General features: G+C 62.3%; 60 protein-coding genes, 1 pseudogene and 1 riboswitch (1 of these 62 running past the window's edge). Of the genes and pseudogenes, 49 read left to right on the forward strand and 12 right to left on the reverse strand.

The window, feature by feature from the left end; genetic code table 11:
• Nucleotides 1-599, reverse strand: a pseudogene (locus tag RAZWK3B_RS16415) (TIGR03862 family flavoprotein); the annotation flags it as partial.
• Nucleotides 600-714: 115 nt separating this feature from the next.
• Here RAZWK3B_RS16415 and RAZWK3B_RS16420 point away from each other — a divergent pair.
• The 3 genes from RAZWK3B_RS16420 (at nt 715) to RAZWK3B_RS16430 (ending at nt 3,771) form a co-directional block, all read left to right on the forward strand.
• Nucleotides 715-1,008 carry an HNH endonuclease family protein gene (locus tag RAZWK3B_RS16420; protein WP_007817116.1) on the forward strand — a complete coding sequence of 98 codons (294 nt, stop codon included), beginning with the start codon at nt 715-717 and terminating at the stop codon, nt 1,006-1,008.
• Nucleotides 1,009-1,090: 82 nt separating this feature from the next.
• On the forward strand, nt 1,091-2,473 hold the full coding sequence (locus tag RAZWK3B_RS16425) for a multicopper oxidase family protein (RefSeq protein ID WP_007817118.1): 1,383 nt from the start codon (nt 1,091-1,093) through the stop codon (nt 2,471-2,473).
• Nucleotides 2,474-2,625: 152 nt separating this feature from the next.
• Nucleotides 2,626-3,771 carry an AI-2E family transporter gene (locus RAZWK3B_RS16430; RefSeq protein WP_007817120.1) on the forward strand — a complete coding sequence of 382 codons (1,146 nt, stop codon included), beginning with the start codon at nt 2,626-2,628 and terminating at the stop codon, nt 3,769-3,771.
• Nucleotides 3,772-3,828: 57 nt separating this feature from the next.
• Here the strand turns inward: RAZWK3B_RS16430 and RAZWK3B_RS16435 are convergent, their stop codons facing one another.
• Genes RAZWK3B_RS16435 through RAZWK3B_RS16445 form a run of 3 tightly spaced genes read right to left on the reverse strand, consistent with a single transcriptional unit; the run spans nt 3,829 to nt 5,448 of the window.
• Nucleotides 3,829-4,041 carry a hypothetical protein gene (locus tag RAZWK3B_RS16435; protein ID WP_037296128.1) on the reverse strand — a complete coding sequence of 71 codons (213 nt, stop codon included), beginning with the start codon at nt 4,039-4,041 and terminating at the stop codon, nt 3,829-3,831.
• Nucleotides 4,042-4,087: 46 nt separating this feature from the next.
• The gene (locus RAZWK3B_RS16440) at nt 4,088-4,702 is read right to left on the reverse strand and encodes an enoyl-CoA hydratase/isomerase family protein (protein ID WP_007817123.1); all 615 of its coding nucleotides are present in this window, start codon (nt 4,700-4,702) and stop codon (nt 4,088-4,090) included.
• The gene (locus tag RAZWK3B_RS16445; protein WP_007817125.1) at nt 4,699-5,448 is read right to left on the reverse strand and encodes an SDR family oxidoreductase; all 750 of its coding nucleotides are present in this window, start codon (nt 5,446-5,448) and stop codon (nt 4,699-4,701) included. Before RAZWK3B_RS16445 ends, RAZWK3B_RS16440 begins: the two co-directional genes overlap by 4 nt.
• A gap of 131 nt (nt 5,449-5,579) precedes the next feature.
• Between RAZWK3B_RS16445 and RAZWK3B_RS16450 the strand changes: the two genes are divergently transcribed.
• Nucleotides 5,580-7,103, forward strand: a complete 1,524-nt coding sequence (locus RAZWK3B_RS16450) for a DUF2125 domain-containing protein (RefSeq protein WP_037296147.1) — start codon at nt 5,580-5,582, stop codon at nt 7,101-7,103.
• 219 nt (nt 7,104-7,322) lie between these two features.
• Here the strand turns inward: RAZWK3B_RS16450 and RAZWK3B_RS16455 are convergent, their stop codons facing one another.
• Nucleotides 7,323-7,757 carry a 6,7-dimethyl-8-ribityllumazine synthase gene (locus RAZWK3B_RS16455; RefSeq protein ID WP_037296148.1) on the reverse strand — a complete coding sequence of 145 codons (435 nt, stop codon included), beginning with the start codon at nt 7,755-7,757 and terminating at the stop codon, nt 7,323-7,325.
• Nucleotides 7,758-7,831: 74 nt separating this feature from the next.
• Nucleotides 7,832-7,978: riboswitch (FMN riboswitch) on the reverse strand.
• A gap of 211 nt (nt 7,979-8,189) precedes the next feature.
• Between RAZWK3B_RS16455 and RAZWK3B_RS16460 the strand changes: the two genes are divergently transcribed.
• The 3 genes from RAZWK3B_RS16460 to RAZWK3B_RS16470 all read left to right on the forward strand — a co-directional run bounded on the left by RAZWK3B_RS16460 (nt 8,190) and on the right by RAZWK3B_RS16470 (nt 11,302).
• Entirely contained in the window at nt 8,190-9,536 is a 1,347-nt protein-coding gene (locus tag RAZWK3B_RS16460) for a TldD/PmbA family protein (RefSeq protein ID WP_007817131.1), read from the forward strand.
• Nucleotides 9,523-10,302 (forward strand): 3'(2'),5'-bisphosphate nucleotidase CysQ, encoded by a 780-nt coding sequence (locus tag RAZWK3B_RS16465; RefSeq protein WP_007817132.1) that lies wholly within the window; start codon nt 9,523-9,525, stop codon nt 10,300-10,302. The genes RAZWK3B_RS16460 and RAZWK3B_RS16465 overlap by 14 nt, the downstream gene beginning before the upstream one ends.
• A 97-nt stretch (nt 10,303-10,399) precedes the next feature.
• Nucleotides 10,400-11,302: a DMT family transporter gene (locus RAZWK3B_RS16470; RefSeq protein WP_037296150.1), complete on the forward strand. Its 903-nt coding sequence runs from the start codon at nt 10,400-10,402 to the stop codon at nt 11,300-11,302.
• On the opposite strand, the gene RAZWK3B_RS16475 is transcribed toward RAZWK3B_RS16470, so the two are convergent.
• Nucleotides 11,235-12,053, reverse strand: a complete 819-nt coding sequence (locus tag RAZWK3B_RS16475; protein ID WP_037296130.1) for a putative rhamnosyl transferase — start codon at nt 12,051-12,053, stop codon at nt 11,235-11,237. The two genes, RAZWK3B_RS16470 and RAZWK3B_RS16475, sit on opposite strands and share 68 nt — an antisense overlap.
• Before the next feature lie 370 nt (nt 12,054-12,423).
• Here RAZWK3B_RS16475 and rpsL point away from each other — a divergent pair, with 370 nt between their 5' ends.
• From rpsL to rpmD, 24 genes are all read left to right on the forward strand, one after another.
• Nucleotides 12,424-12,795: a 30S ribosomal protein S12 gene (gene rpsL / locus RAZWK3B_RS16480; protein WP_007817136.1), complete on the forward strand. Its 372-nt coding sequence runs from the start codon at nt 12,424-12,426 to the stop codon at nt 12,793-12,795.
• Between the two features lie 12 nt (nt 12,796-12,807).
• The gene (gene rpsG / locus RAZWK3B_RS16485; RefSeq protein WP_007817137.1) at nt 12,808-13,278 is read left to right on the forward strand and encodes a 30S ribosomal protein S7; all 471 of its coding nucleotides are present in this window, start codon (nt 12,808-12,810) and stop codon (nt 13,276-13,278) included.
• 19 nt (nt 13,279-13,297) lie between these two features.
• Nucleotides 13,298-15,439, forward strand: coding sequence for an elongation factor G (fusA, locus tag RAZWK3B_RS16490; RefSeq protein WP_007817138.1), 2,142 nt, complete (start codon nt 13,298-13,300; stop codon nt 15,437-15,439).
• A gap of 83 nt (nt 15,440-15,522) precedes the next feature.
• Nucleotides 15,523-16,698: an elongation factor Tu gene (tuf, locus tag RAZWK3B_RS16495; RefSeq protein ID WP_007817140.1), complete on the forward strand. Its 1,176-nt coding sequence runs from the start codon at nt 15,523-15,525 to the stop codon at nt 16,696-16,698.
• A gap of 103 nt (nt 16,699-16,801) precedes the next feature.
• Nucleotides 16,802-17,110, forward strand: coding sequence for a 30S ribosomal protein S10 (gene rpsJ / locus RAZWK3B_RS16500; protein ID WP_007817142.1), 309 nt, complete (start codon nt 16,802-16,804; stop codon nt 17,108-17,110).
• Nucleotides 17,111-17,123: 13 nt separating this feature from the next.
• On the forward strand, nt 17,124-17,954 hold the full coding sequence (rplC, locus tag RAZWK3B_RS16505) for a 50S ribosomal protein L3 (protein ID WP_007817144.1): 831 nt from the start codon (nt 17,124-17,126) through the stop codon (nt 17,952-17,954).
• Nucleotides 17,951-18,568, forward strand: a complete 618-nt coding sequence (gene rplD, locus RAZWK3B_RS16510; RefSeq protein WP_007817146.1) for a 50S ribosomal protein L4 — start codon at nt 17,951-17,953, stop codon at nt 18,566-18,568. The genes rplC and rplD overlap by 4 nt, the downstream gene beginning before the upstream one ends.
• The gene (locus tag RAZWK3B_RS16515) at nt 18,565-18,861 is read left to right on the forward strand and encodes a 50S ribosomal protein L23 (protein ID WP_007817148.1); all 297 of its coding nucleotides are present in this window, start codon (nt 18,565-18,567) and stop codon (nt 18,859-18,861) included. Before rplD ends, RAZWK3B_RS16515 begins: the two co-directional genes overlap by 4 nt.
• Nucleotides 18,862-19,021: 160 nt before the next feature.
• Nucleotides 19,022-19,864 (forward strand): 50S ribosomal protein L2, encoded by an 843-nt coding sequence (rplB, locus tag RAZWK3B_RS16520; protein WP_007817149.1) that lies wholly within the window; start codon nt 19,022-19,024, stop codon nt 19,862-19,864.
• 3 nt (nt 19,865-19,867) lie between these two features.
• Nucleotides 19,868-20,146, forward strand: coding sequence for a 30S ribosomal protein S19 (gene rpsS, locus RAZWK3B_RS16525; protein WP_007817152.1), 279 nt, complete (start codon nt 19,868-19,870; stop codon nt 20,144-20,146).
• A gap of 3 nt (nt 20,147-20,149) precedes the next feature.
• Complete coding sequence (gene rplV / locus RAZWK3B_RS16530) at nt 20,150-20,530, forward strand: 50S ribosomal protein L22 (protein WP_007817153.1); 381 nt, start codon at nt 20,150-20,152, stop codon at nt 20,528-20,530.
• Entirely contained in the window at nt 20,530-21,237 is a 708-nt protein-coding gene (gene rpsC / locus RAZWK3B_RS16535) for a 30S ribosomal protein S3 (RefSeq protein ID WP_007817155.1), read from the forward strand. Before rplV ends, rpsC begins: the two co-directional genes overlap by 1 nt.
• 13 nt (nt 21,238-21,250) lie before the next feature.
• Nucleotides 21,251-21,664, forward strand: coding sequence for a 50S ribosomal protein L16 (rplP, locus tag RAZWK3B_RS16540; RefSeq protein ID WP_007817156.1), 414 nt, complete (start codon nt 21,251-21,253; stop codon nt 21,662-21,664).
• A gap of 291 nt (nt 21,665-21,955) precedes the next feature.
• Nucleotides 21,956-22,162 (forward strand): 50S ribosomal protein L29, encoded by a 207-nt coding sequence (gene rpmC / locus RAZWK3B_RS16545; RefSeq protein WP_007817157.1) that lies wholly within the window; start codon nt 21,956-21,958, stop codon nt 22,160-22,162.
• Nucleotides 22,163-22,177: 15 nt separating this feature from the next.
• A complete protein-coding gene (gene rpsQ, locus RAZWK3B_RS16550) occupies nt 22,178-22,408 on the forward strand; it encodes a 30S ribosomal protein S17 (protein WP_007817158.1) in 231 nt (76 codons plus the stop codon).
• A 63-nt stretch (nt 22,409-22,471) separates the two neighbouring features.
• Nucleotides 22,472-22,840: a 50S ribosomal protein L14 gene (rplN, locus tag RAZWK3B_RS16555; RefSeq protein ID WP_007817159.1), complete on the forward strand. Its 369-nt coding sequence runs from the start codon at nt 22,472-22,474 to the stop codon at nt 22,838-22,840.
• Between the two features lies 1 nt (nt 22,841).
• Nucleotides 22,842-23,153: a 50S ribosomal protein L24 gene (gene rplX / locus RAZWK3B_RS16560; RefSeq protein ID WP_007817160.1), complete on the forward strand. Its 312-nt coding sequence runs from the start codon at nt 22,842-22,844 to the stop codon at nt 23,151-23,153.
• Nucleotides 23,146-23,709, forward strand: coding sequence for a 50S ribosomal protein L5 (gene rplE / locus RAZWK3B_RS16565; protein ID WP_007817161.1), 564 nt, complete (start codon nt 23,146-23,148; stop codon nt 23,707-23,709). Before rplX ends, rplE begins: the two co-directional genes overlap by 8 nt.
• Nucleotides 23,710-23,727: 18 nt before the next feature.
• A complete protein-coding gene (gene rpsN, locus RAZWK3B_RS16570; protein ID WP_037296131.1) occupies nt 23,728-24,033 on the forward strand; it encodes a 30S ribosomal protein S14 in 306 nt (101 codons plus the stop codon).
• Nucleotides 24,034-24,045: 12 nt separating this feature from the next.
• Entirely contained in the window at nt 24,046-24,438 is a 393-nt protein-coding gene (gene rpsH / locus RAZWK3B_RS16575) for a 30S ribosomal protein S8 (RefSeq protein ID WP_007817163.1), read from the forward strand.
• 11 nt (nt 24,439-24,449) lie between these two features.
• Complete coding sequence (rplF, locus tag RAZWK3B_RS16580; protein WP_007817165.1) at nt 24,450-24,983, forward strand: 50S ribosomal protein L6; 534 nt, start codon at nt 24,450-24,452, stop codon at nt 24,981-24,983.
• Nucleotides 24,984-24,994: 11 nt separating this feature from the next.
• On the forward strand, nt 24,995-25,354 hold the full coding sequence (rplR, locus tag RAZWK3B_RS16585; protein WP_007817167.1) for a 50S ribosomal protein L18: 360 nt from the start codon (nt 24,995-24,997) through the stop codon (nt 25,352-25,354).
• A 119-nt stretch (nt 25,355-25,473) separates the two neighbouring features.
• On the forward strand, nt 25,474-26,037 hold the full coding sequence (gene rpsE / locus RAZWK3B_RS16590; RefSeq protein ID WP_007817170.1) for a 30S ribosomal protein S5: 564 nt from the start codon (nt 25,474-25,476) through the stop codon (nt 26,035-26,037).
• Nucleotides 26,038-26,049: 12 nt separating this feature from the next.
• Nucleotides 26,050-26,238: a 50S ribosomal protein L30 gene (rpmD, locus tag RAZWK3B_RS16595; protein WP_007817172.1), complete on the forward strand. Its 189-nt coding sequence runs from the start codon at nt 26,050-26,052 to the stop codon at nt 26,236-26,238.
• Nucleotides 26,239-26,379: 141 nt separating this feature from the next.
• Here rpmD and RAZWK3B_RS16600 read toward each other — a convergent pair whose 3' ends face one another.
• Entirely contained in the window at nt 26,380-27,132 is a 753-nt protein-coding gene (locus RAZWK3B_RS16600) for a vWA domain-containing protein (protein ID WP_232279556.1), read from the reverse strand.
• Between the two features lie 201 nt (nt 27,133-27,333).
• Here RAZWK3B_RS16600 and rplO point away from each other — a divergent pair, with 201 nt between their 5' ends.
• From rplO to RAZWK3B_RS16665, 13 genes are all read left to right on the forward strand, one after another.
• Complete coding sequence (gene rplO / locus RAZWK3B_RS16605; protein WP_007817176.1) at nt 27,334-27,807, forward strand: 50S ribosomal protein L15; 474 nt, start codon at nt 27,334-27,336, stop codon at nt 27,805-27,807.
• 110 nt (nt 27,808-27,917) lie between these two features.
• A complete protein-coding gene (gene secY / locus RAZWK3B_RS16610; protein ID WP_037296132.1) occupies nt 27,918-29,288 on the forward strand; it encodes a preprotein translocase subunit SecY in 1,371 nt (456 codons plus the stop codon).
• Nucleotides 29,285-29,929 carry an adenylate kinase gene (locus RAZWK3B_RS16615; protein ID WP_007817180.1) on the forward strand — a complete coding sequence of 215 codons (645 nt, stop codon included), beginning with the start codon at nt 29,285-29,287 and terminating at the stop codon, nt 29,927-29,929. The genes secY and RAZWK3B_RS16615 overlap by 4 nt, the downstream gene beginning before the upstream one ends.
• A 193-nt stretch (nt 29,930-30,122) precedes the next feature.
• Nucleotides 30,123-30,491 carry a 30S ribosomal protein S13 gene (rpsM, locus tag RAZWK3B_RS16620; protein ID WP_007817182.1) on the forward strand — a complete coding sequence of 123 codons (369 nt, stop codon included), beginning with the start codon at nt 30,123-30,125 and terminating at the stop codon, nt 30,489-30,491.
• Between the two features lie 15 nt (nt 30,492-30,506).
• A complete protein-coding gene (gene rpsK / locus RAZWK3B_RS16625; protein WP_007817184.1) occupies nt 30,507-30,896 on the forward strand; it encodes a 30S ribosomal protein S11 in 390 nt (129 codons plus the stop codon).
• A gap of 111 nt (nt 30,897-31,007) precedes the next feature.
• A complete protein-coding gene (locus tag RAZWK3B_RS16630) occupies nt 31,008-32,024 on the forward strand; it encodes a DNA-directed RNA polymerase subunit alpha (protein WP_007817187.1) in 1,017 nt (338 codons plus the stop codon).
• Between the two features lie 130 nt (nt 32,025-32,154).
• Nucleotides 32,155-32,580, forward strand: coding sequence for a 50S ribosomal protein L17 (gene rplQ / locus RAZWK3B_RS16635; RefSeq protein WP_007817189.1), 426 nt, complete (start codon nt 32,155-32,157; stop codon nt 32,578-32,580).
• A gap of 155 nt (nt 32,581-32,735) precedes the next feature.
• A complete protein-coding gene (locus RAZWK3B_RS16640) occupies nt 32,736-34,118 on the forward strand; it encodes a trypsin-like peptidase domain-containing protein (RefSeq protein ID WP_007817193.1) in 1,383 nt (460 codons plus the stop codon).
• A 3-nt stretch (nt 34,119-34,121) separates the two neighbouring features.
• The gene (locus RAZWK3B_RS16645) at nt 34,122-35,435 is read left to right on the forward strand and encodes a replication-associated recombination protein A (RefSeq protein ID WP_007817194.1); all 1,314 of its coding nucleotides are present in this window, start codon (nt 34,122-34,124) and stop codon (nt 35,433-35,435) included.
• Between the two features lie 300 nt (nt 35,436-35,735).
• Nucleotides 35,736-37,346, forward strand: coding sequence for an ABC transporter substrate-binding protein (locus tag RAZWK3B_RS16650; protein ID WP_007817195.1), 1,611 nt, complete (start codon nt 35,736-35,738; stop codon nt 37,344-37,346).
• 207 nt (nt 37,347-37,553) lie between these two features.
• Nucleotides 37,554-38,510, forward strand: a complete 957-nt coding sequence (locus RAZWK3B_RS16655) for an ABC transporter permease (RefSeq protein WP_007817196.1) — start codon at nt 37,554-37,556, stop codon at nt 38,508-38,510.
• A gap of 14 nt (nt 38,511-38,524) precedes the next feature.
• Nucleotides 38,525-39,763, forward strand: a complete 1,239-nt coding sequence (locus tag RAZWK3B_RS16660) for an ABC transporter permease (RefSeq protein ID WP_007817197.1) — start codon at nt 38,525-38,527, stop codon at nt 39,761-39,763.
• A 5-nt stretch (nt 39,764-39,768) separates the two neighbouring features.
• Nucleotides 39,769-41,460, forward strand: coding sequence for an ABC transporter ATP-binding protein (locus tag RAZWK3B_RS16665; RefSeq protein ID WP_007817198.1), 1,692 nt, complete (start codon nt 39,769-39,771; stop codon nt 41,458-41,460).
• A gap of 439 nt (nt 41,461-41,899) precedes the next feature.
• Here RAZWK3B_RS16665 and carB read toward each other — a convergent pair whose 3' ends face one another.
• Complete coding sequence (gene carB / locus RAZWK3B_RS16675) at nt 41,900-45,208, reverse strand: carbamoyl-phosphate synthase large subunit (protein WP_037296152.1); 3,309 nt, start codon at nt 45,206-45,208, stop codon at nt 41,900-41,902.
• A 187-nt stretch (nt 45,209-45,395) separates the two neighbouring features.
• Between carB and RAZWK3B_RS16680 the strand changes: the two genes are divergently transcribed.
• Nucleotides 45,396-46,520, forward strand: a complete 1,125-nt coding sequence (locus RAZWK3B_RS16680; protein ID WP_037296135.1) for an aminodeoxychorismate synthase component I — start codon at nt 45,396-45,398, stop codon at nt 46,518-46,520.
• A gap of 115 nt (nt 46,521-46,635) precedes the next feature.
• Here the strand turns inward: RAZWK3B_RS16680 and RAZWK3B_RS16685 are convergent, their stop codons facing one another.
• On the reverse strand, nt 46,636-47,865 hold the full coding sequence (locus RAZWK3B_RS16685; RefSeq protein WP_037296136.1) for an SAM-dependent methyltransferase: 1,230 nt from the start codon (nt 47,863-47,865) through the stop codon (nt 46,636-46,638).
• Nucleotides 47,866-48,111: 246 nt separating this feature from the next.
• On the opposite strand from RAZWK3B_RS16685, the gene aspS reads away from it, so the two are divergent.
• On the forward strand, nt 48,112-49,890 hold the full coding sequence (gene aspS / locus RAZWK3B_RS16690) for an aspartate--tRNA ligase (protein WP_007817205.1): 1,779 nt from the start codon (nt 48,112-48,114) through the stop codon (nt 49,888-49,890).
• 121 nt (nt 49,891-50,011) lie between these two features.
• Complete coding sequence (locus tag RAZWK3B_RS16695; protein WP_037296153.1) at nt 50,012-50,728, forward strand: GNAT family N-acetyltransferase; 717 nt, start codon at nt 50,012-50,014, stop codon at nt 50,726-50,728.
• Nucleotides 50,729-50,741: 13 nt separating this feature from the next.
• Here the strand turns inward: RAZWK3B_RS16695 and RAZWK3B_RS16700 are convergent, their stop codons facing one another.
• Nucleotides 50,742-51,464 carry a response regulator gene (locus RAZWK3B_RS16700; protein ID WP_007817210.1) on the reverse strand — a complete coding sequence of 241 codons (723 nt, stop codon included), beginning with the start codon at nt 51,462-51,464 and terminating at the stop codon, nt 50,742-50,744.
• A gap of 147 nt (nt 51,465-51,611) precedes the next feature.
• Here RAZWK3B_RS16700 and mce point away from each other — a divergent pair, with 147 nt between their 5' ends.
• Nucleotides 51,612-52,016 carry a methylmalonyl-CoA epimerase gene (mce, locus tag RAZWK3B_RS16705; RefSeq protein WP_007817212.1) on the forward strand — a complete coding sequence of 135 codons (405 nt, stop codon included), beginning with the start codon at nt 51,612-51,614 and terminating at the stop codon, nt 52,014-52,016.
• A complete protein-coding gene (locus tag RAZWK3B_RS16710) occupies nt 52,016-52,342 on the forward strand; it encodes a DUF1467 family protein (protein WP_007817214.1) in 327 nt (108 codons plus the stop codon). The genes mce and RAZWK3B_RS16710 overlap by 1 nt, the downstream gene beginning before the upstream one ends.
• Before the next feature lie 144 nt (nt 52,343-52,486).
• On the opposite strand, the gene RAZWK3B_RS16715 is transcribed toward RAZWK3B_RS16710, so the two are convergent.
• Together RAZWK3B_RS16715 and RAZWK3B_RS16720 are read right to left on the reverse strand one after the other, a co-directional pair.
• Nucleotides 52,487-53,203 carry an EI24 domain-containing protein gene (locus RAZWK3B_RS16715; protein WP_037296138.1) on the reverse strand — a complete coding sequence of 239 codons (717 nt, stop codon included), beginning with the start codon at nt 53,201-53,203 and terminating at the stop codon, nt 52,487-52,489.
• Nucleotides 53,200-53,360 carry the end of a nitroreductase family protein gene (locus RAZWK3B_RS16720; protein WP_007817219.1) on the reverse strand. 418 nt of this gene lie beyond the right edge of the window, so 161 of the gene's 579 nt are visible here — the last part of the coding sequence; its start codon lies beyond the right edge, outside the window; it ends in the stop codon at nt 53,200-53,202. The genes RAZWK3B_RS16715 and RAZWK3B_RS16720 overlap by 4 nt, the downstream gene beginning before the upstream one ends.

Here is a 53,360-nt window from a genome sequence, read left to right on the forward strand (position 1 = left end):
GGCGGACCAGTCGACGCAGAGCCCCATATTGGCAGGCTCGAACGGGGCCAGAAGGGGCGCGGGCAGATGCCCGGCCCAGGCCCCGTCCGATCCGAGCCGCGCCCAGCTTGCGCCGCCGCAAGCGAGGATCGTGACTGAGGTGAGAGGCTTTGGCGTCCGTCGGGTGTGTCGAAGAGCACGGCCCCTGCCGCATCCCAGCCCTGCCAGCGCCAGCGCGTCACGATCCGCACCCCGAGGCGATCAAGCCGTGAGAGCCAGGCGCGCAAGAGCGGCGAGGCTTTCATCGCGACGGGAAAGACCCGGCCCGTGGAGCCGGTGAAGAGCGGCTGTCCGAGATCTTCGGCCCAGTGGCGGATCTGATCGGGGCCGAACGCGTCCAGCATCGGACGCAGGGCGGGGGATGCCGCGCCGAAGGCGGCGCGCACCTTGTCCATGGGGGCGTCATTGGTGAGGTTGAGGCCGGATTTTCCGGCCATCAGGAATTTGCGCGCAACCGAGGGTTTGGCTTCGGCCACGGTGACGGAATGCCCCGCGAGGGCGAGTTCTTGAGCCGCCATGAGACCTGCCGGCCCGGCACCGATGACAAGTGCGCCGGTCATGGGGCGGGCGGGGTCCGTTTCCGGGGATTGTCGGGCTGCATGTCCCACCTCTTGCAAATGTCCGTCGCCGGTCCATCCTCTTGCCTGCAACATCGGCGAGGATCAAGGAAAAGCGATGGATCATCCGGTTTGTCCGCTCTGTGAAAGGCCCATACCGCCAGAGGCGAAGCAAAGCCTGCATCACCTGATCCCCAAGCTTAAGGGGGGAAAGGGCGGGCCGACCGTGCTGTTGCACCAGATCTGCCATAACGAGATTCACGCCACGCTGAGCGAGGCGGAACTGGCGCGCGACTATGACACGATCGAGGCGCTGCGGGTCCATCCCAGGCTGCAGCGGTTCATCGCCTGGGTCGCAAGGCGCCCCCCCGCGTTTCATTCGAAAACGCCGGGCGGGCGGCGCAAGCGGTGAAGAGGCTTTATCAGCCGGGCCTTGACCAATCGGTTTGGGCAGGCACCATATGCAGTCGGGGAGTTCAGGGAGAGAGCGACAGATGCCGAACCGACGGGAGGTGATTGCCGGGGCCGTAGCGCTGCCGGCGCTTGGACTTGGCGGACAGGTCGGAGCCGCCGCGCCACCGATCTTGAGGGCGGCGCCGGAGAGGGTGCGGCTTGCGCCGGAGGACTATCCCGAGACGGAGGTCTGGGCCTATAACGGGCAGGTGCCGGGACAAACGCTGCGCTATGAGCAGGGGCAGGTTCTGGAGGTCAGGCTGGAGAATGCGCTGCCCGAACAGGACAGCACGATCCATTGGCACGGGCTGCGCCTGCCCAACGAGATGGACGGGGTGCCGGGGCTGACGCAGGCGCCGGTGAGGCCGGGAGAAGCGTTCGATTATCGTTTTGCGCTGAGGGATGCGGGGACGTTCTGGTATCATCCGCATGCCCATTCGGTCGAGCAGATCTCGCGCGGGTTGGCGGGGGTTCTGGTGGTGGATGAGCCCGAAGCGGCAAGGCCCGATGTGGATGGGGACGAGGTGCTGGTGCTGGATGACTGGCGCATGGCGAGCGATGCGGTGATCCGCGAGGATTTCGGAGCCTGGCACGACATGTCGCATGCCGGACGGTTGGGCAATTACGTGACGGTGAATGCGCGGCCCGAGTATCGCCGCAAGGTGGCGAGAGGAGAGCGGCTGAGGCTGCGGCTGGTCAATACGGCGACGGCGCGGATCTTCACGCTGAGGTTCCGGGGGATGCGGGTCTGGCTTGCGGCGCTGGACGGGATGCCGCTGGAGACGCCGGGTGAGGTCGAGGAGGTGGTGATCGCCCCGGCGCAGAGGACCGATCTTCTGGTCGATCTGCTGGCCGAGCCGGGGGAGGAGGCGCTGATCGCGTCGGTCGAGAGGGACGGGACCTATGCGCTGGCTGGGTTCACGGTGACCGGGCCGGGGGGCGTGGCGCGCGATGCGCCGGCAGCACTTGTGCCCAACGACATGCCGCTGCTGGAGCCCGAGGGGGCGCGGGCGGTGCCGCTCGTCATGGAGGGCGGCGCGATGCGAGGCTTGCCCGAGGGTGCGATATGGCGCGGCAACAAGATGGAGATGCGCGCCCTGGCGGAGGCGGGGCAGTTCTGGGCGTTCAACGGGATGGCGGGGATGGGCGAGGCGCCGTTGGTGGATGCGTTCCTCGGCGAGACGATCCGCATCCCGATGACCAACCGGACGGCGTTCAGCCATGCGATGCATCTGCACGGGATGCATTTCCGGGAGGTCATGAACGATGGCAGTCTGGGGCCATGGCGCGATACTCTGCTGGTGGCGCCGGCGGAGGTGCGGGAGATCGCCTTTGTGGCCGAGACCCCGGGCGACTGGATGTTTCATTGTCACATGCCCAGTCACCAGATGTCGGGCATGATGAACTGGATCAGGGTGAGCTGAGGCGGCTGGCAGGCACGGGCCGGTTCGCAAGCTGCTTGAGTTTTGAGCAATGCGGCGGCTGGTGGGGTTTGCCGGGCGGGTGCGGGTTGTAACCGGGCGTCCCACCGCCCATAGTTGGCGCGATATCCGGGATCGGACACGTGATCTGAAACATGGCAGACGGAAGCAACGGCAAACGCGCGTCCCGCAGCGTATTGGGGGACACAGAGAACCACGCGCGGGTCAGGACCACGGCGCTGGTCATCATCGCGTTTGCGGTGGTGCTGTTCATGCTTGTGCAGGCGCGGTTCCTGCTGATCTCGCTGGCGGTGGCGATCATTCTGTTCGCACTGACATCGGATGTGATCCGGTTTATCGCGCGCCAAAGGATCGGACGGTTCGGTGTGCCAAACTGGCTGGCATCTATCGCGGCGCTGGTGCTGATCTCGACGGCGTTGCTGGTGCTGTCCTCGATCCTGCTGGCGCAGCTGAACACGGTGCTGGTCACGACCGTCTCCTATGCCGAGCGGGCGCCCTCGGCGGTGGCGTCGCTGTTTGGGTGGATGGGCGAGGATGTCGAGACGGCAGTGTTCAATTCGCTGCGCTCGGTCGAGATTTCAGGCTATGTGCGCACCGTGGCGGGACAGGCGGGCAACCTGATGCAGGGCACGGTTCTGGTGATCCTGTTCGTGGGGTTCCTCTTTGCGGAGCGTATCTGGTTCGACACCAAGATGACCAATTTTTTCGAGGATGAGGGGCAGGCTGCGCGGGCCACCAAGATCATCACCTCGATCATTCATCGGGTGAACTATTACCTGCTGGTCAAGACCGTGGTCAGCCTCATCACGGGTGCGATGATTTACGTTGTGGCACAGGTCTTCGGGATCGAGCTGGCGCTGGCGCTGGGCATCCTGACCTTCATCCTGAATTACATCCCCAATATAGGCTCGATCGTGGCCACCGGCATGGTGGCGCTGGTCGGCTATGTCGAGACCGGAGATGCACAGACCACCGGCGCGCTGTTCCTGATCACCGGCGCGATCCAGTTCATCAACGGGAACGTGATCGATCCGTGGATGATGGGCCGGGCGCTGCGGCTGTCTTCGTTCGGGATCATCATGAGCCTTGCCTTCTGGGGGGCGGTGTGGGGCATTCCGGGCATGTTCCTGTCGGTGCCGATCATGGTGATGCTGCTGGTGGTCTGTTCGCATGTGCCCGAACTGCGCAAGGTGGCGGTGCTGCTGTCGCGCGAGGGCCTGCCCGAGGACGAGCAGGAGCTGGACCGGCTGGCCGAGGAAATCGAGAACCGCAAGGGGTGAGGGGAGGGCAAGGCCTTTCGAAAGGCCTTGGAAGGCGGTTTCGAAACCGCCTGACGCTCAGGGCCGGCACATGCGCTTGATTGTGGCCACGTGCCGATGCTCTGCCGACAGCACATCGGCGGCGATATCGCGGGCGGTGGGCAAAAGCGCGTCGGGTGCGACGATGCGGTCGAAAAGGCCCGGGGTCAGCGCGGTCTCGTGGTCGAGGTTCTGGCTGCCCCTCGGGATCGTTCGGCGGCTTTGCGGGTAGAGTGGTCCGCAAGGTGACAACGCGCATGCCAAGGCCTTGGAAGGCGGTTTCGAAACCGCCTGACGCTCAGGGCCGGCACATGCGCTTGATGGTGGCCACGTGCCGATGCTCTGCCGACAGCACATCGGCCGCGATATCGAGCGCGGTTGGCAAAAGCGTGTCGGGTGCGACGATGCGGTCGAAAAGGCCCCAGTCCAAGGCGGTCTCGTGGTCGATCTTCTGACCGCCCATGAGGATCATCTTGGTGCGTGCAGGGCCGATCAGGGCGATCATGCGCCCGGGATCGGAGGGCTGTGGCAGAAAGCCGAGTTTCATCACCGGATAGAAGGCCAGCGTGCCGGGCACGGCGATCCGCAGATCGCAAGCCAGTGCCATCCCCATGGCACCACCCGCGACCGTGCCGTTGAGGGCGGCGATGGACAGTCCGGGAAATCCGGCGATCGCCCCGCTGAGCCGTTCCCATACCGCCGATGTGGCGAGCCCGGCACGCGCGGCGTCAAGATCGGCGCCCGCCGAAAAGACCGGGCCTGCGCCTGTCAGGATCAGCACGCGGGCCTCCTTGTGGGCGGCCTCGGCGATGCGGGCCAGTTCGGTCAGCATCTCTTCGGTCAGGGAATTGGCTTTTTCGGGCCGGTCGATCGTGGCGGTCCAGACGTCGCCATCCTGCTCAAGCCGGATCATGCGAGGCCCACCTGACGGCGCATTTCGGGATCGCGCAGGGAAATCTCTTGCCCCAGATGGGCATCGGCCTGCGCGCTGCACATCCAGACAAGGGCGCGGGCGGGCCAGTTGGGTGGGATATGGTCGGACCAGTCCAGCTGGCTGACCGGATTGACGCCGCTGGCCTTGATCTCGTGCTGCATCTGCGTGGCGACGGTACCTGGCGAGAGGCTCATGACCCGCAGGCCGCGATCCGCCCCTTCGAGATGGGCGCAGTGTGTCAGCATCAGGGCTCCGGCCTTGGAGGCGCAATAGTGGCTCCAGCCTTCCAGAGGGTTGTACGCAGCCCCCGATCCGACGGTCAGGATGGTACCGCTGCCCTGGCTCATCATGATGGGCATCGCGGCGCGCATCCCGTGGAACACGCCCTTGAGGTTGATGTCGATGGCGGTGCCCCAGCCCTCGGGGTCGGCCGAGGACATATGCGAGATCGGGTCGATCACACCGGCATTGCCCACCAAGATATCGAGCCGTCCGAAAGCCGCAATGGTGGCCGCGACGGCGGCTTCGACCTCTGCGTAGCGGGTGACGTCGCAGGGGATGGCGATGGCGGCGCTGCCGATCTCTTTGGCGAGTGCGGTGATGGCGTCGCTGCTGCGCGCGGCAAGGGCGACATTCGCGCCTGCGCTGGCGAAGGTATGGGCCGCCGCCTCTCCGATGCCGCGGCTTGCGCCGGTGATCAGAACCGTTTTGCCTGTCAGGTCCATGCCGTCTCTCCCTTGGTCCGGATGGTCTCTCTGGTACCCTGCGGTTTTGGCGGGGTCCAGCCAGAACTCCCCTTGACCCAAGCGGCACAAGCGCGGAAGCTGAAGGCAAATTTGGTATGAAAGGGTTCGTGATGACGGTCCGTAGAACTTTGGCCACCTCGACTGTGGCGCTTTGCATTTCGATAACGGGGGCGCCGCTTTGGGCGGATGTTTCGCCACAGCAGGTCTGGGATGATTGGCAGGCCTATTTCGAAGGTCTGGGCTATCAGCTGGAGGCGAGCGAATCGCAATCCGGTGGTAATCTGGTGATTTCGGACATGACGATGTCTGTCGATGTGCCCGAAGAGGGGGCCAGTGCCTCTATGAGCATTTCCGAGCTGGTTCTGGCCGATAATGGCGATGGAACGGTGACGGTGTCGTTCCCGGCCAACATGCCACTGCGGCTGATGGGCCGTGACGATGAGGGGCAAGAGGTTCAGACGGTGCTGGATGTCAGCAACGAAGGGCTTGTGATGACCGTCGCGGGGGATCCGGACGATCTGACCTACAGCTATGCGGCGGCCCGGCTGACCATGGCGCTGGATGAGATCGTGGCCGATGGCACCCCGGTCGAGTTCGGCGATGCCAGCATGACCATCGCCAATCTCGCAGGCACGACCACGATGACCATGGCCGCGCTGCGCGACACGACACAGGATTTCTCGGCGGGGCCGGTGAGCTATGATCTCGACATCATCGATCCCGAGACCGGCGGGCGGATGGTGGCCAAGGGCGGCTATGAGAGCATCGCCTTCAAGGGCGACACCAAGATCCCGCTCGAGGTGAGCGGATCGGACATGGCGGGCATGCTGAGGGACGGGTTTGCGCTGGATGGCGGGTTCACCTTCGCGGCGGGATCGTCGGAGTTTTCCTTTGAAGAAGACGACCAGACGCTGGAGGGGAGCACCGCGTCGCGCGGCGGTCAGCTTGATGTGCGGATGAGCGGTGACCAGCTGCATTACGGCGGCAAGGCCGAGGGGATGGAGCTCAACATGCAGACCAGCGATCTGCCCTTCCCGGTTGCGTTCGCGACCGAGACCTTCGGACTGGACCTGATGTTCCCGGTGCTGGAAAGCGAGGAGGCGCAGGATTTCGCCGCACGGTTCACGCTGTCGGATTTCACCATGTCCGAGATGATCTGGGCGATGTTCGATCCGGGCGCGCAATTGCCGCGCGATCCGGCGACTGTGGCGTTCGACCTTGCGGGCAAGGCGCGGCTGTTCTTCGATCTGCTGGATCCCGAACAGGCCGAGGCGATGGACGACAGTGATGCGGTGCCGGCAGAGCTTGAGACGCTGGCGCTGAATTCCCTGACCGTGAGGCTTGCCGGGGCGGAACTGACCGGCGAGGGGGCGTTCACCTTCGACAATACGGACCTCGAGACATTCGATGGGATGCCTGCGCCGACCGGCACGCTGGACCTGCGGCTGGTGGGGGGCAATGCGCTGCTGGACAAGCTGGTCGCGATGGGGTTGGTCCCGCAGGATCAGGCCAGCGGGATGCGGATGATGATGGGTCTGTTCGCGCGGCCCGGCAGTGGCGAGGACGAGCTGGTGTCGACCATCGAGGTCAATGAGGAGGGCCATGTTCTGGCCAATGGCCAGCGTATCCAGTAACGCGCTGAGGTTCGGCTGACATGAGGCGACGATCACGCGCCCCCGCAGGGATTGCGGGGGCGGTTTTTTTGGGGGAGCTGGTGTTGGGGTTAGGGACTGCCCTTTGGTGAGGGGTACGGTGGACCCAGTTTGCCGCGCATGGCAGCTTTGAGCCCACAGCGGACTTCCAACGCCCAGCTAGGTTGAGTTGGGTGGCATTGTGATGCCGCCCATTAGTGGTCATGCTAGGATGCTGGTACGCTCTCGAGTAATCATCAACGCGGCTTCGGCTGCCTCACGACCTTTCTGGACAAAGTGTTTGCTATATATTCCGCGGTGATGCTCAGTTTCTTGGAAATGATGGGGCGTCAAGGAAATTGAAAGTACCGGAACCCCGGACTCAAGCCCCGCTTGCATAAGTCCGGTTACGACCGCCTGAGCCACGAAGTCATGACGATAGATGCCGCCATCGACTACAAGGGCTGCGGCAGCGACGGCACCATAACGTCCTGTCTTTGCCAATTCACGAGCCAGAAGGGGGAGCTCGAAGGCACCCGGCACATCGAACACATCTATCTGGTCGCTCGGTATTATTTCTTGAAAACCTACCAAGGCCTGGCTGACAATTTCGGAATGCCAGTTAGCTTTGATGAAGGCGTATCGGGTGGGTGTCATGATTATCTCCTTTGGCTGCGACACTTCACCCAAGGCGATCACATACAAACCGAACCGCGTGGCGCGGGCCGATTGCACGTTCTCTTCCATCCGGACTTTAACCGTCGGCTCAGGAATTTCACCTGATCTGCTTGACCCCCTCATAAGAGAGGCGCTCGCGGGCTTGCACAATACAGATGCTTACCGCCGGTGGGGAGTTCCACCCCGCCCTGAGAACGCTCGTATATTCCTCGAAAGTTTCGGCCTTTGCAATCCGTTGATGACCGGCCGCTCCGTCCCGCACAACGACTGCCAGCCGTTGTCCGAGAAAGACCGCCCCCAAGCCGCCGCAAACGGCCCCGCCAAACCAGCCCTCCCACTCATTTTGACAGACAGTGCACTTGCAGGGGGGCGGGGCAGGGGCTACCTGTTGCGCGCATTCAGGAGACAGACATGACCCAGGCCCTCGACAAGCTGACAGACGCCGTTCTTGCCGCCGCGCGAAAGGCGGGAGCCGAGGCCGCCGATGCGATTGCGGTGGAGGGACGCTCGGTGACCATCGACATGCGGGGCGGCACTCTTGAGCAGGCAGAGCGCGCCGAGGGCATCGATATCGGTCTGCGGGTGCTGATGGGGCAGCGTCAGGCCTGTGTGTCGGTGTCGGATGCGCGGCCCGAAACGCTGGCGGCGCTGGCAGAACGGGCGGTGGCAATGGCGCGCGAGGCACCCGAAGACCCCTATATCGGTCTGGCCGATCCCGGCCAGCTGGCCACGCCAAGGGATGCCGAGGGGCTTGAGCTGTGCGATCCCACGCCCGAGCCCACGCCCGAGGCGCTGCAGGACGATGCGCGCGCTGCCGAGGCTGCGGCATTGGCGGTCAAGGGGGTCAGCCAGGTGCAATCGGCAAGTGCCGGCTATAGCTGGCGGGCGGTGCATATGGCGGCGACCAACGGCTTTGCCGGGGGATATGAGCGGACGGATCGCGGCTTGTCCTGTGTGGCGATCGCGGGCGAAGGCACCGGCATGGAGCGCGAGTATGACGGCGACAGCCGGATCTTTCAGGCCGATCTGCGCAGCGCCGACGAGATCGGCCGGACTGCCGGGGAACGGGCGGTTGCCGCGCTCAACCCGCGCAGGCCGCGCACGGGGGCCTATCCCGTGCTCTTCGACGAGCGGATTTCATCGTCGTTGATCGGGCATCTGCTGATGGCGGCCAATGGTGCGGCGATTGCGCGGGGATCCTCGTGGCTGCTGAACCGGCTGGGGGATCAGGTCTTGCCGGAGGGGATGTCGCTGATCGAGGATCCGCATCGGGTGCGGGCGATGAATTCGCGCCCCTTCGATGCCGAGGGCCTGCCGACGCAGCGGCGCGCGCTGGTGGACAAGGGCGTTCTCACGGGCTGGTCGCTGGATCTGGCCAATGCGCGCAAGCTGGGGATGGCGCCCACGGGCAATGCCAAGCGCGGCGCCTCGTCGCCGCCAAGTCCCGGCACGTGGAACATGGAACTCACCCAAGGGGACCGGAGCCGGGAGGCGTTGATTGCCGAGATGGGTACGGGGCTTTTGGTGACGTCGATGATCGGCTCGACCATCAACCCCAACACGGGCGATTATTCGCGCGGCGCGTCGGGCTTCTGGGTGGAGAACGGCGAAATCACCGGCCCGGTCAACGAATGCACCATCGCGGGCAGTTTGCCCGAGATGCTGCGGCGGATGATTGCGGCCAATGATGCGCGTCCGTGGCTGAGCCGGGTGGTGCCGTCGCTTCTGATCGAGGGGCTGACGATTGCCGGCGAGTGATCTTGGGCTTCTGATCGACGCGGCCCGCGCGGCGGGCGATGTGGCGATGGGCTTTGCCGGACCGCAGGCGAAACGCTGGGACAAGCCCGGCGGCTTGGGGCCTGTGACCGAGGCCGATATGGCAGTGAACGCGCTGCTGGAGGAGCGGCTGCGCGCGGCGCGTCCCGGCTATGGCTGGTTGTCCGAGGAAACCGAGGACGATTCTGCACGGCTGAGTGCCGAGCGGGTATTCATCGTCGATCCCATAGATGGCACGCGCAGTTTCATCGAAGGCTCGGGCACCTGGGCGCATGCGATCGCGGTGGCCGAGCGGGGGCGGGTGACGGCGGCGGTCGTGTATCTGCCTGCGCGCGGCAAGATGTATGTTGCCGCCGAAGGGCAGGGGGCGTCGCTGAACGACATGCCGATCCGCGTCACCGCCCGCAACGATCTGACCGGGGCTACGTTGCTGGCGGCCAAGCCGAATTACGCGCCCGAGCACTGGCCAGGCGGCGTGCCGGATGTGAAGCGCGCCTATCGTCCGTCGCTGGCGTACCGGCTGAGCCTTGTGGCCGAGGGGCGCTATGACGCGATGCTGACGCTGAGGCCCAGTTGGGAGTGGGATATCGCCGCCGGGGAGTTGATCCTGCGCGAGGCGGGGGCGCGCACCTCGGATCGCGAGGCGCTGCCGTTGCGCTTCAACAACCGGGTGCCGCAGGTCAATGGCGTGGTCGCGGCCAATCCACGCCTGCACGAGGCGATCGCCGAGGCGCTGGCGCCGGTCTGACCGGTGCAAACACGCCGCGAGGCGCCGCATCTGCCCCTTGTCGGTCGCGGCGTTCCGGGTCTACATCTTGGCGAAGACCTTTGTGAAAGCCGCGAGAATGCCACGATCCGACAATTTGACCGGGGCGGTCCTGATGATGGCCTCGATGGCGGCGTTCACCATCAATGACACCTTCATGAAGGCGTTGGCAGGGGAGGTTCCCCTGTTCCAGCTGTTGTTTCTGCGCGGTGTGCTGACCACCCTTGCGGTGGGTGGCATCGCCTGGTGGATGGGCGCCTTTCGCGCAAGGCTGTCGCGCCGGGACACGGGCAGCATCGTGCTGCGCATCGTGGGCGAGATCGGGGCGGCTTATTTCTTCCTGACCGCGCTGTTCAATATGCCGATTGCGAACGTGACTGCGATCCTGCAGGCGATTCCGCTGACCATCACGCTGGCCGCGGCGCTGTTTTTCGGCGACCCGGTCGGGTGGCGGCGGCTGTCGGCGATCCTTGTCGGTTTCGTGGGCGTGATGCTGATCGTGCGGCCTGGCGCCGACGATTTCACGATCTATTCCTTTTATGCGCTGGCTGCGGTGGGTTTCGTCACCTTGCGCGATCTTGCCACAAGGAGGCTGGCGCGCGAGACGCCGTCGATGCTTGTGACGTTCATCACTTCGGGGTCGATCATGGTCTTTTTCGGATTGGCCAGCCTGACCGGAGACTGGGTGCCGATGGACCTGCGCGCCGGTGTCCTGACCATGGGCGCGTCGGTGATGATTATCGGCGGCTATCTGTGTTCGATCATGGTGATGCGCGTGGGCGAGATCAGCTTCATCGCGCCGTTTCGCTATACCGGGCTGATCTGGGCGTTGGTGCTGGGATGGCTGGTCTTCGATGAATGGCCCGAACCGATCGCGCTTGTGGGTGCTGCGGTCGTGGTGGGATCGGGGTTGTTCATGCTTTATCGCGAAGCGCAGCTTGGCCGGAAAAGACGGTTTTCACCTGTGCCTCGTCCACGTTGAAACGGGCCTTGAGATCGGCGCTTTCGGCCTCGGTCAGGGGTTTCATGCGGGTGTCGGTGGCGCCGGAATCGTTGTCGTCATGCAAGGCGCGAATGAACATCGGCGTCGAGGGCTCGATCAGGGTGGGCATCACCTCGTGCAGCTTGTGATGGGCGTAGTTCATCACCGTCTTGGGATCGCCCGGACGGAACAGCACGGCCAGACCACACGCCCAGAAAGGCGCCTGCACGGGGCGCGCGCTGATGCCGTCGGAAGAGAGGCGCGCGCTGTATCCGCTGCGATATTCGATGGCCATGTTGCGCCAGCCCTCGCGCATCCGGGCGCTGCGCCGGGCGGTCCGGCGCAGGGCGCGAATGAAGTGGATGCCGACCGCATCGTCATCGTCCAGCCGGAACTGGATCGATTCGGTCTCGACGCCTGCCAGCTCTTCTTGCAGGACAAGCTGCATGGCCAGTCGGTGCTTCATCGGTGGACGGGCCACGATACGGATTTGCGGAACGGGTGCCGTCAGGTCGTGCAGTCGGTCGCGATAGGGTTTCGGCAGGCTCTCGCCGATCAAAACAAGAAACGTGAAATCCGGGTCGCGCTGTGCGGCGATCGAGGGAAGCGTGAGGGTTTCGAAATGCCTGAAGCGCAGTTCCATGCGGTCGGGCGCATAAAGATAGGCCTCGCGGTCCTCGATTGTGTCATGCATACGCTTGAACCCGCCAAGGGCAGGATAGGAAAACCGGCAGATACCCAGAACGCGCATTGGACCAGACCACGCTTGACGCCATTTGTGTCATGCTGACAAATGCGGAGGACGGGAACAAGGCCAAAGCCGATCGGCTGGCCAGGTGCGTCTTGCAAAGCTTGGGACAGGGGCTGTTGACAACCCCGGCGACTCCCCATATACGCGCCCCATCCAGGCCTAGGGGGTCGCCCCGCCGCCGACATCATAACTGAAGTGGTCACGATCCGGGCGCCTACGCCCCGATCCTCTGGAAACCCACCGCGTCGTACCTGAACGAACAGGATGCGATTGCGGTTTTTGCGTTTTGCGGACGCGTAGAGCGCAGCGAAAATGAACCCGCACGATTTTCGTGCAGACACATGTGTTGAGAGACGGGGAAAGAGACCCAATGCCAACGATCCAGCAGCTGATCCGCAAGCCGCGGCAGCCCAAAGTCAGAAGCCAGAAGTCCATGCATCTTCAGGGATGCCCGCAGAAGCGTGGCGTCTGCACACGCGTCTATACCACGACGCCGAAGAAGCCGAACTCGGCCATGCGTAAGGTTGCCAAGGTGCGCCTGACGAATGGCTTCGAGGTCATCAGCTACATTCCCGGCGAAAGCCACAATCTTCAGGAGCACTCGGTGGTCCTGATCCGTGGCGGCCGTGTGAAAGACCTTCCCGGTGTGCGCTATCACATCCTGCGCGGCGTTCTGGACACGCAAGGCGTCAAGGACCGCAAGCAGCGCCGGTCGAAATATGGCGCGAAGCGTCCGAAGTAAGAGGAATTACAGATGTCCCGTCGTCACGCCGCAGAAAAACGCGAAGTCCTGCCCGACGCCAAGTATGGTGATCGGGTTCTGACGAAATTCATGAACAACCTGATGATCGACGGCAAGAAATCCGTCGCCGAAAAGATCGTCTACAACGCGCTCGGTCGGGTCGAGGACAAGGCCAAGCGCGCGCCGGTGGAAGTGTTCCACGAGGCGCTGGACAACATCAAGCCGTCGGTCGAGGTTCGGTCGCGCCGCGTTGGTGGTGCCACCTATCAGGTGCCTGTCGAGGTGCGTCCCGAACGCCGTGAGGCGCTGGCGATCCGCTGGCTGATCAACGCATCGCGCGCTCGCAACGAGAACACGATGGAAGAGCGCCTTGCCGGCGAACTGCTGGACGCGGTGAACAGCCGCGGCACGGCCGTCAAGAAGCGCGAAGACACTCACAAGATGGCCGAGGCGAACAAAGCCTTCAGCCATTACCGCTGGTAAACCCGTAGAGGCTCACGACATGGCACGCGAATTTTCGCTCGACCGCTACCGCAATTTCGGCATCATGGCGCATATCGATGCGGGTAAGACAACCTGCACCGAGCGCATCCTGTTCTACACCGGCAAGTCGCACAAGCTTGGTGAGGTGCACGATGGTGCGGCCACCATGGACTGGATGGAGCAGGAGCAGGAACGCGGGATCACCATCACCTCGGCGGCGACGACCACCTTCTGGTTCCGCACCGAGGACGGCGAAAACCCCACTGGCATCTATGGCGACACGCCGCAGGAAGCCAAATTCCGCTTCAACATCATCGACACGCCCGGCCACGTGGACTTCACCATCGAAGTCGAGCGTTCGCTGGCTGTTCTGGATGGTGCCGTTGCCGTTCTGGATGCCAATGCCGGCGTCGAGCCTCAGACCGAAACCGTGTGGCGTCAGGCTGATCGCTACAAGGTGCCGCGGATCGTGTTCGTCAACAAGATGGACAAGATCGGCGCGGACTTCTTCAACTGCGTCGACATGATCGCCAGCCGCACCGGCGCCATCCCGGCGCCGATCCAACTGCCCATCGGGGCTGAAGACAAGTTGGAAGGCATCATCGATCTGGTGACCATGAAGGAATGGGTGTGGAAGGGCGAAGACCTTGGCGCAAGCTGGGTTGTGCAGGACATCCGCGACGACATGAAAGAGCTGGCCGAAGAATGGCGCGGTAAGCTGATCGAGAACGCCGTCGAAATGGACGATGCCGCGATGGAAGCCTATCTCGAAGGCGAAGAGCCCGACGAGGCGACCCTGCGGTCGCTGATCCGCAAGGGTACGCTGTCGATGAGCTTCGTTCCGGTTCTGGCCGGGTCGGCCTTCAAGAACAAGGGCGTGCAGCCCCTGCTGAACGCGGTGATCGACTATCTGCCGGGTCCGCTTGACGTGCCGCCCTACATGGGCTTCTCGCCGGATGACGAAACCGAGACGCGCAACATCGAGCGTCGCCCCGGTGACGATCAGCCGTTTGCCGGTCTGGCGTTCAAGATCATGAATGACCCGTTCGTGGGCACGCTGACCTTCACACGCATCTACTCGGGCCTGCTCGAGAAGGGTGCGGGCGTTCTGAACGCCACGAAGGGCCGCAAAGAGCGTATCGGTCGTATGATGATGATGCACTCGAACTCGCGCGAAGAGATCGATTGGGCGGGGTCGGGCGATATCATCGCTCTGGCCGGTCTGAAGGAAACGACCACGGGTGACACGCTGTGTGATCCGCAGAAACCGGTCGTTCTGGAAACCATGACCTTCCCCGATCCCGTCATCGAGATCGCGATCGAGCCGAAGACCAAGAACGACCAGGAGAAAATGAGCCAGGGTCTCCAGCGGCTTGCCGCCGAGGATCCGTCCTTCCGCGTCGAAACCGATCTGGAATCGGGTCAGACGATCATGAAGGGGATGGGCGAACTTCACCTCGACATCCTGGTTGACCGTCTCAAGCGGGAATTCAAGGTCGAAGCCAATATCGGCGCACCGCAGGTTGCTTACCGCGAGACCATCGGTCACGAGATCGAGCATACCTACACCCACAAGAAACAGTCGGGTGGTTCGGGTCAGTTCGCCGAGGTGAAGATGGTTATCTCGCCGACAGAGCCGGGCGAAGGCTACAGCTTCGAGTCGCGCATTGTCGGTGGGTCGGTTCCCAAGGAATACGTCCCCGGCGTCGAGAAGGGTATCGACAGCGTCATGGATAGCGGGCCTCTGGCCGGCTTCCCGGTGATCGACTTCAAGGTCGCCCTTATCGACGGTAAGTTCCACGATGTGGACTCCTCGGTCATGGCCTTTGAAATCGCGGCCCGGATGTGCATGCGCGAAGGTCTCAAGAAGGCCGGCGCGAAGCTGCTCGAGCCGATCATGAAGGTCGAGGTGGTGACGCCCGAGGAATACACCGGCAGCATCATCGGCGATCTGACGTCTCGTCGCGGTCAGGTCTCGGGTCAGCAGACCCGCGGCAACGCGATCGTGATCGACGCCAATGTGCCGCTGGCCAACATGTTCGGCTATATCAACACGCTGCGCTCGATGTCGTCGGGCCGGGCCCAGTTCACGATGCTGTTCTCGCATTACGAACCGGTCCCGCAGAACATCAGCGAAGAGATCCAGTCGAAATACGCATAAGAAGCGGTGCGGGGACGCCCCCGCACCCTACCCACCCGTAGGGTGCGTGCCAGCACGCACCGCCACAACACCAGGAGGCCATCATGGCAAAGGAAAAGTTTGACCGCACGAAACCGCATGTGAACATCGGCACGATTGGTCACGTTGACCACGGCAAGACGACACTGACGGCGGCGATCACGAAGTATTTCGGCGATTTTCGGGCATATGACCAGATTGACGGCGCGCCCGAGGAGAAGGCCCGCGGGATCACGATCTCGACCGCGCATGTGGAATACGAGACCGACACGCGCCACTATGCGCATGTCGACTGCCCCGGCCACGCGGACTATGTGAAGAACATGATCACCGGCGCGGCGCAGATGGACGGCGCGATCCTGGTGGTGAACGCGGCCGACGGCCCGATGCCGCAGACGCGCGAGCACATCCTGCTGGGTCGTCAGGTCGGCATTCCGTACATGGTCGTCTACATGAACAAGGTCGACCAGGTCGATGACGAGGAACTGCTGGAACTGGTGGAAATGGAAATCCGCGAGCTTCTGACCTCGTATGACTATCCGGGCGACGACATCCCCGTGATCAAGGGCTCGGCGCTGGCGGCGATGGAAGGCCGCGATCCCGAGATCGGCGAGAACTCGATCCGCGCGCTGCTGGCGGCTGTGGACGAGTATATCCCGACGCCGGAGCGCGCCGTGGACAAGCCGTTCCTGATGCCGATCGAAGACGTGTTCTCGATCTCGGGCCGTGGTACGGTTGTGACCGGCCGTGTCGAGCGTGGCGTTGTGAATGTGGGCGACGAGCTTGAGATCGTCGGCATCAAGGCGACGCAGAAGACGACCTGCACGGGCGTCGAGATGTTCCGCAAGCTGCTGGATCGCGGTGAGGCTGGCGACAACATCGGCGCGCTGCTGCGCGGTATCGACCGTGAGGCGGTCGAGCGTGGTCAGGTTCTGTGCAAGCCGGGTTCGGTGAAGCCGCACACGAAGTTCGAGGCCGAGGCGTATATCCTGACCAAGGAAGAGGGTGGCCGTCACACGCCGTTCTTCGCCAACTACCGTCCGCAGTTCTACTTCCGCACGACGGACGTGACCGGCACGGTCGAGCTTCCTGCGGGCACCGAAATGGTGATGCCGGGCGACAACCTGAAGTTCACCGTCGAGCTGATCGCACCGATCGCCATGGAAGACGGCCTGCGCTTCGCGATCCGCGAAGGTGGCCGTACCGTCGGCGCCGGCGTCGTGTCCAAAATCCTCGAGTGATCCTGAAGGCCCCGGGCTTCGGTCCGGGGCAAGGGTTCGAAGAGGGGGGCCGGATGATCCGGCCTTCCTCCTATCAACTCCAACGCCGTGAAAGGCCAGACTGATGCAAAGTCAAAATATTCGCATTCGGCTCAAGGCATTCGATTACCGTGTTCTGGACGCCAGCACGCAGGAAATCGTGAATACTGCCAAGCGTACGGGTGCAGAGGTGCGCGGGCCGATCCCGCTGCCGAACAAGATCGAAAAGTTCACCGTTCTTCGCGGACCGCATGTGAACAAGAAGTCCCGCGATCAGTTCGAGATCCGGACGCACAAGCGTCTGCTCGACATCGTGGATCCGACACCGCAGACCGTGGACGCGCTGATGAAGCTCGACCTGGCCGCCGGCGTCGACGTTCAGATTTCGGTTTAAGGAGGGCAAGGTGATGTTGCGCTCTGGTGTCATCGCAAAGAAAGTCGGCATGACCCGGCTTTTCATGGAAGACGGCCGGCAGGTTCCGGTGACCGTTCTTCAACTCGACAAGCTTCAGGTCGTTGCTCAACGCACGCCCGAGAAGGATGGCTACACGGCTGTCCAACTGGGTGCCGGCTCGATCAAGGCCAAGCGGGTGTCGCAGCCTATGCGCGGCCATTTCGCGTCCGCCAAGGTTGAACCCAAGCGGAAAATCGCGGAATTCCGCGTTGCTCCTGAGAACATGATCAATGTCGGTGAAGAAATCACCGCGGATCATTATTTCGCGGGTCAGTATGTGGATGTCTGCGGCACTTCGATCGGTAAGGGCTTCGCGGGGGCCATGAAGCGGCACAACTTCAAGGGTCTGGAAATGACCCATGGTGTGTCGATCAGCCACCGTTCGCACGGCTCGACCGGCCAGTGTCAGGACCCCGGCAAGGTGTTCAAGGGCAAGAAGATGGCCGGCCATATGGGTGCCGTCCGTGTCACGACCCAGAACCTTCAGGTCGTCAAGACCGACGCAGACCGTGGCCTGATCATGGTCAAGGGCGCTGTTCCGGGCTCGAAAGGTGGTTGGGTGACGATCAAGGATGCGGTCAAGAAGCCGTTCCCTGAAAACGCGATCCTGCCCGCCGCGCTGAAATCGGCCGCTGACGAGGCCGCGAAGGCCGCCGAGGAAGCCGCCGCACAGGCCGCCGCCGAGGAAGCCGCCGCAGCTGAAGCGGCAGCCGCCGAACAGGCAGCTGAAGAAGCCGCCGCTGAAGCCGAGGCCGAGGCCGATAAGAAGGAAGGCGAAGAATGAAACTCGACGTGATCAAACTGGACGGTGGCAAGGCCGGCTCGGTCGATCTGGGCGAAGACATCTTCGGCCTGGATCCGCGCGCCGATATCCTGCACCGCGTGGTCCGCTGGCAGCGCAACAAGGCGCAGCAGGGGACACACAAGGTCAAGACCCGGTCGGAAACCAGCTATTCCACCAAGAAGATCTATCGCCAGAAGGGCACCGGCGGCGCACGTCACGGTGACCGGAACGCCCCGATCTTCCGCAAGGGCGGCATCTACAAAGGGCCGACACCGCGCAGCCACGCGCATGATCTGCCCAAGAAGGTCCGCATGCTGGGTCTCAAGCACGCCCTGAGCGCCAAGGCGAAAGCCGGCGAGCTGGTCGTTCTGGATGCAGCGACATCGGATGGCAAGACCGGCGCTCTGGCCAAGCAGATCAAGGATCTGGGCTGGAAGCGTGTGCTGATCATCGACGGCGCCGAAGTGAACGCGGATTTCGCGCGCGCAGCGGCCAATATCGAAGGTGTCGATGTGCTGCCGTCGATGGGTGCAAATGTCTATGATATCCTCAAGCGTGACACCCTGGTGATCACGAAGGCGGGTGTCGAAGCACTGGAGGCTCGTCTGAAATGAGCGCGAAACCCGAACATTACGATGTGATCCGCAAGCCGGTGATCACCGAGAAGGCCACGATGGCGTCCGAAAACGGCGCGGTTGTCTTCGAGGTGCACATGGACGCCAACAAGCCGCAGATCAAGGAAGCCGTCGAGGCGCTCTTTGGTGTGAAGGTCAAGGCGGTCAACACCACGATCACCAAGGGCAAGCAGAAACGTTTCCGTGGCCGTCTGGGCCGCCGGAACGATGTCAAGAAAGCTTATGTGACCCTCGCCGAGGGAAACACTATCGACGTGACCACAGGTCTCTGATAGGAAGCCGCGACTCGCGTGGCCCCGGGCAGTTCCCGGGGCCACGGTTTTTGAACCGGGGACCTTCGGGGCCCTATGATACCGGCCACCTTCGGGGGGCTTAACCATAGGCGGATTTGCCTCAACGGGCGCCGCCGTTAGCAAACGGAAGACAGAAAGCATGGCACTCAAGTCGTATAAGCCGACGACGCCGGGCCAGCGCGGGCTGGTGCTGATCGACCGTTCGGAGCTGTGGAAAGGACGTCCTGTCAAGTCCCTCACCGAGGGTCTGACCAAGTCGGGCGGCCGTAACAACACCGGACGGATTACCTCGCGTCGTCGCGGGGGTGGGGCGAAACGCCTCTATCGCGTCGTTGATTTCAAGCGCAACAAATTCGATATGACGGCCACCGTCGAGCGGATCGAGTATGACCCGAACCGGACGGCTTTTATCGCGCTGGTCAAGTATGAAGATGGCGAGCAGTCTTACGTTCTTGCGCCGCAGCGTCTTGCTGTGGGGGACAAGATCGTGGCGGGCGCCAAGGTCGACATCAAGCCGGGTAACTGCATGCCGTTCTCGGGCATGCCGATCGGCACGATCGTTCACAACATCGAGCTGAAGCCGGGCAAGGGTGGTCAGATCGCACGCGCCGCGGGCACCTATGCCCAGTTCGTCGGTCGTGATGGCGGCTACGCTCAGATTCGTCTGAGCTCGGGCGAGCTGCGTATGGTCCGTCAGGAGTGCAAGGCCACTGTCGGTGCCGTGTCGAACCCCGACAACTCCAACCAGAACTTCGGCAAGGCCGGGCGTATGCGCCACTACGGCAAGCGGCCGTCTGTTCGCGGTGTCGTGATGAACCCGATCGATCACCCGCATGGTGGTGGTGAGGGCCGGACCTCGGGTGGTCGTCACCCGGTCACGCCTTGGGGCAAGCCCACCAAGGGCGCGCGCACCCGCAACACCAACAAGGCGTCGCAGAAGCTTATCCTGCGCTCGCGTCACGCCAAGAAGAAGGGCCGCTAAGACATGGCACGTTCTGTATGGAAGGGCCCGTTCGTCGATGCTTACGTCCTGAAAAAGGCCGAGGCAACGCGCGAAAGCGGGCGTAATGAAGTCATCAAGATCTGGTCGCGCCGGTCGACGATCCTGCCCCAGTTCGTGGGTCTGACATTCGGCGTCTATAACGGGCACAAGCATGTCCCCGTCAACGTAACCGAAGACATGATCGGTCAGAAATTCGGTGAATATTCGCCGACCCGTACCTATTACGGGCACGCGGCCGACAAAAAAGCGAAGCGGAAGTAAGTCATGGGCAAGGAAAAGAACCCCCGCCGCGTGGCAGACAACGAAGCGATGGCAAAACTGCGCATGCTTCGCACCAGCCCGCAGAAACTCAACCTCGTGGCCGCGCTGATCCGTGGCAAGAAGGTAGACAAGGCGCTCAACGATCTGACCTTTTCGAAAAAGCGGATCGCCGACGATGTGCGCAAATGCCTTCAGTCCGCGATCGCCAATGCCGAGAACAACCACAACCTCGATGTGGACGAGTTGATCGTCGCCGAGGCTTATGTGGGCAAGAATCTGGTCATGAAGCGGGGCCGCCCCCGCGCCCGTGGCCGGTTCGGCGCACTACGCAAGCCGTTCTCGGAACTGACGATCAAAGTGCGTCAAATTGAGGAGCAAGCCTAATGGGTAACAAAGTCAATCCGATTGGCATGCGCCTTCAGGTGAACCGCACCTGGGACAGCCGCTGGTATGCCGACACCAAGGATTACGGGAATCTTCTGCTGGAAGACCTCAAGATCCGTGACTTCATCGAGAAAGAGTGCAAGCAGGCCGGTATCAGCCGTGTGATCATCGAACGTCCGCACAAGAAGTGCCGCGTCACGATCCACACCGCGCGTCCCGGTGTCATCATCGGCAAGAAAGGCGCGGATATCGAAGGTCTCCGCAAGAAGCTTGCCCGGATGACCGATAGCGAGCTGCACCTCAATATCGTCGAGGTCCGCAAGCCCGAGCTGGATGCTGCACTGGTCGCCGAGTCGATCGCGCAGCAGCTCGAGCGCCGCGTGTCGTTCCGTCGCGCGATGAAGCGTTCGGTTCAGAATGCGATGCGCATGGGCGCCCTTGGTATCCGGGTGAACGTCGCGGGTCGTCTCGGCGGCGCGGAAATCGCCCGCACGGAATGGTATCGCGAGGGCCGCGTGCCACTGCATACCCTGCGGGCCGATATCGACTATGCCCACAAGGAGGCCGTGACGCCCTATGGCATCATCGGCGTCAAGGTATGGATCTTCAAGGGTGAGATCATGGAGCACGATCCCAGTGCACGTGACCGCAAAGCCCAGGAACTCCAGGATGGTCCCGCGCCTCGTGGCGCCGGCGGCCGTCGCTGAGGAGGAATGACAGATGCTTCAACCAAAGCGCACTAAATTCCGCAAGCAGCACAAGGGCCGGATCCACGGCGTCGCCAAGGGCGGGTCGGATCTCAACTTCGGCACCTTCGGTCTGAAAGCGGCCCAGCCGGAGCGCGTCACCGCGCGCCAGATCGAGGCAGCACGTCGTGCCATGACGCGTCACATGAAGCGTCAGGGCCGCGTCTGGATCCGTATCTTCCCCGATACGCCCGTCACCTCTAAGCCGACCGAAGTTCGGATGGGTAAAGGTAAGGGTTCGGTCGATTTCTGGGCCTGCCGCGTCAAACCGGGCCGGATCATGTTCGAGATCGACGGCGTCAGCGAGACCATCGCGAAAGAGGCCCTGCGTCTGGCCGCGATGAAGCTGCCGATCAAGACCCGGATTGTGGTCCGCGAGGACTGGTAAGGGCAGGGGGTTACCCCGTCCGACAGGTCCTGCAGAAAACAAAGCCCCCGCCGCGAATGTGGTGGGGGTTTTTTGGTCTAGGGTGCCGCCCTTGCATGGGGCAAAAGGTGATACTGGGCAAGAAAAACAAGACTCCCCCTTGCCCTGATATCCCGCGTCCCGTATAGAGCCGCAATCCATGACGCCCCGCTGGACGGGGATTCGTGTATTTGCAATTTATCCACCAGGTCTCGGGTTACCCTGAACCAACCGTCAGGGGCTTACTGGTGTATTGAGGAAGGACCCGGCGACATGAACGCCAGCGAATTGAGAGACAAGACCCCCGATCAGCTGCGCGAGCAGTTGAACGAGCTGAAGAAAGAGCAGTTCAACCTGCGCTTTCAGGCCGCCACCGGGCAACTTGAGAATCCGTCCAGGATGAAAATCGCCCGCCGCAATGCGGCTCGTGTGCTGACCATCCTGAACGAAAAGGCCGCAAATGCGGCCAACGCAGAATAAGGGAGGCCTTGAGTTATGCCCAAACGTATCCTTCAAGGCACCGTGACCAGCGACGCCAACGAACAGACTGTCACCGTCTCGGTCGAGCGCCGCTTCACGCATCCCGTTCTGAAGAAAACCATCCGCAAGTCCAAGAAATACCGGGCTCACGATGAAAAGAACGCATTCAAGGTCGGCGATTCTGTCCGGATCATTGAATGTGCGCCGAAGTCGAAAACGAAACGCTGGGAGGTTATCGCCAACTAAGCGGTAACCTGACAGTTTGATCGAAACCCTGGGGTCGTTACCCCAAAGGTCGGGAGAAACCATATGATCCAGATGCAGACCAATCTGGATGTTGCTGACAACTCCGGTGCTCGCCGGGTTCAGTGCATCAAGGTTCTGGGTGGTTCCAAGCGCAGATATGCGTCGGTGGGCGACATCATTGTCGTCTCCGTCAAGGAAGCCATCCCGCGCGGTCGCGTGAAGAAGGGTGATGTCCGCAAGGCCGTCGTCGTGCGCACTGCCAAGGAAGTCCGCCGCGAAGATGGCACCGCCATCCGCTTTGACCGCAACGCGGCCGTTATCCTCAACAACAACAATGAACCTGTCGGTACCCGTATCTTCGGGCCGGTCGTGCGCGAGCTGCGCGCCAAGAAGTTCATGAAAATCATCTCGCTCGCCCCGGAGGTGCTGTAAGATGGCTGCGAAACTCAAGAAGGGCGACAAGGTGATCGTTCTTGCCGGTAAAGACAAAGGCAAGGAAGGCACGATCCTGTCCGTGAACCCCAAGGCCGGCAAGGCCGTGGTTGACGGCGTCAACGTCGCGATCCGCCACACCAAGCAAAGCCAGACCAGCCAGGGGGGCCGCATTCCGACTGCGCTGCCCATCGACCTGAGCAATCTGGCCTTCCTCGACAAGAACGGCAAACCGACCCGTGTTGGCTTCAAGACCGAAGGCGACAAGAAAGTCCGTTTCGCCAAGACCACGGGGGACGTGATCGATGCTTGATAGCGCAAAATACACCCCGCGCCTGCGTCAGCAGTATCGCGACGTCATCCGACCCACTCTGAAAGAAGAGTTCGGTTACACCAATGACATGCAGCTCCCGCGTCTGGACAAGATCGTCCTGAACATCGGCTGCGGTGCCGAGGCGGTCCGTGATTCCAAGAAAGCCAAGTCGGCTCAGGAAGATCTGACCATGATCGCAGGCCAGCGTGCCGTGATCACCAAGGCAAAGAACTCCATCGCCGGCTTCCGCGTTCGCGAAGGCATGCCGATGGGGGCCAAGGTAACGCTGCGCGGCGACCGCATGTACGATTTCCTAGATCGTCTGGTCACGATCGCCATGCCTCGCATCCGCGACTTCCGCGGTATTTCGGGCAAGTCCTTCGATGGTCGCGGCAACTATGCCATGGGCATCAAGGAACACATCGTGTTCCCCGAGATCGAGTATGACAAGGTCGACGAGGTTTGGGGCCTGGACATCATCATTGGCACCACGGCGGCCACCGACGCTGAAGCAAAGGCGCTGTTGAAAGCTTTCAACATGCCCTTCAACAGCTGATCGCGGGAGAAAAGAGATATGGCTAAAAAAGCAATGATCGAGCGCGAGAAGAAGCGTCAGCGTCTGGTGCAGAAATATGCCACCAAGCGTGCTGCTCTCAAAGAGATCATCAGTGACGAAAGCAAGCCGATGGAAGAGCGTTTTCGCGCTTCCCTGAAGCTGGCGGAACTGCCCCGCAACAGCTCGGCGACACGGTTGCATAACCGTTGCCAGCTGACCGGTCGCCCGCATGCTTATTATCGCAAACTCAAAGTGTCGCGGATCGCCCTGCGCGAGCTTGGTTCGAATGGCCAAGCCCCCGGCATGGTGAAATCGAGCTGGTAAGGAGGACGGAAAATGAACGATCCTATCGGCGATATGCTTACCCGCATCCGCAACGCAGGAATGCGCGGCAAGTCCACAGTCTCTTGCCCGGCCTCGAAGCTGCGGTGCTGGGTTCTGGATGTGCTGGCTGACGAAGGTTACATCCGCGGCTACGAAAAGACGACCGGTGCCAACGGTCATCCGGCCCTGGAAATCAGCCTGAAATACTTCGAAGGCGCCCCCGCTATTCGCGAAATGAAGCGGGTCTCCAAACCCGGTCGTCGCGTCTATATGGGCGTCAAGGACATTCCGTCGGTCCGTCAGGGCCTTGGCGTGTCGATTGTCTCCACCCCTCAGGGTGTGATGTCGGATGCCGCCGCGCGCGCCGCCAATGTTGGTGGCGAGGTGCTCTGCACCGTATTCTAAGGAGGTCGGACATGTCTCGTATCGGAAAACAACCCGTGGCTCTGCCCGATGGCGTCACCGCCTCCATTTCGGGTCAGACACTGGAAATCAAAGGCCCGAAGGACAGCAAGTCCTTCACCGCGACCGACGATGTCACCATCGCGATCGAGGATGGGCAGGTCACCGTCACACCGCGCGGCAAGTCCAAGCGGGCGCGCCAGCAATGGGGCATGACGCGCACCGTCATCGCCAACATGGTGCATGGTGCCAAGGAAACTTTCAAGAAAGAGCTCGAAATCAACGGCGTGGGCTACCGGGCGCAGATGCAGGGAAATACCCTGAAACTGAACCTCGGCTATTCGCATGATGTGGATTTCGAAGTTCCGGAAGGTGTGACTGTCACGGCGACCAAGCCCACCGAACTGGTGGTCGAGGGCCATGACAAGCAGCTCGTCGGACAGGTTGCGGCCAATATCCGTGACTGGCGTCGGCCCGAGCCCTACAAGGGCAAAGGCATCCGCTACAAGGGCGAGTACATCTTCCAGAAGGAAGGCAAGAAGAAGTAAGGACGCGACAGATGGCAAACAGCAAGAGACAACTGTTCCAGAAACGCCGCCTGCGCGTTCGGAACAAACTTCGCAAGGTCAATGCAGGGCGCGTGCGCCTCAGCGTTTACCGCTCCAACAAGAACCTCAGCGTTCAGCTGATCGACGACGTGAACGGCGTAACGCTGGCCGCGGCATCGACGCTGGAAAAGGACCTCGGTTTCCTGGGCAAAAACACGCTCGAGGCGGCCGCCAAGATTGGCGCCACCATCGCCGAGCGTGCCAAGAAGGCCGGGATTACCGAAGCCCAGTTTGATCGTGGCGGGTTTTTGTTTCATGGCCGTGTCAAAGCCGTGGCGGATGCCGCGCGCGAGGCAGGGTTGAAGATCTAAAGTGCAGAGGGCCGGTCCCCCGGCCCTCTCGATGATCCGGGTGTCGGCCATCGTGCCGGCACACCAGAGATCGGAACAGACTGAAGGTGCCGCAGGGTGCCGCATGGAAAGGATGCCACATGGCAAGAGATGACAATCGCCGTGACCGTCGCGACCGCGACGAAACTCCGGAATTCGCCGATCGTCTCGTCGCGATCAACCGCGTGTCGAAAACCGTCAAGGGCGGTAAGCGCTTCGGTTTTGCGGCGCTGGTGGTCGTGGGCGATCAAAAGGGCCGTGTCGGCTTCGGCAAGGGCAAGGCCAAAGAGGTGCCCGAGGCGATCCGCAAGGCAACCGAGCAGGCCAAGCGCCAGATGATCCGTGTGCCCCTGCGCGAAGGCCGCACCCTGCATCATGATGGCCATGGCCGCCACGGTGCCGGAAAGGTCGTGATGCGCACGGCTCCGCAAGGTACCGGTATCATCGCCGGTGGTCCGATGCGCGCCGTATTCGAGATGTTGGGTGTTCAGGACGTGGTGGCAAAGTCCATCGGGTCGCAAAACCCCTACAACATGATCCGCGCCACGCTGAACGCGCTTCAGTTCCAGGCCAGCCCCCGCATGGTGGCACAGCGTCGTGGCAAGAAGGTCGTCGACATCCTCAAGAAGGACGAGGCGCCCGTCAAGGAAGCCGCGGAAGCGTAAGGAGACAAGCACATGGCAAAGACCATCGTAGTCAAACAGATCGGCTCGCCGATCCGTCGCCCGGAAAAGCAGCGCCAGACGCTGATCGGCCTGGGCCTCAATAAAATGCACAGAACTCGCGAGCTTGAAGACACGCCTGCCGTGCGCGGCATGGTCAACAAGATCCCGCATCTCGTGAAGATCATCGAAGAAAAAGGCTGAAGTATCGCGGCATCGCGCCTCGGTTTCATCAGGACTGAAAGCGCCCCGGTCGATATTGACCGGGGCGCTTGTCGTTTGCGCCGGAAAGGCTCTTTGAAGAGCCTTGAGCAAGCGGTTTCGAAACCGCTTGGGCGCCCGCGATCAACCTTCGCGCTTGCGGTTTTCCGGTGCTCGGCCCACGACCGTACATCCCAACACCGCCTCCAGCGCTTCGGTCAGTTCCTCCACGGTCTGCGTATCGACATAGAGACCCCCGGTGCGGTCCGACAGACACTTGGCCACGACTGCGCCACCGTCATAGGTTTGGGCCTCGGGATTGTCCCAGGCGAAGGGATCGTATTGCACGCGAAAGCCGATCACGTGCACCGTAAGCCCTTCGGCTTGGTCTGCCAGCGCAGTGCCAAGCGCGCATGGGCGGCCCCCGCAGGTCTCGTTGCCGTCGGTGACCAACACCACGATACCCGGTGTGGTCCGGTAATTCAGCGCCTCGGCCGCCGCCTGAACCGACGCGGCCAAAGGGGTCAACCCGCCCGGGCGCAAGGCGTCGACCGCCGCGATGATCGGGCCTGCCGCATCATCGATCGGTCCAAAGCGCAGATCGATGCCGGAACACGCGTCGGTCCCGCCCGGCCCATAGGTCAAAAGACCCACACGGCGCACCACGGCGATCCGTGGCATGGCCTGGGCCAGTGCCGCGCGGGCCTCGTCGATCCGGGTGGGGGCGGTCGGATCGAAGCCGATCTCAGACATCGAGGCCGACCCGTCCAGCACGAGCATGGCGTCGCGCGCACATCCCGTGACGGCGCCCGCAGGCGACGTTAGGGCCAGTGTCAGGGCCAGCGCGCCCATGGCGCAAGACGCGATCCGGGGCAGGAGGTTAGAAGGGTGTGTCATAACGTCCAGAAGACCCCGAGTGCGCCGCGAAATCAATCTCGATATGGTCCGCGCCATGCGGCGTGGGCCTTGCAAGCCTGACGCAACCCGTCTATACGCCCGCCGGTGGCCTGTCATCGGGGCACGACTCAACATATCACGACATGCCGTGGTTGGCCCCATCACGCTTCGGGGGTCACATCCGGCTTCAGGAGAAGCGACATGAAACTTCACGAACTGCGCGACAATCCGGGCGCGACGAAAACCAAGAAACGCGTTGGCCGCGGACCCGGCTCGGGCAAGGGCAAGACCGCTGGCCGCGGTATCAAGGGTCAGAAATCCCGTTCGGGTGTGGCGATCAAAGGGTTTGAAGGCGGGCAGATGCCCATCTACCAGCGCCTTCCCAAGCGCGGCTTCACCAAGCCGAACCGCAAGAAATACGCGGTCGTCAACCTGGGCCTGATCCAGAAATTCATCGAGGCCAAGAAGATCGACGACAAGAACCCGATCACCGAGGATGTGCTGGTCGAGTCGGGCCTCGTGCGCCGCAAACTCGATGGTGTGCGTATTCTGTCGAAGGGCGAGCTTACCACGAAACTGACGCTCGAAGTCACCGGAGCCTCCAAATCGGCGATCGACGCCGTGGAAAAAGCGGGCGGCTCTCTGACGGTCACAACCGCGCAGGCAGCAGAATAAGAGGTTGTGAGCGGTGACGTCGCCGCTTACATACCCTTAAGTTTTTCCGAAAACGCCGCCTGGGCCGGAAAACTGCTTCGGGCGGCGTTGTCACTTGAAAGAGACCGCGCATGGTATCTGCAGCAGAACAAATGGCCGCCAACACCAGTTGGTCCGCTTTCGGCAAGGCCACCGATCTCCGCAAACGGATCGTCTTTACGCTCGGGCTTCTGATTGTCTATCGCCTTGGGACGTATATTCCAGTTCCGGGCATCGACGGTGCCGAGTTGCGGAACTTCATGGAGGGCGCTGCCGCCAGCATTGGCGGCATGTTGTCGATGTTCACCGGCGGTGCGCTTGGCCGCATGGGCATCTTTGCCCTCGGGATCATGCCCTATATTTCCGCCTCGATTATCGTGCAGCTTCTGGCGGCCATGGTGCCGGCTCTCGAGCAGCTGAAGAAAGAGGGCGAACAGGGCCGCAAGAAAATCAACCAGTACACGCGCTATGGCACGGTGTTCCTGGCGACGCTGCAATCCTATGGGCTTGCCGTCAGTCTGCAATCGGGCGGTCTTGTCACCGATCCGGGCCTTTTCTTCATCGCAAGCTGCATGATCACGCTGGTCGGGGGGACGATGTTCCTCATGTGGCTGGGCGAGCAGATCACCGCACGCGGTGTGGGCAACGGGATCTCGCTCATCATCTTCGTGGGCATCATTGCCGAAGTGCCGGCAGCCTTGGCGCAGTTCTTCAGCCAAGGCCGGTCGGGCGCCATCAGCCCGGCGGTCATCATCGGTGTGATCATCATGGTCATCGCCGTGATCGCCTTCGTGGTGTTCATGGAGCGCAGCCTGCGCAAGATCCACATCCAGTATCCGCGCCGACAGGTCGGCATGAAGGTCTATGACGGCGGCTCCAGCCATTTGCCCGTCAAGGTGAACCCTGCCGGTGTGATCCCCGCGATCTTCGCTTCGTCCCTTTTGCTGCTGCCGGCGACGATCAGCACCTTTTCGGGCAATGAGACCAGTCCGATCATGTCGACCATCATGGCCTATTTCGGTCCCGGTCAGCCGGCATATCTGCTGTTCTTCACGGTGATGATCGTATTCTTCACCTATTTCTACACGTACAACGTGTCGTTCAAACCCGATGATGTCGCCGATAACCTGAAGAACCAGAACGGGTTCGTTCCGGGTGTGCGTCCCGGCAAGAAGACGGCCGAGTATCTCGAATACGTGGTCTCGCGCATTCTGGTGCTTGGGTCGGGCTATCTTGCGGCGGTTTGTCTTCTGCCCGAGATTCTGCGCGGGCAGTTCGCCATTCCCTTCTACTTTGGCGGCACTTCGGTTCTCATTGTGGTGTCCGTCACCATGGATACGATCCAGCAGGTGCAAAGCCATTTGCTTGCGCATCAGTATGAGGGCCTGATCGAAAAATCTCAGCTGGGCGGCAAGGGCAAAGGCAAAAAGCGCGCCCGCAGGAAAGGGACGACACGCAAATGAACATCATTCTTCTCGGACCGCCGGGCGCAGGCAAGGGCACCCAGGCACATCATCTCGTCGAAGAGCGGGACATGATCCAGCTCTCCACTGGCGACATGCTCCGCGAGGCCAAGGACAGCGGCACTGAGATGGGTCGCAAAGTGGCCGACGTCATGGCCCGTGGCGATCTCGTGACCGATGAGATCGTGATTGGCCTGATCCGCGAGAAACTGCAGGGCGACAAGAAGGGTGGATTCATCTTCGACGGCTTCCCCCGCACGCTGGCGCAGGCCGATGCTCTTGCCGGGCTTCTGAAGGAGCAGGGCGAGACACTGGATGCCGTGATCGAGATGCAGGTGGATGACACCGCACTCGTGCAGCGCATCACCGCCCGCTCGACATGCGCGGGCTGCGGCGAAGTCTATAACGACATCACCAAGCCGATCCCCGCGGATGGCATATGCCCCAAATGCGGTGGCACGGAGTTCAAGCGCCGCGCCGACGACAACGAGGACAGCCTCAAGCAGCGCTTGATGGAATACTACAAGAAAACCTCGCCGCTGATCGGCTATTACTATGCCAATGGCCAACTGGAATCCGTCAACGGATTGGGCGAGATCGACGAGGTAAAGGCCTCTATCGCCGCTGTGCTCGACAAATGAATGGCGGGGGGTTGACGCTCCCGGCATTTACTCCTAACCAGCAACATCCCGCGCGGATTTGATTCTGGCGCGGTAATGGTCCGTAAAGGATCGATCACCTGAAATCAGCTGCGGCCCGGCTGGCAACATGCCCGGGCTGACGTTGTGAAAAAAGGTTCTGGAGCTACGGAACCGCAACGAAAGGACATGACACGTGGCACGTATCGCCGGCGTAAACATCCCGACCAGTAAACGGGTCCCGATCGCCCTCACCTACATCACCGGAATTGGCCATGCATCGGCCAAGGCCATCTGCGAAGCCGTTGGTATCGACCAGTCGCGCCGCGTCAACGAGCTGTCGGACGCCGAGCTTCTGGCCGTGCGCGAGCATCTCGACGAAAACTTCACCGTCGAAGGCGACCTGCGTCGTGAAGTCCAGATGAACATCAAGCGTCTGATGGATCTCGGCTGCTATCGCGGTCTGCGTCACCGCCGCAACCTGCCGGTTCGCGGTCAGCGGACGCATACCAATGCCCGCACCCGCAAGGGCCCGGCAAAAGCTATTGCCGGCAAGAAGAAGTAAGGGAGGGCAGAACCAATGGCACGTGATACCCGTCGTACCAAGAAAAAGGTTTCCAAGAACATCGCCACCGGCGTTGCTCATGTGAACTCTTCTTTCAACAACACCAAGATCCTCATCTCGGATGTGCAGGGCAATGCGATTGCATGGTCCTCGGCCGGCACCATGGGCTTCAAGGGCTCGCGCAAGTCGACGCCCTATGCCGCTCAGATGGCCGCCGAAGATGCGGGCCGCAAGGCGCAGGAACATGGCATGAAGACCCTCGAGGTCGAGGTTCAGGGCCCCGGCTCGGGCCGCGAGTCGGCGCTTCGTGCTCTGGCCGCCGTCGGTTTCAACATCACCTCGATCCGTGATGTGACCCCGATCGCCCATAACGGCTGTCGCCCTCCCAAGCGCCGCCGCGTCTAAGTCGATTTTCTAGGTGGGGCCGCGTGCGATGCACGGCCCCATTCCGTTATTTTGAACCTCGGGCGTCCCGGCCTTTTGGACATGAAGCAGGGACAGGAATGGAGGGAACGCATGATCCATAAGAACTGGGCAGAGCTGATCAAGCCGACACAACTTGACGTGAAGCCGGGCAATGACCCGATGCGCCAAGCCACCGTAATCGCCGAACCGCTGGAGCGTGGCTTTGGCCTGACACTGGGCAACGCGCTGCGCCGCGTGCTGTTGTCGTCGCTGCAAGGCGCTGCGATCACCAGCGTGCAGATCGACAACGTTCTGCATGAATTCAGCTCGGTCGCCGGTGTGCGTGAAGACGTCACCGACATCGTTCTGAACCTCAAGGGCGTGTCCTTGCGCATGGAAGTCGAAGGACCGAAGCGCCTGTCGATTTCGGCCAAAGGGCCTGCAATCGTCACGGCCGGTGATATCACCGACAGCGCGGGAATCGAGGTCCTGAACAAGGATCACGTGATCTGCCACCTCGACGACGGTGCCGATCTGTTCATGGAATTGACCGTCAACACCGGAAAAGGCTACGTCGCTGCAGACAAGAACAAGCCGGAAGACGCACCCATCGGCCTGATCCCGATCGACGCGATTTATTCGCCAGTCAAGAAAGTCAGCTATGACGTCCAGCCCACCCGCGAAGGTCAGGTGCTTGACTATGACAAACTGACCCTGAAGCTGGAAACCGATGGCTCGATCACGCCTGACGATGCCGTGGCCTATGCAGCGCGTATCCTTCAGGATCAGCTGTCGATCTTCGTCAACTTCGAAGAGCCCGAAGCGGCGGGCCGCGAGTCCGAGGATGAGGGGCTGGAATTCAACCCGCTCCTGCTCAAGAAAGTGGACGAGCTGGAATTGTCGGTGCGTTCGGCGAACTGCCTGAAGAACGACAACATCGTCTATATCGGCGACCTGATCCAGAAGACCGAAGCCGAAATGCTCCGGACACCCAACTTCGGCCGCAAGTCCTTGAACGAAATCAAGGAAGTGCTGTCGGGCATGGGCCTGCATCTCGGCATGGATGTCGAGGATTGGCCGCCGGACAACATCGAAGACCTGGCCAAGAAGTTCGAAGACCAGTTCTGAGCACTGTTCGAAATTCCCGGTCGGGGCGGTCTGCGCCCCGCCGGCAAGACCCCGGGCATTCCGCCCCAAGGAGAGCCGGTGACACGCATCGCCGGTCAGACAAAGCAAAACACGATCTGGAGATTGAAACATGCGTCACGCACGAGGCTACCGCCGCCTGAACCGGACCCACGAACACCGCAAGGCTCTGTGGGCCAACATGGCCGGCTCGCTCATCGAACATGAGCAAATCAAGACAACCCTGCCCAAGGCGAAGGAACTTCGCCGCATCGTCGAAAAGCTGGTCACTCTTGGCAAGCGCGGCGATCTGCATGCCCGCCGTCAGGCCGCGGCACAGCTCAAGCAGGACAAGCACGTCGCCAAACTGTTCGAGGTTCTCGGCCCGCGCTACAAAGAGCGTCAGGGCGGGTATGTCCGCGTCCTCAAGGCCGGTTTCCGTTATGGTGACATGGCGCCGATGGCGATCATCGAATTCGTCGAGCGTGATCTCGATGCCAAGGGTGCGGCGGATCGTGCCCGTCTCGAAGCCGCCGAGGTTGCTGGCGACGAAGATTGATCACTCCGGCATGGTCCGGTGTTTTTGGCCCCTGCCGGATCGGCGGGGGCCTTTTGCGTTTGGGCTGCTCTGTTTCGGCGATCAATGGGCAGGGCGGTTGCAATGCGCGGCTGGTCTTCGCATATGGTGGAGGCGGAATTGATCGGAGGGGTGCTGTGATCCGCGCGCTTTTCATGATGCTGTGTGTTCTGTCCACGCCGGTTTTAGCCGACGGCGCCCGTGTGCCCGAAACCCGGGCCGAGATCGGGCTCAGCTTCACCCCGGTGGTCAAGCGTGCCGCACCTGCTGTGGTCAATATCTATGCGCGCCGCATCGTCAATGTGCGCTCCAGCCCGTTCAGCGGCGATCCCTTCTTTCAGAACCTCTTTCGCGATTTTGGCGTGCCGCAACAGCGCGTCCAGAACTCACTGGGGTCCGGCGTGATCCTCAGCGAGGATGGGATCGTCGTTTCGAATTATCATGTCGTCGGAGAGGCAACGGATATCCGTGTGGTTCTCAATGACCGGCGCGAATATTCCGCGCGTGTGCTCTTGTCGGACGAAGAAAGCGATCTGGCCATTCTGCAGCTTGAAGATGCGCCGCCGATGCCTGCGCTCGAGCTTCGCGACAGCGATACTGTCGATGTCGGCGAACTGGTTCTGGCCATCGGCAACCCTTTCGGCGTGGGTCAGACCGTCAGCAGCGGAATCGTGTCGGGGCTGGCGCGGTCGGGCACCGCCACGGGCAATGCGCGCGGCTATTTCATCCAGACCGATGCACCGATCAATCCGGGCAATTCCGGCGGCGCGCTGGTCGATATCAATGGCCGGCTCATCGGGGTGAATACCGCGATCCTCAGCCGCTCGGGTGGGTCGAACGGCATCGGCTTCGCCATCCCATCGGCGCTTGTCGCCCAATTCGTGACGCAGGCCCGTGCCGGGAACAGCAGGTTTCAGCGCCCTTGGGCGGGGCTTGCCGGTCAGCCGGTGACCGCCGACATGGTCGAGGGTCTGGGGCTTGAGCGTCCCGGCGGGCTGGTCATCTCGCAGGTGCACCCGCAAAGCGCCTTCGCCCGCGCCGGCATCGAGCCCGGCGATGTCATCACAACCGTCGATGGCTTGCCCGTCAATACGCCCGCCGAGATGCTGTTTCGCATGTCGGTCGCGGGTATCGGGGCCGCGTCGACCATCACCTATATCCACGATGGTGCCGTGCGCGAGGTGACGCTGGACCTTATCGCGCCGCCGGATATGCCGCCCCGCGCGCAGCTTGTGACAGGCCGGCAAACCGCCATTCCCGGCATGACGCTCTCGACGATCAATCCCGTGGTCCTGTCGGATCATGACCTGCCGCTTGGCGCATCGGGCGTGGTGGTGGATGATCCGGGCCGCGTCGGGGCGCGGGCCGGTTTGCAGGCGGGTGACGTGCTGCGCGCGATTGACGGGATCGAGGTGACCGACAGCACCAGCGCGAACGATCTTCTAGTGCGGGCCTCGGGGATGCTGTCACTTGATGTGCAGCGCGGCGATCAGCGCGCCGTTCTACGGTTCAGGCTCTAGCGGATGCAGGATCTGTTCGACAAAGACCCCGGCAAAACGCCCGACACTGCGCCTCGCCCTTTGGCCGACAGGCTGCGCCCGCGCAAACTGGCGGATGTGATCGGGCAGGCGCAGCTGCTTGGTCCCGAGGCGCCGCTTGGCGCGATGCTGGAGGCGGGCAGCCTGTCGTCTTTGGTGTTCTGGGGGCCGCCGGGGGTCGGCAAGACCACGATCGCCCGGCTTCTGGCCGACGAGACCGATCTCCATTTCGTGCAGATCAGCGCGATCTTCAGCGGTGTGGCCGAGCTGAAGAAGGTGTTCGAGCAAGCGCGCCACCGCCGCGCGAATGGGCAGGGGACGCTGTTGTTCGTCGATGAGATCCACCGCTTCAACAAGGCCCAGCAGGACAGTTTCCTGCCCCATATGGAGGATGGGACGCTTCTGCTGGTGGGCGCCACCACCGAAAATCCCAGCTTCGAGTTGAACGCCGCCCTTCTCAGCCGGGCGCAGGTTCTGGTACTCGAACGGCTGTCGCTGGCCGATCTGGAGCGGTTGGCGCAACGCGCCGAGGCCGAGCTTGGCCGCCCCCTGCCTCTGGATGGTCCAGCCCGCGAGGCGCTGCTCGAGATGGCCGATGGCGACGGGCGCGCGCTTCTCAATCTGATCGAACAGGTGGCCGCCTGGAGGGTCGAGGGCAAGCTTGACACAGCCGCGCTGACCGGGCGGCTGATGCGGCGGGCCGCGAAATACGACAAGTCCGGTGATGAACATTACAACCTGATTTCGGCGCTGCACAAATCGGTGCGCGGGTCCGATCCGGATGCGGCGCTTTACTGGTATGCAAGGATGCTGACCGGGGGGGAGGACCCGCGCTATCTTGCCCGGCGGATCACCCGCATGGCGGTCGAGGATATCGGGCTGGCCGATCCGCAGGCGCAGACGGTCTGCCTTCATGCCTGGGAAATTTACGAACGTCTTGGCAGCCCCGAGGGCGAACTGGCGCTGGCTCAGGCGGTCACCTATCTGGCCTTGGCGCCGAAATCCAACGCCGGCTACGTCGCCTATAAGGCCGCCATGCGCGCGGCCAAGGCGACGGGAAGCGCGCCGCCACCCCGGCACATTCTCAATGCGCCCACCAAGCTGATGAAGGATCAAGGCTATGGCGAGGGCTACGCCTATGACCATGATGCCGAGGATGGATTTTCCGGGCAGAACTATTTTCCCGAGGATATGAAACGCCCCGTCCTCTACAGCCCGGTGGAACGCGGATTCGAGCGCGAATTGAAGAAAAGGCTGGATTATTTCGCGCGACTGCGGTCGCGCAGGGACGAAAGCTGACCGGTCCCCGATCGGGGACCTGCGTATCCGCCTCCGGATGAGAACTTGTCGTATTTAGACAATATTTTGCAGGGCAACGCCGTGCGATTGGGGCCGCGTGACATCGCATTCTTTCAATATATTGTTGATAAATGAAAAAACGCTTGCCGCATGGAAAGGGTGGATGTCCGTGCGAATTCGTGTTTTGGTTGGCACATGTCGTTTTTAGGCTACCTGTCTTGGCGAATGACGCAAACACTTGGGAATGGCGCCGCGAGCATGTCCTCGGCGGTGGCCTCAGAATAAAATCAGGGAGAGACCATGACAAAAATCAAAGATCAGATGCTGATTGACCGGCTTGCCGACGCCGCCCGCGAGGGCAAGGTGTCGCGCCGGTCCTTTATGAATTATTCGATGGCGGCGGGTCTGACCGCGTCTGCCGCCACCGGGCTTTGGACGACGCAGGCCAAGGCGGCACCCTCATCGGGCGGCACGTTCCGCCTCGGGTCGCATGACGGCAACACCGGCGACACACATGATCCGGGCACCTACGTTACCTTCTCGATGATCCAGCTGATTCACACGTTCCGCAGCTACCTGACCTTGATCGAATCGGATGGCTCGCTTGGCCCGGACGTGGCAACGGAATGGTCGGCAAGCCCGGACGCCAAGGAATGGACCTTCAAGCTGAACGATCGCGCCACCTTCCATAGCGGCGCCAAGGTGACGGCGAACGATGTGATCGCGTCTCTCAACCACCATCGCGGCGAGTCCTCGACATCGGCGGCCAAGGCGCTGTTGTCGGGTGTGGTCGATATCGTCGACAATGGCGATCACTCGATCACAGTGACGCTGGAGTCGGGCAATGCCGATCTGCCGTGGCTGATGACCGACTACCACTTCGCCATCTGCCCCGCCAATGACGATGGCAGCCTGAACTGGCAGTCGGGCGATGGCTGCGGTCCTTACCGTCTGGTCGAAACCGAATTCGGCGTGCAGTACAGCCTTGTCCGCCATGATGATTGGCACCTCGAAGGAGCGTATTTCGACGAGGTGGTAATCACCGTCCTCAACGATCCGAACGCGCGCCAGACAGCCCTTGTCACCGGCGATGTGGATGCGATCACGCAGCTCGAGCTCAAGACCCTGTCGCTTCTGCAGCGCGATCCCAATATCGAGATCGACAACGTCCCCTCGGCCGCTGCGATCACCATGCCGATGATGTGCGACATGGCACCTTTCGACAATGTGGACGTGCGCAATGCGATGAAGCTGGCGATGAACCGGCAAGAGATCATCGAAAAGATCACCTTCAATACGGCAACCATGGGCAATGATTTCCACCATTCGCCCGCCATGCCCTACTGGCCCGACGATATTCCGCAGCGCGAGTATGATCCGGACGAGGCCAAAGCCTTGCTGGCCAAAGCCGGTGCCGAAGGCCTGTCGGTCGAGATCAAGGTGGCGGATTCGGTGTTCTCGGGCGCCGTGGACATGTGCATCCTCTACGCCGAACAGGCCAAGGCCGCGGGGATCAACATCAACGTCAACCGCGTGCCGAGCGATGGCTACTACTCGGATGTCTGGCTCAAGGATCCCTGGTGCGTGGTGCAGTGGGGCGCACGTCCGACGCCGGACGTCATGTACAGCCTTGCCTACAAGGATGACGCAGCCTGGAACGAAAGCCGCTGGCAGAATGAGCGGTTCAACGAACTGCTGCTGCAGGCCAAGTCGGAACTGGACAATGACAAGCGTGCCGAGATGTATCGCGAAATGGCCATGCTGGCCCGTGACGATGGCGGCACATTGATCCCGTTCTTCCCGAACTTCGTCTATGCCCGCCGCAAGAACGTTCAGCACGGCCCTGAGCTCGCGGCAAGCTGGCAGATGGACGGCGCCCGCGCCACCAGCCGTTGGTGGTTCGAAGGCTGATAGATCCAAGACCGGACCCGGCGTGATGCGCCGGGTCCATCGTTGCCTGAACCAGCCTCTCATCTTCTGAAAAATGCGTTCAGGCCAAAAGCTGGCTCCGATTTGCCCTTGCGGCATCACGAAAGCACAGCACCAATAAAAAACTGTTCGGCTGGTCGGAAGGACGACATCATGTCCTCGGCACCGGTACAGCAGCAGGAGGGACAGATGGGAGACATTCTGGCGCTTGTAGGAAAGAGGCTCGGTATCGGGCTGTTCATCCTCTTGGTCATATCCGTCATCATTTTCTTCATGGTCGAGCTGTTGCCGGGCGATATCGCTCAGGCGGTTCTCGGTCAGGGGGCAACCGAGGAAAACCTTGCGGCATTGCGCAAGGAAATGGGTTTGGACAAGCCCGCCATCATCCGATATCTCGAATGGCTAGGCGGTGCGGTGACCCTTGATTTCGGCAATTCCATCGTGACCGGCGAGCGTGTGACCACCCTGATCGGGCAGCGCTTCATGAACACGCTGTTTCTTGCGGCCTATGCCGCGGTGATCGCCGTGCCGCTGGCAATCATCCTCGGCGTACTGGTGGCCCTGCTGCGCTACACGGTTTTCGACCGGGTGGCCAACGTGGCGACGCTGACCTCGATCTCGTCGCCGGAATTCTTCCTGGGCTACATCCTCATCCTCTATTTCTCGGTCAACTGGGGCATGTTCCCCGCTATCGCAAGCCTCAGCCAGAACATGACCCTGCCTGAACTTCTGCACCGGACGTTCCTTCCCGCCCTTACGCTGGTTCTGGTGGTGACAGCTCATATGATGCGCATGACACGGGCGGCGATCATCAACCTGCTGGCCTCGCCCTATATCGAAATGGCCCGTCTCAAGGGCACGCCGCCATGGAAAGTCATCGTCCGCCACGCCCTGCCGAATGCTTGGGCGCCGATCATCAACGTGGTGGCGCTCAACCTGGCTTATCTCATTACCGGCGTGGTGCTGGTCGAGGTGGTCTTCGTCTATCCCGGCATCGGACAGGCGCTTGTCGACTCGGTGTCGAAACGTGACTTCCCCGTCGTGCAGGCCTGCTGCCTGATCTTCGCGGCCACCTTCATCCTGCTCAATCTTGCGGCGGATGTCGGGGCCATTCTGACAAACCCGCGTTTGCGGCATCCGAAGTAAGGGAGGGTATCACGATGAGCATCTTCGTTATCGGCTACTACACCCTGCTTCTCGCAGCGTCCTGTCTGGCCGCCTATTTCAACAAACGCACTTGGTTTCTGCTGGTCTTCTCGCTCACCCTCGTGTCCTTCATCCTCGGGATCGTGGGCGGTCCCTCGATGCTTCGCGGCGTGGCGATCGCGGCGGGGATGCTGGCGCTCTCGGCCATGGTGGCCTATGCGTTCCGCGAATTCCTGATCGCCATCGTGTCCACCGACATGGCCAAGGAGCTGCGCACCGCGCCGCTCACCGCGGCATTCGGCATGTTCGTGATCTTCACCTATGCGATTGCCGGCATCTTCGCGCCCTGGATCGCGCCCTTCGGCGAAGCCGAGGTGATCTCGACCGCCTTTGCCGTGCCGGATGGCGACATGCTTCTGGGCGCCGATCAGCTGGGCCGCGACATGTTCAGCCGGATCATCTATGGCGCGCGCAACACCGTGGCGCTGGCTCTCGCGGGGACCGTGATGGCTTTTGTTCTGGGCGCGCTTGCCGGGCTTCTGGCCGCCACGACCGGAGGCTGGTTCGATCAGGTTCTGGGACGGACATCGGATGTCATCATGTCGATCCCGTCGCTGATCTTCGCGCTTTTGATGCTGTCGATCTTCGGCGGCGCACTGGCCAACTCGACCACCAGCTTCTGGCTGATGTTCGGCTTTGCCATGGTCACCGGTCTTCTGGTGGTGGTCGCGAAGGCGGAAAACAATGTGCTCAGCTGGCTTGTCGGTCTGGCGATCCTCGTGGGGGTCTCTTCGGGGTTCAGCCTTGGCATGCTGACCATCTTCAACCCGTCCGAGGTGATCCTGATCCTTGTCGTGGGGGTGATCTATTCGCCGCGCGTCTTCCGCCTGACGCGTGCGGTGGCGGGCAATGTTGTGGTCATGGACTATATCGAAGCGGCCAAGCTGCGCGGCGAGGGTAAATGGTATCTGATCCGCCGCGAGATCCTGCCCAATTCCACAGCACCTCTGATCGCGGAATTCGGGCTGGAATTCTGCTTCGTGTTCCTGCTCGTCGCGGGCCTGTCCTTCCTCGGGCTCGGCATCCAGCCGCCCACTGCGGACTGGGGCTCGATGGTGCGCGAAAACGCGACGCTCATTTCCTTCGGTGACATCACCCCCCTCATTCCGGCGGCGGCCATCGCGCTCTTGACCGTTGCGGTCAATTTCGTGGTCGACTGGATGCTGCACCGTTCCTCCGGACTGAAGGATTAATCCCCATGCCGAAATCAAAAGACGTCCTTCTGGAAATCCGCGATCTGCAGATTCAGGGCTATTCCGACGAACAATGGGTCGACATCATCAAGGGTGTCGACCTGACCCTCCACCGTGGCGAGGTGCTGGGCCTGATCGGTGAATCCGGCGCCGGGAAATCCACCATCGGTGCGGCCGCCATGGGCTATGCCCGCGACGGGACGCGCATTTCCGGCGGCTCGATCGAGTTCGACGGCATGGAGCTGACCACCGCCTCCGAAAGCGACCGGCGCGCGCTGCGTGGCTCGCGGATCGCCTATGTGGCACAATCCGCCGCCGCCTCGTTCAACCCGGCGCACAAGCTGATCGACCAGCATACCGAAGCGCCGGTGCAATACCGCCTGAAGAAACGGATGGAAGCGCAGGAAGACGCCATCGAGCTCTATCGCCGGCTGCGTCTGCCCAACCCCGAAGAGATCGGCTTTCGCTATCCGCACCAGGTGTCGGGCGGTCAGTTGCAGCGCGCGATGACAGCGATGGCCATGTCCTGCCGTCCCGATCTCATCATCTTTGATGAGCCGACGACGGCGCTTGACGTCACCACCCAGATCGAGGTGCTGGCCGCGATCCGCGATATCGTCGATCAGTTCAACACCGCCGCCATCTACATCACCCACGATCTCGCCGTCGTGGCGCAGATGGCCGACACGATCAAGGTGTTGCTCAAGGGCGAAGAGGTCGAAGAGGCCCCCACCAAGGAAATGCTCGACAACCCGAAAGAGGATTACACCAAAAGCCTCTGGGCGGTCCGCAGCCTCAAGCGCGAGCAGAAAGTCCGGCCCAAGGACACCACGCCGCTCATCTCGGTGCGCAACGTGGATGCCGCCTATAGCAGCGGCGCCAAGGTGCTCGACGATGTCAGCTTCGATGTCTACGAGGGCATGACCGTCGCCGTTGTCGGCGAATCCGGGTCCGGCAAATCCACCACCGCCCGCGTCATCACCGGGCTTTTGCCCCCGATGAAAGGCGACGTTCTGTTCAAGGGCGAGCCGTTCCCCCCCGATTACCGCAGCCGCACCAAGGATCAGTTGCGCCAGTGCCAGATGATCTACCAGATGGCCGATACCGCGCTCAATCCCAAGGTGCAGATCTCGGAAATCATCGGCCGTCCCGCGCAATTCTATCACGGTCTCAAGGGCGCTGCCCTCAAGAGTCGGGTGGATGAGTTGCTCGACCTGATCGAGCTTGAGCCCTCGAAATACTACAACCGCTATCCGCCGGAATTGTCCGGGGGGCAGAAGCAGCGGATCGGGATTGCCCGCGCGCTCGCCGCCGATCCCACCTTCATCATCTGCGACGAGGTGACATCAGCCCTCGATCAGCTTGTCGCCGAAGGCATCCTGCGGCTTCTGAACCGGCTCCAGAAAGAGCTGAACCTCGCCTATATGTTCATCACCCATGATCTGGCCACCGTGCGCGCGATCGCCGATGAGGTGGTCGTCATGCAGCATGGCAAGGTGGTGGAACAAGGCCCCAAGACGGACATGTTCACGCCGCCGCACCACCCTTATACCGATCTGCTGCTCAGTTCGGTGCCCGAGATGGACCCCGATTGGCTGACCACCCTGCTCGAGGAACGTGGCGTCGACAATGTCGGCGAAGCGGCCTCCAGCAACATCAAGCCGGGCGATTCCAAGGTGCAGGGCACACAGCTCTGATCGGGGCCGCGGCCCTAAAAAAACGGCGGATGGACATGTGCCATCCGCCGCTATCTATTTCGTTGCAACCGGACCTGTTCAACAGGTCTCTGGTGTCAAGCTGCCCTGGGTCAGGTGATGGACATCGCGCTGAACACCATCGTGGCCACGATGAGTCCATACACGATGAGGACCGCCGGCCAGGAAGCACTGTGCATACGCAATTCGCGGTTCAGTTCGTCACGCGTCATTTTAGGCCTCCTGAAAAGTGAGGTTGCGGTTTGGGCGGGCGCATCAGCATCCGTCAGCCGCACATAATAGAAAATTTGCGCCGCGCAATCCCAAATTTCACAAAAATCCATGCACCCGGTGCAGGGCTGCCGGGATGGCACATCATGGCTCGCATCGGCGCCGGGTGGCGCCGATATTTATGCATCATTATCAGTGCCTTGGTGCAGGTTTACGCGGCGGGTCTGGCCGGCCCTTGCAGCGGCATCACTTTCAGCTCGCCCTCTTGGCGTGCCTTTATTGCCATAGCTGCGGCATGCGCACCGGCGCCGGTCGTGAAATACGGGATCTTGTCATAAAGCGCGACCGACCTGATTTCGCGGCTGTCCTCGACGGCCTGCGCACCTTCGGTCGTGTTCATGACCAGTGCGATCTGCCCGTTCTTGAGCATGTCCACGATGTTCGGGCGCCCCTCATAGACCTTGTTGACCACCGCGCAATCGATGTCCTGCTCGGCCAGAAACGCCGCCGTGCCACGGGTCGCGATCAGATCAAAGCCCAGATCGGTCAGTGTCCGTGCCGCCTCGATCAGTTGCGGTGTCTTGTCCGAATCCTTGATCGAAAAGAACACTGTGCCGCTGTCCGGCAGGTCTGTGCCCGCGCCCATCTGCGCCTTGAGGAAGGCGCGCGGGAAGGACACATCCCACCCCATCACCTCGCCGGTCGAGCGCATCTCGGGGCCAAGGATTGTATCCACACCGGGGAAGCGCGCAAAGGGCATGACCGCCTCCTTGACCGAAAACCACGGCATCGCCGGATCGGCCAGAGTCATCTGGTCGGCCATCGGCAAGGTGCCGGGTTTGGTGTCCGCAGGGTAGGGGCCCCGATAGGGGAAGTTCGACATCGGCTCGCCCGCCATCAGCCGCGCCGCGATGGATGCAATGGCCGAGTCGGTGGCCTTGGCCACGAACGGCACAGTGCGGCTGGCGCGCGGGTTCACTTCGATCAGATAGATGTCGTCACCCTTGACCGCGAATTGCACGTTCATCAGCCCGACGACATTCAGCGCCCGGGCCAGTGCCTCGGTCTGGGTCTTGATCTCGGCGATGGTTTCGGGACGCAGTGAATAGGGCGGCAACGAACAGGCGCTGTCCCCCGAATGCACACCCGCTTCCTCGATATGCTGCATGATGCCCGCCACATGCACGGTCTCGCCATCGCAGAGCGCATCGACATCGCATTCGATGGCCCCCGAAAGGTACCCATCCAGCAGCACCGGACTGTCGCCCGACACGACCACGGCCTCGGCGATGTAGCGTTCCAGATGCGCCATGTCGCGCACGATCTCCATCGCGCGCCCCCCCAGCACATAGGACGGGCGGATCACCAGCGGGAAACCAATCTCATCGGCGATGGCCAGGGCCTGCTTGTCGGTGCTGGCGATGCCGTTCTTCGGCTGCTTGAGACCCAGCTGATTGACCAGCGCCTGGAACCGCTCACGGTCCTCGGCCAGATCGATCGCGTCCGGCGAGGTGCCGAGGATCGGGATGCCTTCGGCCTCCAGCGCCTTGGCCAGTTTCAGCGGGGTCTGCCCCCCGAATTGCACGATCACCCCATGCAGTGTGCCGTTCTCCAGCTCGACGCGCAGGATTTCCATCACATGCTCGAACGTCAGCGGCTCGAAATACAGCCGGTCCGAGGTGTCGTAATCGGTCGACACGGTCTCGGGGTTGCAGTTGATCATGATCGTCTCGTACCCTGTGTCGCTCAACGCGAAACAGGCGTGACAGCAGCAATAATCGAACTCGATCCCCTGACCGATCCGGTTCGGGCCGCCACCAAGGATGACCACCTTCTTGCGATCACTGGGGCGTGCCTCGCACTCCACCTCGCCCATCATCGGCGCTTCATAGGTCGAATACATATAGGGCGTCTGCGCCTCGAATTCGGCGGCACAGGTGTCGATCCGCTTGAACACGGCCGTGACCCCCTCGGCCACCCGGCGCCGGCGCACATCGGCCTCGGTGAAGCCGGTCAGCTTGGCCAGCCGCGCATCGGTAAAGCCCAGCATCTTCAGACGGCGCAGCCCGGCAGCATCTTTCGGCAAACCGCTCTCGCGGACCTGTTCTTCCGCTTCCACGATCTCGCGGATGCGCGCCAGGAACCACGGATCATAGGCGGTGGCGGCCTGAATGTCGTCATTGCTCAGCCCGTGGCGCATGGCCTGCGCGATGGTGCGCAGCCGGTCCGGCGTCTGCTTGCTCAGCGCCTTGATGACGGCGGCGCGCTCCGGTGCCCCCTCGATCTCGATCTCGTCGAACCCGCTCAGGCCCGTCTCCATCGAGGCCAGCGCCTTTTGCAGCGACTCGTGGATCGTCCGGCCAATGGCCATCGCCTCGCCCACCGATTTCATCGCCGTGGTCAGATGCGGCTCCGAGCCGGGGAATTTCTCGAAGGCAAAGCGCGGGATCTTGGTGACGACATAGTCAATGGTCGGCTCGAAGCTGGCGGGCGTCACCTTGGTGATGTCGTTGTCCAACTCGTCCAGCGTATAGCCCACCGCCAGCTTGGCGGCGATCTTGGCAATCGGGAAGCCCGTGGCCTTGGAGGCCAGCGCCGACGAGCGCGACACCCGCGGGTTCATCTCGATGACCACCATACGCCCGTTTTCGGGGTTGATCGCCCATTGCACGTTCGACCCGCCCGTCTCGACCCCGATCTCGCGCAGCACCGCGATGCTCAGGTTGCGCATGATCTGGTATTCCTTGTCGGTCAGCGTCAGCGCCGGGGCCACGGTGATCGAATCTCCGGTATGCACGCCCATCGGATCGACATTCTCGATGGCGCAGACGATGATCGCGTTATCGGCCTTGTCGCGCACCACCTCCATCTCGAACTCTTTCCAGCCAAGCAGCGACTCGTCGATCAGGATCTGGCTCACCGGCGAGGCATCCAGCCCCGATTTGCAGATCCGCTCGTAATCGTCACGGTTATAGGCCACGCCACCGCCTGTGCCGCCAAGCGTATAGGCCGGGCGGATGATCGCCGGCAGACCCACCGTATCCAGCGCCGCCATCGCCTCGTCCAGCGTGTTGGCGATGGTGGCCGCCGGGTTCTCGATGCCCAGCCGGTCCATCGCTTCACGGAACAGCTTGCGGTCCTCGGCCATTTCGATGGCCTGACGGTTGGCCCCGATCAGCTCGACGCCGTATTTGTCCAGGATGCCCATATCGGCCACCGCCAGCGCAGTGTTGAGCCCGGTCTGACCGCCCATCGTGGGCAGCAGCGCATCGGGGCGTTCCTTTTCGATGATCTTGGCGACGATCTCGGGGGTGATCGGCTCGATATAGGTGGCATCCGCCAGTCCGGGATCGGTCATGATCGTGGCCGGGTTCGAATTGACCAGGATCACCCGGTACCCTTCCTCGCGCAGCGCCTTGCAGGCCTGGGCGCCCGAATAGTCGAACTCGCAGGCTTGGCCAATGATGATCGGACCCGCCCCGATGATCATGATGGACGAGATGTCTGTTCTTTTCGGCATGGTGATCCCCGGGCAGCTGATCGGGCGCGGGCGCTTGCGGCCTGCGCACAAATTGTTGGCGGTTATATCCATCACGCGCTGGCTTGCAAGGGGCATCGCAAAACCGGCCGCAAAGGCCGCTTTTGACAGTGCCATTTCCCGTCATTGGCCCTATCTCTTCGCCAGATACGCAGCAGGGACAGCCGCTTTGCAGATTCGTTTCGATCATGGGCCGGATGCGCGCGCCGCAGTTTTCGCCCGGCCCCGACGCATCATTGCCGCCCGCACCGCCGACGAGATGCCTCAGGCGCTCGCGGCGCTCGATGCGGCGCGTGCGCAGGGTGCCTGGCTCGCGGGCTTCGCAAGCTATGACGCGGGCTATGCGCTCGAGCCGCGCCTGATGCCTCTGATGCCGCGTGATCGCCGCCTGCCCCTGCTCCAGTTCGGCGTGTTCGACGCCCCCCTTGCGGCACCGCCGCTGGCGGCCGGTCCCGTGGCGCTGCATGACATGACCCCGCACTGGTCCGCCGAGGATTACGCCGCCGCCTTCGATCAGGTGCACGCCTATATCTGCGCCGGTGACATCTACCAGGCCAATCTGACCTTCCCGATCACCATGCGCGCCGAAGGCACCCCCGAGGCGCTCCATGCCGCCCTGACCCGCATCCAGCCGGTTCGCTTCGGCGCCTTGATCGAGGCTCCGGGCCTGCCCGCGATCCTGTCTCGCTCGCCCGAGCTGTTCTTTCGCACGGATGCCGCCGGCCGGATCGAGACGCGGCCCATGAAAGGCACCCAGCCCCGCAGCGACGATCCAGCCGAGGATGCGCGCCGCCGCGCCTTTCTGTCTTCCGATGAAAAGAACCGCGCCGAAAACCTGATGATCGTGGATCTTCTGCGCAACGATATCAGCCGCATCTGCCGGCCCGGCAGCGTGTGCGTGCCCGAGCTCTTCAAGGTCGAAACCTACGAGACGGTGCACCAGATGACCTCGCTCGTGGCCGGACAGATGGCCGCAGATACCTGCTTGTCGGACATCTTCCGGGCGCTCTTTCCCTGTGGCTCGATCACCGGCGCGCCCAAGCTGCGCGCGATGCAGATCCTTGCCGAACTCGAACCCGCCCCGCGCGAGATCTATTGCGGCACGATCGGCTGGGCCGCGCCTGATGGCCGCGCGGAATTCAACGTGGCGATCCGCACGCTTATGCTCGAAAACGGCGGCGCAACGCTGAATGTGGGCGGCGGCGTGGTGCATGACAGCACCGCCGCCTCGGAATACGAAGAGGCGCTCTGGAAGGCCCGTTTCGCCAGCCGCCTGTCCTCCGCCTATGCCTGACCGGCGCCTGTCGCGCCGGCCCGCAGATTGAAGCGTTCCGCGAAAAGCCGTGCTTTGTTCAGCCAGTGTACGCGGTACGCCTTTGGCTGATGCCTCAGGTTTAAGGCGGAACGCTTTATTCCGCCGCGTGCTGCATCGCCCGGACATCGTCGCGGTAAAGATAATCGCGCGTCAGCGGCACGGCGTCCTGCTTCGGTGACAGCTGGAACTGGAACACCACCTGTCGGTTGAGCCTGAATGTCAGCTCGCAGGCAATCAGGTAATAGCGCCACATCCGGCAGAACCTCTCGTCATAAAGCGCGCGGGCCTTGTCGATATTGGCCATGAACCGATCATGCCAATGGCGCAGCGTCTCGGCGTAATGCAGCCGCCAGATCTCGATATCGGTGGCGATAAAATGCTGCTTTTCGATGGATTTCAGCGCCTCGGACATCGAGGGCACATAGCCGCCGGGAAAGATGTATTTCGCGATCCAGGGGCTTGTCACCCCCGGCGGGTCGGCCCGCCCGATGGTGTGGATCAGCGCGATGCCCTCGGGATCAAGCCGCTTTTTCACCGTTCTGAAATACTCATCATAATGCGGCACGCCCACATGCTCGAACATCCCCACCGACACGATCCGGTCGAATGTGCCTTCGAGCTTGCGATAATCCATCAGCTCGAACCGCGCCTTGCTCGCCAGCCCGGCCTGTTCGGCCCTTGCATTGGCCATGGCGTGCTGTTCGCGCGACAGCGTCACGCCCAGAACCTCGGCGCCATAGTCGCGCGCCAGTGTCAGCCCCATGCCGCCCCAGCCACAGCCGATATCCAGCACCCGCATCCCCGGCTCGATCAGCAGCTTGTCGGCGATATGGCGTTTCTTGGCCTCTTGCGCGGCCTCCAGCGTCATGTCCGGTTCGCGGAAATAGGCGCAGGAATATTGCCGGTCAGCGTCGAGGAAAAGATCGTAAAGCGCGCCGGACAGATCGTAATGATGCGCCACATTGGCCTGCGCGCGGCCCATCGGGTTGAACTGTGCGACGCTGCGCATCACATGCCGGCCCATCTCCAGCGGCCTGCGGAACCATGGCTGGCCATTTTGCGCGATATTGCGGATCGCCAGCCCCAGAAATCCGTAAAGATCGTCGTCCTCGATCGTCAGCCGCCCGTCCATATAGGCTTCGCCCACCGCCATATCCGGCGAGATGACGATCTTTCGCGGCAAGCTCACGTCATGCAGCGTCACCGCCACCGTCTGCCCCGACCCGTCGCCGTAACGGCGCGTCACGCCGTCGGGAAAAGTGATTTTCAGGTCTCCACTGCTGAACAGATGCAGCAAAAGCCTGTCCAATACCGTTGTCCACATGTCCCATCCCCATTGGTTTGCGCCGTTTCTGGCGTCGTGTCCGGTGATGCGAAACCTGCCGACCTTTCCCCCCGAAATACGGGGTTTTTGCTCGATATCGGGTATTTTTGCCGACAAATGTCTGTCTGTAAATGATTTTGCACAATACGAGCCGGTTGCGCATCCGCCCGCCCCTTGACTTTGGCCCGCCGCCAAGGTGTATCGGCCCGAACCAAGCCACGCAGCCCCCGGGCCAGAGAGGACGCCATGCACGCATATCGCAGCCACACCTGCGCCGAACTCGACACATCCAACGTCGGTCAGACGGTCCGCCTGTCCGGGTGGGTTCACCGCATCCGCGACCATGGCGGGGTGCTGTTCATCGATCTGCGCGACCATTATGGCATCACTCAGGTTCTGTGCGATCCCGACAGCCCCGTGTTCGATCAGGTAGAGCGCGTCCGCTCGGAATGGTGCATCCGTATCGACGGCGATGTGAAGGCCCGCGACGCGAGCCTCATCAACGCCAAGATCCCCACCGGCGAGATCGAGGTGTTCATCCGCGACATGGAGGTGCTGGGCTCCGCCAAGGAACTGCCGCTGATGGTGTTCGGCGATCAGGAATACCCCGAGGAAACCCGCCTGCGTCACCGCTATCTCGACCTGCGCCGCGAAGAGATGCAGCGCAACATGACCCTGCGCTCGGACGTGGTCGCCTCGATCCGCCGCCGCATGTGGGACAAGGGCTTCCGCGAATACCAGACACCGATCATCACCGCCTCCTCGCCCGAGGGCGCGCGCGACTTTCTGGTGCCCTCGCGCCTGCATCCGGGCCGCTTTTATGCGCTCCCGCAGGCGCCGCAGCTCTTCAAGCAGCTCATCATGGTGTCGGGCTTCGACAAGTATTTCCAGATCGCGCCCTGCTTCCGCGACGAAGACCCCCGCGCCGATCGCTCGCCCACCGATTTCTACCAGCTCGACCTCGAAATGAGCTTTGTCGAGCAGCAAGACGTGTTCGACACGATCCAACCCGTGCTCGAAAGCGTGTTCGAGGAATTCGGCCCCGGCCACAAGGTCGACAAGCACTGGCCGCATATCTCGTATCGCGATGCCGCCTTGTGGTATGGCACCGACAAGCCCGACCTGCGCAACCCGATCAAGATGCAGGACGTCTCCGAGCATTTCCGCGGCTCCGGTTTCGCGATCTTCGCCAAGCTGCTGGAACAGGACGGCACGCAAATCCGCGCCATCCCCGCGCCCACGGGGGGCAGCCGCAAGTTCTGCGACCGCATGAACGCCTTCGCCCAGAAAGAGGGTCTGCCCGGCATGGGCTACATCTTCTGGCGCGACGGCGAGAACGGCATGGAAGCCGCGGGTCCCCTGGCCAAGAATATCGGCCCCGAACGCACCGAGGCGATCCGCCTGCAGCTTGGTCTGGGCAAGGGCGATGCGGCCTTCTTCCTCGGTGGCAAGCCGCAAAGCTTCGAATCGGTCGCTGGCCGCGCTCGCACCGTCATCGGCGAGGAGCTGGGCCTCACCGACAAAGACCGCTTCGCCTTCTGCTGGGTGGTCGATTTCCCGATGTACGAAAAGGACGACGAGACCGGCAAGATCGACTTCTCGCACAACCCCTTCTCGATGCCGCAGGGTGGGCTTGACGCGCTGTCGGGCGATCCGCTCGAGGTGCTGGGCTTCCAGTATGACCTTGCCTGCAACGGGTACGAGCTGGTGTCGGGCGCGATCCGGAACCACAAGCTCGACATCATGATCAAGGCGTTCGAGCTGGCCGGCTATGACGAGGCCGAAGTGCACAAGCGCTTTGGCGGTCTGGTCAACGCGTTCCAGTATGGCGCGCCGCCCCATGGCGGCTGTGCGGCGGGCATCGACCGGATCGTGATGCTTCTGGCCAATGAACAGAACATCCGTGAGGTCATCATGTTCCCGATGAACCAGCGCGCCGAAGACCTGATGATGAACGCCCCCTCCGAGGCCAGCAGCGAACAGCTGATGGAGCTTGGCCTTCGGGTGATCGAACAGCAGGATTGACCGGCCCCGACGGGGCTTGCCAACCCAAGCTTATGGCCAAGGGCGCGCAGACAGCGCGCCCTTTTCTTCATCTGCGCACCCGCTTAGCCTGTGCCGTGCCGTCCCCGTGAAAGGAAAGCAGATGACAGATCGCCCCGTCGGTCCACCCGTTCCGGGATGGCAGGCGCCGCCCCGTCCCGGACCTCTGCACATGGAAGGACGCCATGCCCTTCTGGAACGGCTGTCCGAGGCCCATGCGGCGGAGCTTTTCGACGCGTTCAAGGGCCATGATCCGGTCTGGGATTACATGCCTGTCGGTCCTTTTGCCGCGTTCGCGGATTTTCGCACGTGGCTGACGGGCGCTGCCGCCGGTGATGACCCCCTGTTCTATGCGATCCGGGATCGCGCGGGCGGCCCTGCAACCGGGGTTGCGTCCTTTCTGCGGATCGATCCCCGCGCAGGCTCGATCGAGGTGGGGTTCATCGCCATGTCCCCCGCATTGCAACGCACCCGTATCGCGACCGACGCCATACACCTGATGATGCATTGGGCGTTCGATGCGGGCTATCGCCGCTTCGAGTGGAAATGCGACGCGCTCAATGCCCCGTCGCGTCGCGCTGCCCGACGCTTCGGTTTCGTGTTCGAGGGTGTCTTTCGTCAGGCCACCATCGTGAAAGGGCGCAATCGCGATACCGCGTGGTTCTCGGTGATCGACCGCGACTGGCCCGCGCTGCGCGCGTCCTATGACACATGGCTCGACCCCGCCAATTTCGATGCAGACGGCCTGCAACGGCATCGGCTGAGCGACCTCACCGCGCCCCTTGTGGCGGCGGTTGAGGCCGCTCTGCGCAAACTCTGACGCGCCTGCGCCCTCAGATCGCCGCGCGGCCCTGCAACCTGTCGCGCACCATCGCATTGAGATGCGCCAGCACGGCCAACTCGTCGCCCGGTGCACCGCGCTTTCGGGTCTGCGCCAGCGCATCGGCGGCATCCGCAAGCTGCGTGTCGCGCGCCGAGGCGGCAACCCCGCCCAGAAACTGCGCCACGTAATCCAGAACCTGCCCGTCCTTGTCATCTTCCAAAAGGTCGGCCGCATGGGTCATGTCCTCGTGATAGGCGGCGGGATCAGGGCGAATCGGGTCCTCGTCCACATGGCGTGGACCAACGATCTGGCGCTCTTGGGGCAGATGCGCGATAATCGCCTGCTGAAACTGCATCACGCTGTCCAGCGGCTTGACCAGACAACCATCCGCCCCCGCCTGGGCGGCCAAGTGCGGCGCACGGTCGTCGCCGCTCATGCCCAGAATCACCCCGACCCGCGGTTGCGCCTCGTTCAACTCCGCGATCAGGTCCAGCCCGGACCCGTCCGGCAGGCCGAAATCCACGATCACCGCCGACGGGCGATAGACCTGCAGATGCCGCCGCGCCGAGGCGAGGCAATCGGCCCGGCGCAGCCTTGCGCCGCTGCGCATACACAACAGCCGCATCGCCTCACTGGCAAAGCGGCTGTCCTCGACGATCAGAATGGTCAGCCCCAGAAGCGGGCGGGTGGCGGTGGGCAGCCCGTAGGGCTGAGGGGGTGTTCGGTCATCCATGGGTGCGATCTCCGGCAGCTGTTATGGACCAAGGCTAGGCCGAAGGTGGCTAATGAATGGTTAACAGGCAGGTTGCGTCCCCCTGTCGCTTGCGCCGCGCGCCCTGCACCCCCATAACATGCCATAATGCTATCGGAGGACCAGACCATGATCGGACGCCTGAACCACGTTGCCATCGCCGTGCCGGATCTCGACGCCGCGGCTGAGCAGTATCGCAGCGCGCTTGGCGCCGTGGTTGGCCCGCCGCAGGACGAACCCGATCACGGTGTGACCGTGATCTTCATCGAACTGCCGAACACCAAGATCGAGCTTCTGTATCCTCTGGGGGATGACAGCCCGATCAAGGGCTTTCTCGAAAAGAACCCCTCGGGCGGCATCCATCACGTCTGCTACGAGGTCGAGGACATCCTCGCCGCCCGTGACAAGCTGAAGGAAAGCGGTGCGCGCGTTCTGGGCACCGGAGAGCCGAAGATCGGCGCCCATGGCAAGCCCGTGCTGTTCCTGCACCCCAAGGATTTTCAGGGGACGCTCGTGGAACTGGAGCAAGTCTGATGAGCATCGCGTCCGCCATTGTTCTCTTCATGGTCATCTGGTTCATGACCTTCCTGATCGTGATTCCCATCCGCATCCAGACCCAGGGCGACCTGAACGAGATCGTGCCCGGAACCCATGCCGGTTCGCCTGAACATCATCACCTGCGCAAAAAGGCCTGGATCACCACCGGCGTGTCCTTTGTCCTGTGGGTGATCGTCGGCGGCACGATCATCTCCGGCGTGATCTCCGTGCGTGACATCGACCTCTTCGAGCGCATGGGGCCGGGGGGCAGCATGTGGTACAGCGAATCCAAGGACGCGCCCGTTTCCGCTCCGGCTGACTGATTTCGGGCGGCTTATTTCGTCCTGAACGGCGCGCGTTTTGTACGCAACTCTGCGCGCGCCCTGTTAATCGGGGCGGTTTCGGTCCCCGATACCGACGTGATACCGACGTTTTACCGACGCGATACCGAAGCGGGTTTTGTCAGGTTAACCAATGGCTTGCGCTGATTCGCCCCGGCCTTTGTCGAGCCGGTGGTAAATATGGGTAAATGTCGCCGCCCCGATGATCGGAACCACCAGATTCAGGATCGGCACGGTCAGCGGCACCGCCATCAGAACCCCCGCCATCCAGATCAGCGCCCCATGCCTGCGCCGCATATCCTTCGCCGCGCGCCGCCCGATCCGCCGCATGGCGACCACGGTGAAATACTCCCGTCCCAGCAGGAACCCGTTGACCGCGTAAAACAAGGGCAATCCGGCGATCGGCAGCAGCAGCGTCACCACCAGCGCCACGATATTCGCCGCGATCAGAACGCCCATCGCCGACAGCCCGTCGACGATCTCATCCGTCAGCGGCGGGCCTTGTACCTTGGGCAGGCCGGGATAGTGCCGGTCCTCCACCGCCTCGGCGATCCGGTCGAGAAACATCGACACGAAGGCCGACGCCACCGGCACCATCAGGAACACCGACAAGACGATCATCAACGCGAGAAAGGCCCAGCTCAGAACATTGTCGACCCACTGCACCTCCCCCAAAAGGGGCAGGGTAACCGCGTCCCCCACCAGCCATCCGACACCCCAGACCAAGAGCGCTGTGATGGCCGCGAGCAGCCCGAGTGTCAGACCAATTCCGCGCCAAAGAATCTTGCGGAAACGTGGGTCACTCAATTGGGCCAACGCCTTGAAAAAAGATGTGAAAATCATTCCGACATCCATGTGGTTATCTGCTCGAGATCCGGGCGTGGGCGCTCTGGCGGGAGCGCTGTTTCAGTGCCCAGATGGATGAACCCCGCCACCCGCTCATGGGTCTGCAGGCCCAAGCCGACTTCTGCGAAACCGCGATCATGCGCCGGCCATCCGC

The sequence above is a fragment of the Roseobacter sp. AzwK-3b genome (genome assembly GCF_000170875.1).
Classification (GTDB): Bacteria; Pseudomonadota; Alphaproteobacteria; order Rhodobacterales; family Rhodobacteraceae; genus Roseovarius; species Roseovarius litoreus.

Coding starts and splice junctions, on each gene's coding strand:
- RAZWK3B_RS16420 (WP_007817116.1), top strand. CDS start 715: ATGGATCATCCGGTTTGTCCGCTCTGTGAAAGGCCCATACCGCCAGAG.
- RAZWK3B_RS16425 (WP_007817118.1), top strand. CDS start 1,091: ATGCCGAACCGACGGGAGGTGATTGCCGGGGCCGTAGCGCTGCCGGCG.
- RAZWK3B_RS16430 (WP_007817120.1), top strand. CDS start 2,626: ATGGCAGACGGAAGCAACGGCAAACGCGCGTCCCGCAGCGTATTGGGG.
- RAZWK3B_RS16440 (WP_007817123.1), bottom strand. CDS start 4,702: ATGATCCGGCTTGAGCAGGATGGCGACGTCTGGACCGCCACGATCGAC.
- RAZWK3B_RS16445 (WP_007817125.1), bottom strand. CDS start 5,448: ATGGACCTGACAGGCAAAACGGTTCTGATCACCGGCGCAAGCCGCGGC.
- RAZWK3B_RS16450 (WP_037296147.1), top strand. CDS start 5,580: ATGACGGTCCGTAGAACTTTGGCCACCTCGACTGTGGCGCTTTGCATT.
- RAZWK3B_RS16455 (WP_037296148.1), bottom strand. CDS start 7,757: ATGACACCCACCCGATACGCCTTCATCAAAGCTAACTGGCATTCCGAA.
- RAZWK3B_RS16460 (WP_007817131.1), top strand. CDS start 8,190: ATGACCCAGGCCCTCGACAAGCTGACAGACGCCGTTCTTGCCGCCGCG.
- RAZWK3B_RS16470 (WP_037296150.1), top strand. CDS start 10,400: ATGCCACGATCCGACAATTTGACCGGGGCGGTCCTGATGATGGCCTCG.
- RAZWK3B_RS16475 (WP_037296130.1), bottom strand. CDS start 12,053: ATGCGCGTTCTGGGTATCTGCCGGTTTTCCTATCCTGCCCTTGGCGGG.
- rpsL (WP_007817136.1), top strand. CDS start 12,424: ATGCCAACGATCCAGCAGCTGATCCGCAAGCCGCGGCAGCCCAAAGTC.
- rpsG (WP_007817137.1), top strand. CDS start 12,808: ATGTCCCGTCGTCACGCCGCAGAAAAACGCGAAGTCCTGCCCGACGCC.
- fusA (WP_007817138.1), top strand. CDS start 13,298: ATGGCACGCGAATTTTCGCTCGACCGCTACCGCAATTTCGGCATCATG.
- tuf (WP_007817140.1), top strand. CDS start 15,523: ATGGCAAAGGAAAAGTTTGACCGCACGAAACCGCATGTGAACATCGGC.
- rpsJ (WP_007817142.1), top strand. CDS start 16,802: ATGCAAAGTCAAAATATTCGCATTCGGCTCAAGGCATTCGATTACCGT.
- rplC (WP_007817144.1), top strand. CDS start 17,124: ATGTTGCGCTCTGGTGTCATCGCAAAGAAAGTCGGCATGACCCGGCTT.
- rplD (WP_007817146.1), top strand. CDS start 17,951: ATGAAACTCGACGTGATCAAACTGGACGGTGGCAAGGCCGGCTCGGTC.
- RAZWK3B_RS16515 (WP_007817148.1), top strand. CDS start 18,565: ATGAGCGCGAAACCCGAACATTACGATGTGATCCGCAAGCCGGTGATC.
- rplB (WP_007817149.1), top strand. CDS start 19,022: ATGGCACTCAAGTCGTATAAGCCGACGACGCCGGGCCAGCGCGGGCTG.
- rpsS (WP_007817152.1), top strand. CDS start 19,868: ATGGCACGTTCTGTATGGAAGGGCCCGTTCGTCGATGCTTACGTCCTG.
- rplV (WP_007817153.1), top strand. CDS start 20,150: ATGGGCAAGGAAAAGAACCCCCGCCGCGTGGCAGACAACGAAGCGATG.
- rpsC (WP_007817155.1), top strand. CDS start 20,530: ATGGGTAACAAAGTCAATCCGATTGGCATGCGCCTTCAGGTGAACCGC.
- rplP (WP_007817156.1), top strand. CDS start 21,251: ATGCTTCAACCAAAGCGCACTAAATTCCGCAAGCAGCACAAGGGCCGG.
- rpmC (WP_007817157.1), top strand. CDS start 21,956: ATGAACGCCAGCGAATTGAGAGACAAGACCCCCGATCAGCTGCGCGAG.
- rpsQ (WP_007817158.1), top strand. CDS start 22,178: ATGCCCAAACGTATCCTTCAAGGCACCGTGACCAGCGACGCCAACGAA.
- rplN (WP_007817159.1), top strand. CDS start 22,472: ATGATCCAGATGCAGACCAATCTGGATGTTGCTGACAACTCCGGTGCT.
- rplX (WP_007817160.1), top strand. CDS start 22,842: ATGGCTGCGAAACTCAAGAAGGGCGACAAGGTGATCGTTCTTGCCGGT.
- rplE (WP_007817161.1), top strand. CDS start 23,146: ATGCTTGATAGCGCAAAATACACCCCGCGCCTGCGTCAGCAGTATCGC.
- rpsN (WP_037296131.1), top strand. CDS start 23,728: ATGGCTAAAAAAGCAATGATCGAGCGCGAGAAGAAGCGTCAGCGTCTG.
- rpsH (WP_007817163.1), top strand. CDS start 24,046: ATGAACGATCCTATCGGCGATATGCTTACCCGCATCCGCAACGCAGGA.
- rplF (WP_007817165.1), top strand. CDS start 24,450: ATGTCTCGTATCGGAAAACAACCCGTGGCTCTGCCCGATGGCGTCACC.
- rplR (WP_007817167.1), top strand. CDS start 24,995: ATGGCAAACAGCAAGAGACAACTGTTCCAGAAACGCCGCCTGCGCGTT.
- rpsE (WP_007817170.1), top strand. CDS start 25,474: ATGGCAAGAGATGACAATCGCCGTGACCGTCGCGACCGCGACGAAACT.
- rpmD (WP_007817172.1), top strand. CDS start 26,050: ATGGCAAAGACCATCGTAGTCAAACAGATCGGCTCGCCGATCCGTCGC.
- RAZWK3B_RS16600 (WP_232279556.1), bottom strand. CDS start 27,132: ATGACACACCCTTCTAACCTCCTGCCCCGGATCGCGTCTTGCGCCATG.
- rplO (WP_007817176.1), top strand. CDS start 27,334: ATGAAACTTCACGAACTGCGCGACAATCCGGGCGCGACGAAAACCAAG.
- secY (WP_037296132.1), top strand. CDS start 27,918: ATGGTATCTGCAGCAGAACAAATGGCCGCCAACACCAGTTGGTCCGCT.
- RAZWK3B_RS16615 (WP_007817180.1), top strand. CDS start 29,285: ATGAACATCATTCTTCTCGGACCGCCGGGCGCAGGCAAGGGCACCCAG.
- rpsK (WP_007817184.1), top strand. CDS start 30,507: ATGGCACGTGATACCCGTCGTACCAAGAAAAAGGTTTCCAAGAACATC.
- RAZWK3B_RS16630 (WP_007817187.1), top strand. CDS start 31,008: ATGATCCATAAGAACTGGGCAGAGCTGATCAAGCCGACACAACTTGAC.
- rplQ (WP_007817189.1), top strand. CDS start 32,155: ATGCGTCACGCACGAGGCTACCGCCGCCTGAACCGGACCCACGAACAC.
- RAZWK3B_RS16645 (WP_007817194.1), top strand. CDS start 34,122: ATGCAGGATCTGTTCGACAAAGACCCCGGCAAAACGCCCGACACTGCG.
- RAZWK3B_RS16650 (WP_007817195.1), top strand. CDS start 35,736: ATGACAAAAATCAAAGATCAGATGCTGATTGACCGGCTTGCCGACGCC.
- RAZWK3B_RS16655 (WP_007817196.1), top strand. CDS start 37,554: ATGGGAGACATTCTGGCGCTTGTAGGAAAGAGGCTCGGTATCGGGCTG.
- RAZWK3B_RS16660 (WP_007817197.1), top strand. CDS start 38,525: ATGAGCATCTTCGTTATCGGCTACTACACCCTGCTTCTCGCAGCGTCC.
- RAZWK3B_RS16665 (WP_007817198.1), top strand. CDS start 39,769: ATGCCGAAATCAAAAGACGTCCTTCTGGAAATCCGCGATCTGCAGATT.
- carB (WP_037296152.1), bottom strand. CDS start 45,208: ATGCCGAAAAGAACAGACATCTCGTCCATCATGATCATCGGGGCGGGT.
- RAZWK3B_RS16685 (WP_037296136.1), bottom strand. CDS start 47,865: ATGTGGACAACGGTATTGGACAGGCTTTTGCTGCATCTGTTCAGCAGT.
- aspS (WP_007817205.1), top strand. CDS start 48,112: ATGCACGCATATCGCAGCCACACCTGCGCCGAACTCGACACATCCAAC.
- RAZWK3B_RS16695 (WP_037296153.1), top strand. CDS start 50,012: ATGACAGATCGCCCCGTCGGTCCACCCGTTCCGGGATGGCAGGCGCCG.
- RAZWK3B_RS16700 (WP_007817210.1), bottom strand. CDS start 51,464: ATGGATGACCGAACACCCCCTCAGCCCTACGGGCTGCCCACCGCCACC.
- mce (WP_007817212.1), top strand. CDS start 51,612: ATGATCGGACGCCTGAACCACGTTGCCATCGCCGTGCCGGATCTCGAC.
- RAZWK3B_RS16710 (WP_007817214.1), top strand. CDS start 52,016: ATGAGCATCGCGTCCGCCATTGTTCTCTTCATGGTCATCTGGTTCATG.
- RAZWK3B_RS16715 (WP_037296138.1), bottom strand. CDS start 53,203: ATGATTTTCACATCTTTTTTCAAGGCGTTGGCCCAATTGAGTGACCCA.